The sequence below is a fragment of the Paenibacillus sp. 11B genome (assembly GCF_030487755.1).
GTDB lineage: Bacteria > Bacillota > Bacilli > Paenibacillales > Paenibacillaceae > Paenibacillus > Paenibacillus vandeheii.
In genome coordinates, this window is sequence record NZ_JAUKNS010000012.1 from 1 (window position 1) to 57,671 (window position 57,671).

Annotated in this window: 58 protein-coding genes and 1 riboswitch (1 of these 59 running past the window's edge); of the genes, 4 read left to right on the plus strand and 54 right to left on the minus strand. The window is 47.9% G+C overall.

What is annotated here, in order from left to right:
• Nucleotides 1–71: 71 nt before the first annotated feature.
• Entirely contained in the window at nucleotides 72–620 is a 549-nt protein-coding gene (locus Q0V21_RS31885; RefSeq protein ID WP_301882495.1) for a hypothetical protein, read from the minus strand.
• An 86-nt stretch (nucleotides 621–706) separates the two neighbouring features.
• Between Q0V21_RS31885 and Q0V21_RS31890 the strand changes: the two genes are divergently transcribed.
• A complete protein-coding gene (locus Q0V21_RS31890) occupies nucleotides 707–1,306 on the plus strand; it encodes a TetR/AcrR family transcriptional regulator (RefSeq protein ID WP_285080641.1) in 600 nt (199 codons plus the stop codon).
• Nucleotides 1,307–1,461: 155 nt separating this feature from the next.
• Here the strand turns inward: Q0V21_RS31890 and Q0V21_RS31895 are convergent, their stop codons facing one another.
• The 25 genes from Q0V21_RS31895 to spoIIE form a co-directional block, all read right to left on the minus strand.
• On the minus strand, nucleotides 1,462–2,799 hold the full coding sequence (locus tag Q0V21_RS31895) for a TrkH family potassium uptake protein (protein WP_301882498.1): 1,338 nt from the start codon (nucleotides 2,797–2,799) through the stop codon (nucleotides 1,462–1,464).
• Nucleotides 2,800–2,987: 188 nt separating this feature from the next.
• Nucleotides 2,988–4,505, minus strand: a complete 1,518-nt coding sequence (gene lysS / locus Q0V21_RS31900) for a lysine--tRNA ligase (protein ID WP_024633747.1) — start codon at nucleotides 4,503–4,505, stop codon at nucleotides 2,988–2,990.
• 121 nt (nucleotides 4,506–4,626) lie between these two features.
• Nucleotides 4,627–5,103: a transcription elongation factor GreA gene (gene greA, locus Q0V21_RS31905; RefSeq protein WP_076292137.1), complete on the minus strand. Its 477-nt coding sequence runs from the start codon at nucleotides 5,101–5,103 to the stop codon at nucleotides 4,627–4,629.
• Nucleotides 5,104–5,347: 244 nt separating this feature from the next.
• Nucleotides 5,348–6,367 (minus strand): tRNA dihydrouridine synthase DusB, encoded by a 1,020-nt coding sequence (dusB, locus tag Q0V21_RS31910; RefSeq protein ID WP_079347480.1) that lies wholly within the window; start codon nucleotides 6,365–6,367, stop codon nucleotides 5,348–5,350.
• A gap of 135 nt (nucleotides 6,368–6,502) precedes the next feature.
• Nucleotides 6,503–6,706 (minus strand): helix-turn-helix domain-containing protein, encoded by a 204-nt coding sequence (locus Q0V21_RS31915; protein WP_029881414.1) that lies wholly within the window; start codon nucleotides 6,704–6,706, stop codon nucleotides 6,503–6,505.
• Nucleotides 6,658–7,206 (minus strand): 2-amino-4-hydroxy-6-hydroxymethyldihydropteridine diphosphokinase, encoded by a 549-nt coding sequence (gene folK, locus Q0V21_RS31920; protein WP_024633743.1) that lies wholly within the window; start codon nucleotides 7,204–7,206, stop codon nucleotides 6,658–6,660. Before folK ends, Q0V21_RS31915 begins: the two co-directional genes overlap by 49 nt.
• Nucleotides 7,207–7,215: 9 nt before the next feature.
• Nucleotides 7,216–7,578 carry a dihydroneopterin aldolase gene (folB, locus tag Q0V21_RS31925; protein ID WP_285080637.1) on the minus strand — a complete coding sequence of 121 codons (363 nt, stop codon included), beginning with the start codon at nucleotides 7,576–7,578 and terminating at the stop codon, nucleotides 7,216–7,218.
• 102 nt (nucleotides 7,579–7,680) lie between these two features.
• Complete coding sequence (gene folP / locus Q0V21_RS31930; protein ID WP_079347475.1) at nucleotides 7,681–8,544, minus strand: dihydropteroate synthase; 864 nt, start codon at nucleotides 8,542–8,544, stop codon at nucleotides 7,681–7,683.
• A complete protein-coding gene (locus Q0V21_RS31935) occupies nucleotides 8,541–9,425 on the minus strand; it encodes an aminotransferase class IV (RefSeq protein ID WP_079347473.1) in 885 nt (294 codons plus the stop codon). Before Q0V21_RS31935 ends, folP begins: the two co-directional genes overlap by 4 nt.
• 2 nt (nucleotides 9,426–9,427) lie before the next feature.
• Nucleotides 9,428–10,003 carry an aminodeoxychorismate/anthranilate synthase component II gene (gene pabA, locus Q0V21_RS31940; protein WP_079347471.1) on the minus strand — a complete coding sequence of 192 codons (576 nt, stop codon included), beginning with the start codon at nucleotides 10,001–10,003 and terminating at the stop codon, nucleotides 9,428–9,430.
• 48 nt (nucleotides 10,004–10,051) lie between these two features.
• The gene (locus tag Q0V21_RS31945) at nucleotides 10,052–11,623 is read right to left on the minus strand and encodes an anthranilate synthase component I family protein (RefSeq protein ID WP_079347469.1); all 1,572 of its coding nucleotides are present in this window, start codon (nucleotides 11,621–11,623) and stop codon (nucleotides 10,052–10,054) included.
• Complete coding sequence (locus Q0V21_RS31950) at nucleotides 11,620–11,751, minus strand: hypothetical protein (RefSeq protein ID WP_256984815.1); 132 nt, start codon at nucleotides 11,749–11,751, stop codon at nucleotides 11,620–11,622. Before Q0V21_RS31950 ends, Q0V21_RS31945 begins: the two co-directional genes overlap by 4 nt.
• Before the next feature lie 12 nt (nucleotides 11,752–11,763).
• A complete protein-coding gene (cysK, locus tag Q0V21_RS31955) occupies nucleotides 11,764–12,702 on the minus strand; it encodes a cysteine synthase A (RefSeq protein WP_024633737.1) in 939 nt (312 codons plus the stop codon).
• A 339-nt stretch (nucleotides 12,703–13,041) separates the two neighbouring features.
• Nucleotides 13,042–13,992 carry a peptidyl-prolyl cis-trans isomerase gene (locus Q0V21_RS31960; protein WP_301882506.1) on the minus strand — a complete coding sequence of 317 codons (951 nt, stop codon included), beginning with the start codon at nucleotides 13,990–13,992 and terminating at the stop codon, nucleotides 13,042–13,044.
• Between the two features lie 24 nt (nucleotides 13,993–14,016).
• Nucleotides 14,017–14,907, minus strand: coding sequence for an Hsp33 family molecular chaperone HslO (gene hslO / locus Q0V21_RS31965; RefSeq protein WP_301882507.1), 891 nt, complete (start codon nucleotides 14,905–14,907; stop codon nucleotides 14,017–14,019).
• Between the two features lie 95 nt (nucleotides 14,908–15,002).
• Complete coding sequence (locus tag Q0V21_RS31970) at nucleotides 15,003–15,773, minus strand: type III pantothenate kinase (protein ID WP_024633734.1); 771 nt, start codon at nucleotides 15,771–15,773, stop codon at nucleotides 15,003–15,005.
• 6 nt (nucleotides 15,774–15,779) lie between these two features.
• On the minus strand, nucleotides 15,780–16,646 hold the full coding sequence (nadC, locus tag Q0V21_RS31975; protein ID WP_079347462.1) for a carboxylating nicotinate-nucleotide diphosphorylase: 867 nt from the start codon (nucleotides 16,644–16,646) through the stop codon (nucleotides 15,780–15,782).
• Entirely contained in the window at nucleotides 16,643–18,262 is a 1,620-nt protein-coding gene (nadB, locus tag Q0V21_RS31980) for an L-aspartate oxidase (protein ID WP_079347460.1), read from the minus strand. The genes nadC and nadB overlap by 4 nt, the downstream gene beginning before the upstream one ends.
• A 36-nt stretch (nucleotides 18,263–18,298) precedes the next feature.
• On the minus strand, nucleotides 18,299–19,237 hold the full coding sequence (gene nadA / locus Q0V21_RS31985; RefSeq protein WP_024633731.1) for a quinolinate synthase NadA: 939 nt from the start codon (nucleotides 19,235–19,237) through the stop codon (nucleotides 18,299–18,301).
• 298 nt (nucleotides 19,238–19,535) lie between these two features.
• Nucleotides 19,536–21,581 (minus strand): ATP-dependent zinc metalloprotease FtsH, encoded by a 2,046-nt coding sequence (gene ftsH / locus Q0V21_RS31990; RefSeq protein ID WP_079347458.1) that lies wholly within the window; start codon nucleotides 21,579–21,581, stop codon nucleotides 19,536–19,538.
• 101 nt (nucleotides 21,582–21,682) lie between these two features.
• Nucleotides 21,683–22,222, minus strand: a complete 540-nt coding sequence (hpt, locus tag Q0V21_RS31995; protein WP_024633729.1) for a hypoxanthine phosphoribosyltransferase — start codon at nucleotides 22,220–22,222, stop codon at nucleotides 21,683–21,685.
• Between the two features lie 53 nt (nucleotides 22,223–22,275).
• The gene (gene tilS, locus Q0V21_RS32000; protein ID WP_301882511.1) at nucleotides 22,276–23,715 is read right to left on the minus strand and encodes a tRNA lysidine(34) synthetase TilS; all 1,440 of its coding nucleotides are present in this window, start codon (nucleotides 23,713–23,715) and stop codon (nucleotides 22,276–22,278) included.
• Nucleotides 23,716–23,759: 44 nt separating this feature from the next.
• Nucleotides 23,760–24,707 (minus strand): serine/threonine protein kinase, encoded by a 948-nt coding sequence (locus Q0V21_RS32005; RefSeq protein WP_079347453.1) that lies wholly within the window; start codon nucleotides 24,705–24,707, stop codon nucleotides 23,760–23,762.
• Nucleotides 24,691–25,443 carry a vWA domain-containing protein gene (locus tag Q0V21_RS32010; RefSeq protein WP_079347451.1) on the minus strand — a complete coding sequence of 251 codons (753 nt, stop codon included), beginning with the start codon at nucleotides 25,441–25,443 and terminating at the stop codon, nucleotides 24,691–24,693. The genes Q0V21_RS32005 and Q0V21_RS32010 overlap by 17 nt, the downstream gene beginning before the upstream one ends.
• A gap of 85 nt (nucleotides 25,444–25,528) precedes the next feature.
• A complete protein-coding gene (gene spoIIE / locus Q0V21_RS32015) occupies nucleotides 25,529–28,036 on the minus strand; it encodes a stage II sporulation protein E (protein WP_024633725.1) in 2,508 nt (835 codons plus the stop codon).
• Between the two features lie 83 nt (nucleotides 28,037–28,119).
• On the opposite strand from spoIIE, the gene Q0V21_RS32020 reads away from it, so the two are divergent.
• On the plus strand, nucleotides 28,120–28,542 hold the full coding sequence (locus Q0V21_RS32020; RefSeq protein WP_301882512.1) for a hypothetical protein: 423 nt from the start codon (nucleotides 28,120–28,122) through the stop codon (nucleotides 28,540–28,542).
• Here the strand turns inward: Q0V21_RS32020 and Q0V21_RS32025 are convergent.
• The 13 genes from Q0V21_RS32025 to pth all read right to left on the minus strand — a co-directional run bounded on the left by Q0V21_RS32025 (nucleotide 28,539) and on the right by pth (nucleotide 41,931).
• The gene (locus tag Q0V21_RS32025; protein WP_053778917.1) at nucleotides 28,539–29,069 is read right to left on the minus strand and encodes a S1 domain-containing RNA-binding protein; all 531 of its coding nucleotides are present in this window, start codon (nucleotides 29,067–29,069) and stop codon (nucleotides 28,539–28,541) included. The two genes, Q0V21_RS32020 and Q0V21_RS32025, sit on opposite strands and share 4 nt — an antisense overlap.
• A 198-nt stretch (nucleotides 29,070–29,267) precedes the next feature.
• Nucleotides 29,268–29,603, minus strand: a complete 336-nt coding sequence (locus Q0V21_RS32030) for an FtsB family cell division protein (RefSeq protein ID WP_024633723.1) — start codon at nucleotides 29,601–29,603, stop codon at nucleotides 29,268–29,270.
• A gap of 12 nt (nucleotides 29,604–29,615) precedes the next feature.
• Nucleotides 29,616–30,185, minus strand: coding sequence for a spore cortex biosynthesis protein YabQ (gene yabQ / locus Q0V21_RS32035; protein WP_053778919.1), 570 nt, complete (start codon nucleotides 30,183–30,185; stop codon nucleotides 29,616–29,618).
• Nucleotides 30,182–30,466 carry a sporulation protein YabP gene (gene yabP / locus Q0V21_RS32040; protein WP_079347447.1) on the minus strand — a complete coding sequence of 95 codons (285 nt, stop codon included), beginning with the start codon at nucleotides 30,464–30,466 and terminating at the stop codon, nucleotides 30,182–30,184. The genes yabQ and yabP overlap by 4 nt, the downstream gene beginning before the upstream one ends.
• Nucleotides 30,467–30,645: 179 nt before the next feature.
• Complete coding sequence (locus Q0V21_RS32045; RefSeq protein WP_024633720.1) at nucleotides 30,646–30,924, minus strand: RNA-binding S4 domain-containing protein; 279 nt, start codon at nucleotides 30,922–30,924, stop codon at nucleotides 30,646–30,648.
• Nucleotides 30,924–31,196, minus strand: coding sequence for an HU family DNA-binding protein (locus Q0V21_RS32050; protein ID WP_017691362.1), 273 nt, complete (start codon nucleotides 31,194–31,196; stop codon nucleotides 30,924–30,926). The genes Q0V21_RS32045 and Q0V21_RS32050 overlap by 1 nt, the downstream gene beginning before the upstream one ends.
• Before the next feature lie 299 nt (nucleotides 31,197–31,495).
• On the minus strand, nucleotides 31,496–32,989 hold the full coding sequence (gene yabN / locus Q0V21_RS32055; protein ID WP_301882516.1) for a bifunctional methyltransferase/pyrophosphohydrolase YabN: 1,494 nt from the start codon (nucleotides 32,987–32,989) through the stop codon (nucleotides 31,496–31,498).
• Between the two features lie 252 nt (nucleotides 32,990–33,241).
• Nucleotides 33,242–35,059, minus strand: a complete 1,818-nt coding sequence (locus tag Q0V21_RS32060; protein ID WP_301882517.1) for a putative polysaccharide biosynthesis protein — start codon at nucleotides 35,057–35,059, stop codon at nucleotides 33,242–33,244.
• A 190-nt stretch (nucleotides 35,060–35,249) separates the two neighbouring features.
• On the minus strand, nucleotides 35,250–35,792 hold the full coding sequence (gene spoVT / locus Q0V21_RS32065) for a stage V sporulation protein T (RefSeq protein WP_024633717.1): 543 nt from the start codon (nucleotides 35,790–35,792) through the stop codon (nucleotides 35,250–35,252).
• 319 nt (nucleotides 35,793–36,111) lie between these two features.
• Nucleotides 36,112–37,254 carry a peptidylprolyl isomerase gene (locus tag Q0V21_RS32070; protein ID WP_079347441.1) on the minus strand — a complete coding sequence of 381 codons (1,143 nt, stop codon included), beginning with the start codon at nucleotides 37,252–37,254 and terminating at the stop codon, nucleotides 36,112–36,114.
• Nucleotides 37,238–40,765, minus strand: a complete 3,528-nt coding sequence (gene mfd / locus Q0V21_RS32075; RefSeq protein WP_024633715.1) for a transcription-repair coupling factor — start codon at nucleotides 40,763–40,765, stop codon at nucleotides 37,238–37,240. The genes Q0V21_RS32070 and mfd overlap by 17 nt, the downstream gene beginning before the upstream one ends.
• 276 nt (nucleotides 40,766–41,041) lie before the next feature.
• The gene (gene fin / locus Q0V21_RS32080) at nucleotides 41,042–41,272 is read right to left on the minus strand and encodes an anti-sigma-F factor Fin (RefSeq protein ID WP_024633714.1); all 231 of its coding nucleotides are present in this window, start codon (nucleotides 41,270–41,272) and stop codon (nucleotides 41,042–41,044) included.
• 98 nt (nucleotides 41,273–41,370) lie between these two features.
• Nucleotides 41,371–41,931: an aminoacyl-tRNA hydrolase gene (pth, locus tag Q0V21_RS32085; RefSeq protein ID WP_079347437.1), complete on the minus strand. Its 561-nt coding sequence runs from the start codon at nucleotides 41,929–41,931 to the stop codon at nucleotides 41,371–41,373.
• Nucleotides 41,932–42,255: 324 nt separating this feature from the next.
• On the opposite strand from pth, the gene Q0V21_RS32090 reads away from it, so the two are divergent.
• On the plus strand, nucleotides 42,256–42,456 hold the full coding sequence (locus Q0V21_RS32090; protein ID WP_024633712.1) for a hypothetical protein: 201 nt from the start codon (nucleotides 42,256–42,258) through the stop codon (nucleotides 42,454–42,456).
• Between the two features lie 109 nt (nucleotides 42,457–42,565).
• Here Q0V21_RS32090 and Q0V21_RS32095 read toward each other — a convergent pair whose 3' ends face one another.
• The 13 genes from Q0V21_RS32095 to Q0V21_RS32155 all read right to left on the minus strand — a co-directional run bounded on the left by Q0V21_RS32095 (nucleotide 42,566) and on the right by Q0V21_RS32155 (nucleotide 55,551).
• A complete protein-coding gene (locus Q0V21_RS32095; RefSeq protein WP_017691370.1) occupies nucleotides 42,566–43,519 on the minus strand; it encodes a ribose-phosphate diphosphokinase in 954 nt (317 codons plus the stop codon).
• A 101-nt stretch (nucleotides 43,520–43,620) separates the two neighbouring features.
• A complete protein-coding gene (glmU, locus tag Q0V21_RS32100) occupies nucleotides 43,621–45,012 on the minus strand; it encodes a bifunctional UDP-N-acetylglucosamine diphosphorylase/glucosamine-1-phosphate N-acetyltransferase GlmU (RefSeq protein ID WP_443146330.1) in 1,392 nt (463 codons plus the stop codon).
• Between the two features lie 389 nt (nucleotides 45,013–45,401).
• Entirely contained in the window at nucleotides 45,402–45,686 is a 285-nt protein-coding gene (spoVG, locus tag Q0V21_RS32105; RefSeq protein ID WP_017691372.1) for a septation regulator SpoVG, read from the minus strand.
• Nucleotides 45,687–45,874: 188 nt separating this feature from the next.
• Nucleotides 45,875–46,702 (minus strand): pur operon repressor, encoded by an 828-nt coding sequence (purR, locus tag Q0V21_RS32110; protein ID WP_024633710.1) that lies wholly within the window; start codon nucleotides 46,700–46,702, stop codon nucleotides 45,875–45,877.
• A 98-nt stretch (nucleotides 46,703–46,800) separates the two neighbouring features.
• A complete protein-coding gene (ispE, locus tag Q0V21_RS32115) occupies nucleotides 46,801–47,655 on the minus strand; it encodes a 4-(cytidine 5'-diphospho)-2-C-methyl-D-erythritol kinase (protein ID WP_079347492.1) in 855 nt (284 codons plus the stop codon).
• 149 nt (nucleotides 47,656–47,804) lie between these two features.
• Nucleotides 47,805–47,978: a small, acid-soluble spore protein, alpha/beta type gene (locus Q0V21_RS32120; RefSeq protein WP_024633708.1), complete on the minus strand. Its 174-nt coding sequence runs from the start codon at nucleotides 47,976–47,978 to the stop codon at nucleotides 47,805–47,807.
• A gap of 246 nt (nucleotides 47,979–48,224) precedes the next feature.
• Nucleotides 48,225–48,500, minus strand: a complete 276-nt coding sequence (veg, locus tag Q0V21_RS32125; protein WP_024633707.1) for a biofilm formation stimulator Veg — start codon at nucleotides 48,498–48,500, stop codon at nucleotides 48,225–48,227.
• A 153-nt stretch (nucleotides 48,501–48,653) separates the two neighbouring features.
• A complete protein-coding gene (yabG, locus tag Q0V21_RS32130) occupies nucleotides 48,654–49,550 on the minus strand; it encodes a sporulation peptidase YabG (protein WP_301882526.1) in 897 nt (298 codons plus the stop codon).
• 60 nt (nucleotides 49,551–49,610) lie between these two features.
• Complete coding sequence (gene rsmA, locus Q0V21_RS32135; protein ID WP_301882527.1) at nucleotides 49,611–50,513, minus strand: 16S rRNA (adenine(1518)-N(6)/adenine(1519)-N(6))-dimethyltransferase RsmA; 903 nt, start codon at nucleotides 50,511–50,513, stop codon at nucleotides 49,611–49,613.
• A gap of 4 nt (nucleotides 50,514–50,517) precedes the next feature.
• On the minus strand, nucleotides 50,518–51,063 hold the full coding sequence (gene rnmV / locus Q0V21_RS32140) for a ribonuclease M5 (RefSeq protein ID WP_024633704.1): 546 nt from the start codon (nucleotides 51,061–51,063) through the stop codon (nucleotides 50,518–50,520).
• A gap of 155 nt (nucleotides 51,064–51,218) precedes the next feature.
• Nucleotides 51,219–52,403: a resuscitation-promoting factor gene (locus Q0V21_RS32145; RefSeq protein WP_079347431.1), complete on the minus strand. Its 1,185-nt coding sequence runs from the start codon at nucleotides 52,401–52,403 to the stop codon at nucleotides 51,219–51,221.
• 272 nt (nucleotides 52,404–52,675) lie between these two features.
• A riboswitch (cyclic di-AMP (ydaO/yuaA leader) is annotated at nucleotides 52,676–52,929 on the minus strand.
• A gap of 241 nt (nucleotides 52,930–53,170) precedes the next feature.
• Entirely contained in the window at nucleotides 53,171–53,941 is a 771-nt protein-coding gene (locus Q0V21_RS32150) for a TatD family hydrolase (protein ID WP_179132708.1), read from the minus strand.
• A 329-nt stretch (nucleotides 53,942–54,270) separates the two neighbouring features.
• Nucleotides 54,271–55,551, minus strand: a complete 1,281-nt coding sequence (locus tag Q0V21_RS32155) for an HD domain-containing protein (protein WP_079347429.1) — start codon at nucleotides 55,549–55,551, stop codon at nucleotides 54,271–54,273.
• Nucleotides 55,552–55,869: 318 nt separating this feature from the next.
• On the opposite strand from Q0V21_RS32155, the gene Q0V21_RS32160 reads away from it, so the two are divergent.
• A complete protein-coding gene (locus Q0V21_RS32160) occupies nucleotides 55,870–56,124 on the plus strand; it encodes an AbrB/MazE/SpoVT family DNA-binding domain-containing protein (protein ID WP_024633700.1) in 255 nt (84 codons plus the stop codon).
• Between the two features lie 287 nt (nucleotides 56,125–56,411).
• Here the strand turns inward: Q0V21_RS32160 and rsmI are convergent, their stop codons facing one another.
• Nucleotides 56,412–57,293 (minus strand): 16S rRNA (cytidine(1402)-2'-O)-methyltransferase, encoded by an 882-nt coding sequence (rsmI, locus tag Q0V21_RS32165; protein WP_301882531.1) that lies wholly within the window; start codon nucleotides 57,291–57,293, stop codon nucleotides 56,412–56,414.
• A protein-coding gene (locus Q0V21_RS32170) for a tRNA1(Val) (adenine(37)-N6)-methyltransferase (RefSeq protein WP_301882533.1) crosses the window boundary here: on the minus strand, nucleotides 57,294–57,671 show its 3' end. It continues 402 nt past the right edge of the window; 378 of the gene's 780 nt are visible here — the last part of the coding sequence; its start codon lies beyond the right edge, outside the window; it ends in the stop codon at nucleotides 57,294–57,296. It abuts the gene before it with no gap.

Here is a 57,671-nt window from a genome sequence, read left to right on the forward strand (position 1 = left end):
AAAGTTTATCATGCAGATCATCCTATCTTCCATGGATGACCCGCGTGATTCCTGCTTAATACAATTCCATGTTACTTCATTTTCTTCACAGGCATCTTCCTCGGCCATAAGCTATAACTGAAACTGATTATAAAATCGATCCCCAATATGATTCCCCATACTCTTATGAGATTAGAGAATGCCGCAGTACGCTCCGCGTCACCAATCCACCAGATCATTGCGAGCAGGAACAAGCTACCTATGCTCCAAGCCAATAGATGTCTAAGCCATCCCACTCTCTCACGACTAGCATGCTCGCTACCGTACACCTTGTTGCTGCGAGGATGTTCTCCACCTTTGAACCAGTACAAGAAGTAACGATCAGCCCATGCAATCATCTGATGACCATAGGCAATACTCACGCCTATATATATTGCTGCAATGCCATGAACCATACTTGCTGTAGCACCCTGTTGAAGATCCATCACCGTCGCAACCATAAGAAGAACATCCACAAGGGGTGTCGCCATTAATAGGGCAATCCCTATACGTTTCATCCCGAGCAGATAACGCACACTCAGCCCTGCAGCGACAAATACCCAGAAAGCAATCTCACATCCAATAATAAAAGAGGCAATCAAATAATCCACTCCTTTTATAATACAAACGTATTAAATACAATTTAACACGTTTGTATTATAATAATCAACAATGATATAATCTTTTTATGCCTAAAATAGTTGATCATGACAAACAACGCCAGCTCGTAGCCAAAGCAGCCTGGCGCGTCATCCGCAGAGATGGCATGGAACAAGCCTCCGTTCGAAATATCGCCGTAGAAGCTGGTATTTCAGCCGGTTCTATGCGCCATTACTTCTCAACCCAATCGGAACTACTCCTATACGCAATGAATCTGGTATCCGAACGGGTTTCGAACCGAATCACACAGATGTCCTTTGATGCTTCCCCGTTGGAGAATATGAAGCTTATGTTGTTAGAACTCTTGCCAAATACGGATGAAAAAATGGCCGAAATGGAGGTGTGGTACGCTTTTACAGCCAAATCCAAGACCGAACCCGCTCTTAAAGAGCATGCCGACAAAGTATATGACGAACTCAGACGCGCGATGGCTACAGTTATCACCTACCTCATGGATCTCAATCTCTCCCGAACAGGTCTCGATAAGGAGCTGGAAATTGAACGATTGTACGCTCTGGTGGACGGTTTGGGAATCCATGCGATTCTTCGGCCTGACCAGATGAACAGCAAGATAATGGAGGACATCCTTACCATGCATCTTGCAACGTTATTCCGGGATGCAGAATAATAGATTCGGTCACAAGATTAATACAGCTCTATCCCTCACACAGCAGGGCCGAGTAATTGCTTCTTATGAAACAAAAAAACCGTCAGGCATCAGTTGTGACTAACCTAATGAATCATAATAGGGTTAGTGTCCTAGATGCGTGACGGTTTTTCTTTTTATCCAATAATAATCCGGCCTTCCGGATGGCGATACAGTTTTTTCTCTTTGCGTGGACGAAGCGCGTATGCGATGGTTAGAGGCCCAATCCGTCCTATAAACATCGTGAAGGCGATAATTACTTTTCCCCATACCGTTAATTCATGCGTTACTCCTACCGACAGACCAACTGTCCCAATCGCCGAGGCCGCTTCAAACATAAGTGAAAGGAACGGTACATCCTCTGTCGCAAGTAGTAGCATGACCACAACCATGAATATGATCAAGGAAACCATAATAATCGTCAATGCTCTCATCAGCAGCTCCTTTGGAACACGTTGACGGAAAAACACGATATCTTTATTACCGCGAATCATGGCATACACCGCTCCAATCATGATCAGGAACGTTGTTGTTTTGATTCCGCCCCCGGTTGATCCCGGAGATGCCCCAATAAACATCAACAGAATGAAGAAGAACTGGGTAGCCTGCCTCATCTGGGCAATATCAATGGTGCTCGTACCCGACGAACGTGTGGAAACAGACTGGAAGAAGGAGGCGTAGATCTTTTCACTCCAACTGAGAGAAGCCAGTGTGTGCCCATTGGTGAACTCAAATACAAACAGAACAATTGCACCCACACCAATCAGCCCACCTGACACGGACAACACCAATTTGGACTGCAATGATAAACGACGACGCTTGCGGTACTCAAACAAATCATTCAATACCACAAAGCCGAGTCCCCCGGATATAACCAGCACGGAAGCTGTTACGTTAAACAACCAGTCTCCCGTATAATGCTGAAAACTATTACCGAACAGATCGAAACCACCATTATTAAATAATGAAACCGAGTGAAAGGCACCATAATACACAGCCTGCCAAAAAGGCATCTCCGTTGCCCAACGTAGGGCCAATATAACAGCAGCCACCCCTTCAATGGTAAACGAAAAGATTAGCACCTTGCGGATAATACGTACGATGCCTTCCATACTGTCAGCGTTGATAGCCTCTTTCAGCAGCAGCCTGTCCTTAAGCGAGATTCGCTTGCCCAATACCAATGCAAACAACGTTGCGATAGTCATGAAGCCAAGTCCACCTAGCTGCATAAGCACCATAATCACGATTTGACCAAACAGGTTGAAGGTTGTCCCTACATCCACGACGACCAGCCCGGTCACGCATGCGGCAGAGGTAGACGTAAACAGCGCATCAATAAACGCCAAATGCCGGCCGCTTTGATTGGAGATGGGAAGCATGAGCAGAATCGTACCGATCGTGATAATAAGCATAAAACCACCAACCAGAATCAGTGGGGGTGATAGGAATTTAGCAATGTGAAGCCTAAACTTCATGAAGGGCACCTCTTTTAACGTAATACAAACAGGTAGGCAAGATGATCTGTCACCATACTTATGGCAGTCATGTGTTTCGACGAATCTATCACTTCGATGCCTATGTAAACCTAAAGAGGAACTTGCCAACAGCATCATACTGAACGGCAGGTTCCTCTTCTATTATGAACGAGTTAAACGTTCCTTATTTAATCCTGTGTACGAGGACGCATGTGCGGGAAGAGCAGTACGTCACGAATGGACGGCGAATTGGTCAACAACATGATCAGACGGTCAATACCGATTCCCAGTCCACCTGTTGGTGGCATACCATATTCGAGCGCACGGATGAAATCATCATCCATTTCGTGTGCTTCGTCATTTCCGTGTTCTTTCTCCAGCAATTGTGCCTCAAAGCGCTGACGCTGATCAATTGGATCATTCAGCTCCGTAAAAGCATTGGCATGCTCACGTCCAACGATAAACAGCTCGAAGCGGTCCGTGAAGCGTGGATCTACATCGCTTTTCTTCGCCAGCGGGGAAATCTCAACCGGATGTCCCATGATAAAGGTTGGCTGAATCAACGTCTCTTCTACAAAATGTTCGAAGAATGCATTCAGAATATGACCAAATGTCATATGCTTTTCAACCGGAACCTTATGTTCTGTCGCCAAACGGTGAGCTTCCTCGTTCGTCATATGCACGGAGAAGTCTACACCTACAACTTCCTTAACTGCATCTACCATCGTTACACGGCGCCATTGTGGCGTAAGATCTACTTGATAATCTGCATATTGGACAACTTGCGTGCCCAGCACTTCCTGTGCGATATGAGCAACCAGATTCTCAGTCAAACGCATAATATCCTGATAATCCGCATATGCCTCATAAAGCTCAATCATCGTGAACTCAGGGTTATGACGTGTCGACATCCCTTCATTACGGTATACACGGCCGATCTCGTATACTTTCTCCAGACCGCCTACAATCAGACGTTTCAAGTGAAGCTCGATCGCAATCCGCATGTACAATTCCATATCAAGCGCATTGTGATGCGTAATGAATGGTCGCGCAGCGGCTCCACCAGCGATGGTGTGCAGCGTCGGAGTTTCCACTTCCAGATAGCCTAGGGAATCCAGGTAACGGCGCATCGACTGAATGATTTTGGAACGAGTAACAAAGGTCTGTTGCACTTCGCGATTCATAATCAGGTCAACATAGCGCTGGCGGTAACGCAGCTCTACATCCGCTAGTCCATGATATTTATCCGGAAGTGGGTAAAGTGACTTGGACAATACTTCGAGATTTTGCACTTTAACCGAAGTTTCACCTGTCTTGGTTTTGAAGATTACCCCAGAAACACCTACAATATCCCCCAGATCGAGCAGGCTGAACGCGGCGTATTTGTCTTCCGGCACAGTATCCTGACGAACATAGATCTGGATTCTGCCGCTCAGGTCCTGAATATGTGCAAAGCTCGCTTTACCCATTCCCCGCTTCGCCATAATCCGTCCGGCAATACTGACTTCGATGTGCTTCTCTTCCAGCTCTTCCTTAGTCAGTTCTTCATACTTCTTCAGAATGGAGCCGGCTTCTTCCGTACGTACGTATTTTTGGCCAAAAGGGTCGATCCCCAATTTGCGGAGCTCGTCCAATTTGTCGCGGCGAATTTGTAAAAGCTCACTTAGTTCGGTTTCGGTTTCCTGATTCAAGACTTCATCCGTCATGATCTATATTCATCTCCTTATTTACATTGCAGGCATCTTCCGAGGTATTCTGCCTCAAATGTTGAAAAAAGCTTCCCTAAGGAAGCTTTTGTCTCCGTACCCGACTGCTTCATTGCTTATATTACTTTTTGATGTCTACAATTTTATATTGAATTACGCCAGCAGGCACACTCACATCAACAACCGTACCTTTTTTCTTACCCAGGATGGCTTTGCCAACAGGGCTTTCGTTCGATATTTTGTTCTGCAGCGGATTGGATTCCGCAGTACCTACGATTGTATATTCCGTGATATCACCGAATTCCAAATCTTCTACAGTAACTGTTGCACCCACGCTTACGGCTTCGGTATCGATCTCGTCGCTGTTGATAATCCGTGCGTTCCGGAGCAATTTCTCCAAAGTAATAACGCGGCCTTCAATAAAAGCCTGTTCGTTCTTTGCGTCTTCGTATTCGGAGTTCTCACTAATATCTCCATACCCGATGGCTACCTTAATCCGTTCAGCCACTTCGCGGCGCTTCACTGATTTCAGCATTTCCAGTTCTTCTTCAAGCTTCTTAAGTCCCTCTGGTGTAAGGATAACTTCCTTATCGCTCATCTCAACCGATTCTCCTGTCATGGGAATAATTTGATTGCACGGCAACGGAACCAGTGCTGTTTACAGAGCTCCGCCCGCATACATCTTCAAAACTATATGAAGTTCTCCGGAGAAACAGAACGTTCCTCCTGATGCACTAGCCTTATGACGCACATGGCGAATTTATACTGTGAAATTATAGGGTAACGGTCTCGAAAAGTCAATGTTACACCCCCTACGGCTGTAAACGTTTTACAGCAGAAGATCAGGATGCATTTTCAGCTACTGCCGGTTCTGACTCCAGATTCCCTTCCATATGCAGCTGACCTACAAAGTTCTCCAGAATGTGCACCATCTCATCACGTTTGGTTTCTTCCATAATAACGTCCTTGATGCGCGCAGATCCTTTCAGACCTTTCAGATACCAAGCCAGGTGTTTACGCATCTCGCGCACAGCAACAGCCTCACCCTTCAATGCAATCAGGCGGTCCATATGCAAAATGGCAACGCGAATCTTCTCTTCCCCATTCGGGTCAGGAAGCAATTCGCCGGAATTCAAGTATTGAATGGTGCGATACAGCATCCATGGGTTACCCAGAGCGGCACGACCGATCATAACTCCGTCACAACCCGTTTCATCCAGCATACGACGGGCATCTTCCGGTGAAGATACATCTCCGTTCCCGATAACCGGGATGGAGACAGCCTCTTTGACATTTTTGATGTGCGACCAGTCCGCTGTACCTGTGTAGAGCTGCTCACGTGTACGGCCGTGCACACTTACCGCCTGTCCGCCAGCGCGTTCAACCGCAAGTGCATTCTCAACCACGTAGATATGCTCGTTATCCCAGCCGATCCGCATCTTGACTGTAACGGGCTTATCTACCGCGTCCACTACAGCCGATACCATCTCATAAATTTTGTTCGGATCAAGCAACCACCGTGCACCTGCATCACAGCTCGTCACTTTTGGCACTGGGCATCCCATGTTGATGTCAATGATGTCAGCATTGGTTTCTTTGTCCACAATTTTGGCTGCTTCTACGAGGGCTTCACGATCTCCCCCCCAAATTTGCAGGCTCAGCGGTTTCTCCCGCTCATCTACAAACAACATCTCACGTGTCCGCTTGTTACCATGCACGATGGCTTTTCCACTCACCATCTCCGCACATACGAGGCCTGTTCCGAATTCTTTTGCAATTAGACGAAAAGCCGGATTACACACGCCAGCCATCGGCGCAAGTACGACCTGGTTTTTCATTTCAATGTCACCAATTTTAAGCACGGTAGTCGTTCCACTCCTTTTTAAATCTGACTTTTGCATGAATCCTGGTTGTGTTTAGCTTTTTAATGCTTCTTGCTGTATAAAGTATAAAATCAACGAATGATGACAATGTTTTCTTGTTAATAAAAAACGGCGCTAGCTTCCCTGTAATTCCTCAATGCTAATAGACAGTACCCCTGCAATAAGATTGAGCTCCCGTTCTGCTACTTTACGGTTGCCTCGCTCAATCATACCCAGAATGGCCAGCGATATGCCCGTCTCGGCAGCAAGCTCCTGTTGTGTTAAACCTTTCAGCTTCCGGAAAGCCCGGATTCGATTGGCCAATTGCACGTTTTCCAAAGCTGTATTCCATCCTTTCCATCCAGTACAGACAACGATGATTGTACAAAGGTATACAAACCTGAATGCTCATCTTCGGTTACGATGTCAGCCAGCGGCACCAATACAAATGCCCGTTCACCCATCCGTGGATGCGGCAATTGCAGCCGTTCGGTATCACTCGTCTCTCCATCCATCCAAAGCAGATCCAAATCGACTGTACGAGGGCCCCAACGGATATCACGAACCCGTCCAAGCCGTGTTTCAATATCCAGCAGTTCCGTGAGCAGCTGCTCCGGCAAAAGTGTAGTCTGTACCGCTGTTGCCATATTCAGAAATGCTGGCTGGTCCACATAACCTACCGGTTCCGTCTCATACAGCGCAGAACAGCGCAGGACGGATATATGAGGATGTGCATCCAGCAACGTTAACGCCTCAAGCAGCGTCTGTTCCCGGTCACCCAAATTAGCCCCTAAAGCAATATAAGCCTCTGAAGATTCAGAGGTCGAATGTGCAATCATGATCGGTTCTCACTTTCTTGTGCGGCGAAGCTCTACAGTTACGCCCCCAAAATGAATATCGAACGGCGGATGCGGCTTCGTCACCTTGACTGTCAATGCATTGATAATAGTATAAGTGTCTAGTAAAGAAGATGCAATATGTTCGCCCAAAGCTTCAATTAACTGGAATGATTTATGTTCAACGATCTGTTTCACCAGCTCATGGATTTCTGCATAATTGATGGTTTTGGTCAAATCATCGTTACGCCCAGCCTCACCCAGATCCATATCGATCTCCAGATCAATATAATAACGCGCCCCCAGCTTCCGTTCCTCGGCAAATACGCCGTGATATCCGTAATACTCCATTCGATGCAATACCATTCGATCCATAAGTTCCGCCTGCCCTCTATATATAATGAAATCATGGTTGGATATTCGTTTCCATTGCAAAACGCTGCGCTTCTACTGGACGGGTCACCGGACCCTTCAGCATCATTTCCTCCGCAAGCCTGGAGATGCATACAGCATGGCATCACACATGTCCACTGTGCGCCGCATCGGCTTCACATCATGAACCCGAACCATCTGGCAGCCTTGCGCTATGCCAAAGGCAACCGTAGCAGCTGTACCTTCCAGCGCATCATTCGCCTGCACTTGTAAGGTGTTCTGAATGAACCTTTTACGCGAGGTTGCCAGCAGAACGGGATACCCCATCTCATTGAGCAACCCAAGCGATGACATGAGCGTTAGATTTTCGTTCAGATCTTTCACAAATCCAATGCCCGGGTCCAAAATAATCTGGTCGGGATGTACTCCAGCCTCCAGCGCAATCTGTACACTCTCCTGAAGATCGCCGACCACATCATTCAAATAATTCGTATAGTCTCGTTCTTGCCGATTGTGCATCAGGATCAAAGGGCATCCCAGTTCTGCCGCAGTGCGTGCCATCTTAGGGTCAGCCTTGGCACCCCACACATCATTGATGATGTGCGCTCCAGCCTGAACGGCCTGACGAGCTACTTCTGCTTTATAGGTGTCTACCGATATTGGGATATGTGGAGCCTGCTCCCGCAACGCTTCGATGACCGGTATGATCCGACTGAGCTCTTCTTCGGCGCCAACGACCTCTGAGCCTGGACGCGTGGACTCTCCTCCGATATCAATGAGATCCGCTCCGTCCTCCATCATCTGTATGGCGTGAGTTACCGCTCGCTCCACATTGGTATAACGTCCTCCATCCGAGAAGGAGTCCGGTGTGACATTCAGAATGCCCATAATAAGTGTCCGTGTACCAAGTTTCAGCTCTGCTGGTCCCCACGCATAGTTCCGTTCATAGATGACTGGTGTAAGTGTCATGAAGTATACCCCGCTTTCTGCCGGTACATACCCAGAAGCGCTTCTGTAACCGGGCCTATATGTCCGCTGCTGATTACCGTTTCTGTACCATCCTGATCCCGCAACGTTGTAACCGGAACGAGTTCAGCAACAGATCCTGTCAAAAAGATTTCATCTGCCTGCAGCAGTTCCCCCCAAGGGAACAAGCCTTCCTGGCAAAGCATTCCTTGCTGAGCTGCAAGCTCTAGTACAACGGCTCTGGTGATTCCCGGCAAAATGCCAGTCGCAAGTGCTGGCGTGTAGAGTACGCCCTGTCTCACCCAGAACACGTTGCTGACAATCCCCTCAGCTACATGGCCATCTCGGGTTAATTGCAGCCCTTCCGCATTTTGCACATGCTGTCCGTATCCGTTCAGTTCACGTTTTGCCATAATACTGTTCATGTAATGCAGCGATTTGAACCGCACTTCTCCTTCAGGCGTGTTACGAGGCGTCAACAGACGTTGAAGCATTTTTCCATTTTCGTATAGGGATGGGGAGGGTTCAGGTAGTGCTTTTGCTAATACGATATGATTGGGTTTTACATAATCCCCCAAAGGTAGTCCCAGCGGGGCTTCACCCGCAGATACTGTATAGCGGACATAAGCATCCTGGAGTTCGTTAGCAAGCAACAGGTCACTAATCCAGTCCGTTACCTCCGCTGCTGTTGCTGTGAAAGGAATGCCCAATTCACGGCACCCTGAAGCCATCCGCTCCAAATGACGTTCCAGCAGAAAAGGAACTCCCTGATACGTCCGAAACGTCTCAAACAATCCGAGTCCGTACAAAAAGCCGTGATCCGTCACCGGAACCACGGCTGCCGCCATATTGACCAATTCTCCGTTTATCGCGGCATATTTCATCTCTATACCTTTACCTGCTGAGACAGGAAGTTACGCAGCATTTGATGACCGTGATCCGTAATGATGGATTCTGGATGGAACTGAACACCTTCAATCGCATATTCCTTGTGACGCAAGCCCATAATCTCGCCTTCCGCCGTCTCGGCTGTAATCTCCAGACAGTCTGGCAGACTGCTGCGCTCTACAATCAGAGAGTGATAACGCGTTGCCGTGAAGGGAGATGGCAATCCGGTGAATACGGATGTTCCGTTATGATGCATTTCGGATGTCTTGCCATGCATCATGCGGTCCGCACGAATAACATTGCCTCCGAATGCCTGTCCAATCGCCTGATGTCCCAGACAAACGCCAAAGATCGGAATACTGCCCTTGAAATGATCAATGACCGCCAGACTGATGCCTGCCTCATTCGGCGTACAAGGACCGGGTGAGATCAAAATATGATCAGGCGCCAATGCCTCAATGCCTGCCAGATCAATCTCATCATTGCGGCGAACTTCCACCGTCTCCCCCAGTTCACCCAGATATTGAACCAGGTTGTATGTGAAGGAATCATAATTGTCGATAACCAGTATCATATCTTTGCTCCTCCTATTCTTCCGTCCACACAGGGAACGGTTGCTTAATTATTTTATTTTAACAGCTTCAGCTTCCTCACTGTAATTCACAGCTCTCATCATGGCCCTTGCCTTGTTGCGGCACTCCCTGTATTCCCGATATGGATCAGAATCAATAACAATGCCTGCTCCTGCCTGTACATACCCCATACCGTCCTTAATGGAAAGCGTGCGAATGACGATGTTCAGCTCCATGTTCCCACAGTAATCCATCCACCCGATCGAACCTGTATACGGTCCGCGGCGCACAGGCTCCAGTTCTTCAATGATTTCCATGGTTCGAACTTTGGGGGCACCCGTAATTGTTCCACCGGGGAATGTCGCTGCAATCACATCAAATACAGATAGTCCGTCGGCCAGCGTTCCCTCCACCTGAGACACCAGATGCATGACATGTGAATACTTCTCGATTGTCATCAGTTCCGGCACATGGACCGATCCATAGGCTGCAATTCGTCCGATATCATTCCGCTCCAGATCGACCAGCATAATATGCTCTGCCCGCTCCTTCTCACTGTTCAGCATCTCAGCGGCCATCAACTCATCCTCCGCTTCATCACGCCCTCTTCTCCGTGTGCCTGCGATCGGACGTGCGCTCACCTTGCCATGATCGACTTTGACGAGCAACTCGGGCGAACCGCTCACCAATTGGAATTCAGGACTCCGCAGCATTCCCATGTAGGGAGATGGGTTCACAAGTCGAAGCCACTCATAGATGTGTTCGGGACTGGACTTCAGAAGCTTCTCCTGCCGCAGGGACAAGTTCACCTGAAAGACATCCCCTTGCCGGATATACTCCTGCACGGTGCGTACTGCCTGCTCGAAATCTTCTTGCGGAAAAGAAGTATGCCACCCTTCGGTTTCCCGCTCCGAGTCTACTGTCTGTGGAGTACGATGGATCTGACTGTTGCGATGCTCCAGTGCCTGCTGTTGATCTTCTGCCTGCGCAAATCCCAGAATATGCAGCCAGCGCTGCTGCATGGCTGCTGCTCGCTCTTCTGCTTCCGTGTAAAGTCTGCGTAGATCGGCCTCCGTCTGATTTGGCTGCACAGGCATGTGCACCATACAGAACAAGGCCTGCTGCTCATGATCATATGCCCACACTTCTTCAAAACGCATCCACCAATAATCTGGAAGAGCCGGATTATCTTCAGCCAAGGTCGGCAGCTTCTCGAGGGATCTGGCTACGTCATAACTTAGATACCCTGCACAACCACCGCCAAAATCTGGAGCCCCGCTCACCTTTGGTGCGCTGTATGGCGCAGCCCATCTTTTTAATACTTCAAGAGGCTTACCGTTGTCTGTCGACGTGGATCCCTCTTTCAGATCGTGAATAACAGCTTCATTTCCTTTGCCGGAAATAACGGATACAGGGTGTAATCCAAGGAAGGTGTACCTGCCCCCCTTGCCGTTCTCCAGCACCATTGCATAAGGGGATGCCTGCTGCCAGGCCCCTTCCCACGTTAACGGTAAACCGCCATGATACGGCCCCTTATCCGACTTGATCATGTAAGGCATCATGGTCCAGCCTTGTCCTGCCCATTCGGTCCAGTCGGCGTATGTTGTCATCAGGTGTGTCATTGCGGTTTGCCGCCTCCATCTGTCGCTAGTTCTATTGTCTGATAGTATACTAAAGCACCGCTGCTTTTAAAAGCATTCAGCAAAAAATCCTCCACACCCGGCATGCGGGCAAGGAGGATTTGTTTCATCTCTTGTTAATCTTAAGATTCGAAGTTGTAAAGTGGTGTGCTCAGGTAACGTTCGCCGTTACTTGGTACGATTACCACAACACGTTTGCCTGCACCCAGCTGTTTAGCCACTTGCAGACCTGCACGAATGGCTGCACCGGAAGAAATACCGGACAGGATACCCTCTTCCTTCGCTACCTGACGAGCAGTCTCGAATGCATCATCATTTTCAATGTGAATGATTTCGTCATAGATTTCCTGATCCAGAATCTCAGGGATAAAGTTGGCACCAATCCCCTGGATTTTGTGAGGACCTGGTTTACCGCCTGCCAAGATTGGGGAAGCTGCTGGTTCAACGGCAACAATTTTAATCTCAGGGAAGGCTTCTTTCAACACTTCACCTGTACCTGTAATCGTTCCGCCTGTACCGATTCCTGCGATGAAAGCATCCAACGTACCGCCTACAGATTGAATTGCTTCAACAATCTCAGGGCCAGTCGTTTCACGGTGAATTTTCACGTTGGCTTTATTTTTAAATTGCTCAGCCATGAAATAGGATGGATTTTCCTTAAGCAATTCCTCTGCTTTTTTAACTGCACCATTCATACCTTCGGCTCCCGGTGTGAGCACAAGCTCAGCTCCGTAGGCGCGAAGCAGGTTACGACGCTCCATGCTCATCGTTTCCGGCATAACAATAACAGACTTGTAGCCTTTGGCTGCAGCCACCATAGCCAGTCCGATTCCGGTGTTACCACTTGTTGCTTCGATGATGGTATCACCTGGTTTCAGCTTGCCTTCTTTTTCCGCTTCTTCCACGATGCTAATCGCGATACGGTCTTTTACGCTTGAACCTGGATTCTGGTATTCCAATTTCACGAACACTTCAGCACTGCCTTCAGGTACAATACGGTTCAGACGAACAAGCGGAGTACCTCCGATAAGTTCTGTTACGTTATTAACTACTTTAGCCATATGAATGCCCTCCTTAGTGGGATGAATATTACTTAAGTCCTGTTGCCATATACATGTGCGGCCGAGCAGCCTCTAGATGTTATAAAAGAACTACGGAAATCCCTTAATGGGTCCATTCCGTCTACAACAAACCGGACAGGGCCTGAGGTTTCCGAAGATTTCTTTGTTCATATAAATCGTTTTATTCCGAGTAAACGAGTAGGTATTTGATTATTTTTATCTTATCAACGTTATACCCTATTGTCAATATGAGTACTCAAAAAAATACTCTGCCCTGGGCCCTAAGGCCGTAGACAGAGTATTTTTATCACGATGCAGCAATATGTGTGCTTGCAGGATTCAGGATGCCGGAATCTCAGCGATGACGACAGCTTCATACTTGTTGCGCAGCCTTTCCTCCACCTGGGGCAGCGGATCAGCCTGGCTCAGAGCCAGCTGCATCCGAATCTCTTCGCGGACCTCTTCTGCGGGTTGCACCTGACGCTCTTGTTTGTCGTTCACTCTAATGATGGCGTAGCCCTCTTCTACCTTCACTGGTCCTGCAATATCGCCAACGTCCAGTTGAGCGGCAAGTTTGAGAATTTCTTCGGACTGGAACGGATCATTCTGCTCAATCCAGCCCAGCCGCCCGCCCGCATCGCTAGAATAGCTGTCCGTCGATTCACTGCGTGCAGTTTCTTCAAAGTCTGCTCCCTTGTCGAGCTCATCCAGTACCGATTCTGCTTGTTCCTCTTCCTTCAACACAATGATAGACAGATCGTATTTCTCCGGTGAAACATAGTCTTCATGGTGTTCGTTCCAATAACGCTCGATATCTGCATCCTTGATCTGGATACCGCTTGTGGCAATTTTCTCAAGCAGAAGTCGGTATCCCGCTTCCAACTCAAGATCCTGCCTGGGTAAACCGAGCTGGGACTGCATTTCGTCAAAATAAGCCTTCTCCGAGTCATATCCATCCATAGCCACAGCAATTTCTTTCGCAATTTCCTTGGGACTTACCGTCAGATTACGGTCCACCGCTTCTGCATAGACAGCTTTGCGGTTTAGCATCTGGAGCAGCAATTCACTGCCATAACGCCGTTTCAAGGCTTCAGTCCATTCCTTGTCCGTGATGACCTCGCCATTAATTGTTGCTACAGCACTTCCATCTTCCTGATTGGCATCCTGAGGGGAATCTGCCCCATCACGTCCAGTCCGCAACCCTTGCACAATCATAACCGAACCCATCACCAGCATTCCAAGCGTCAAGACAATTACAGCCGTCCATAACCCTTTTTCCTGTCTTGTCATTCCGCGTCCCGTCCCCGCATAGAATCAGTTCTTGGCTTGCTCTAGAATGGTCTCAAGTTGTTCCTTGTTAAAATCGTAAGCTTCGTTACAGAATTGGCAGACCACTTCAGCCTGGCCTTCTTCCTCAATCAATTGTTCCATTTCCGATTGACCCAGACTGATCAACGTTTTCTCTACCCGCTCACGTGAACACTCACAGTGGAAATGAATATCCATTTCGTCCATGATCTGTACATCCGGCAGTACGCGGCGAAGTAACTCTTCAAGTCCATGACCCTCATCCAGCAGCGATGTTACCTGCGGCATCGTACCGATGGCCTTTTCAATCACGGTAATCTCATCATCCATCAAACCTGGCAGCAGCTGAACAATGAATCCACCGGCTACTTTCACCGAATTGTCGGTATCCACCAGTACGCCAACACCTACGGCAGAAGGAGTCTGCTCCGATTTGGCAAAATAGTACGTAAAGTCTTCACCAAGTTCTCCCGAAATAATCGGTACACTGCCGCGATAAGGCTCTTTCAGCCCCAGATCTTTGGTTACGTTCACGAATCCTTCTGTTCCGACCGCGCCAGCAACGTCCAGTTTGCCCATACTATTGCTCGGCAGATGGACATGCGGATTGCTTACATAGCCACGTACTTCACCCTTCGCATTAGCATCGGCAACAACCTGTCCAATAGGACCATCGCCTTTGACCTGAATAGTCAGCTTCTCTTCTCCCTTAAGCATAGCACCCATAATGGCTGCTGCTGTAACCGTACGCCCCATAGCAGCTGTAGCCGTGGGAAACGTATCATGTCTTCTGCGCAGTTCCTCAACCAGTTCCGTCGTCTGCACAGCAAAGGCTCTAACTCGTCCATTCATTGCTGTACCGCGAATTAACCGGTCTTGCTTGTTGTTGTTTTCCAAGTCATTCAGCCTCCTTTGGCGTAATTGCCAGTTATAGAAAAAACGGCATAACATATACGACTGTAACCCCAGCCCGCTGTTTGCCGTCTCTGTTCTTACCTTTCCCGGTTCCGCTCATAAACGATACGCAGCCCTTCAAGCGTAAGCAGCGGATCCACTTCATCGATGCTGCGTGTTTCTTCTGCAATCAGCTTGGCAAGGCCTCCGGTTGCAATGACTCTGGGTTTGGCTCCCATTTCCTCGCGAATACGCTCCACAATGCCGTCCACCTGACCTGCATAACCATAAATAATGCCGGCCTGCATGGCATGAATGGTGTTGCGACCAATAACTTTCTTGGGCTTCTCCAGTTCAATGCGAGGCAGTTTGGATGCTCGTTCATAGAGCGCTTCGGTTGCGATATGGATGCCGGGTACGATAGCCCCGCCCAGATAATTTCCTTTCTCGTCAATACAGTCAAATGTAGTCGCTGTACCGAAATCGACCACAACGAGAGGGCCACCATACTTCTCAACGGCTGCTACTGCATTAACAATGCGATCCGCGCCAACTTCACGCGGATTCTCATACCGCAGGTTCAGGCCGGTTCTTATACCAGGCCCAACCAGTAACGGTTTTTTGCCTACGTATTTCTCACACATGGCTTCAATCACATTCACCAGTGGCGGAACCACGGATGAGATGATCACACCTTCAATGTCGCGTGTTGAAATACCCGACATATGAAATAAATTATAAATCAATACGCCGTATTCATCCACTGTCGACTGACGGGATGTGCTCAGGCGAAAATGGTGGAGCAACTCCCGGCCCTGATACACGCCGAGTACGATGTTGCTGTTGCCCACGTCTACCACAAGAATCAAAGAGGTTCACCCCTCTTTCTTTTCGTTTAAATCCAGGCTGATATCCAGGCTCTCAAAAGAGTAGGTTAACCTGCCAACTGAAATTACATCCACTCCGCTCTCAGCAATACCACGAATGGTATTTAGCGAGACGTTGCCTGATGCCTCAACCTTCACATGCGGAGCCTGCTCACGAATAAGAGCAACAGCCTCACGCATCCGATCCGGGTGCATGTTATCCAGCATAATGATATCTGCTCCAGCCTGCAAGGCTTCTCTGACCTGTTCCAGGTTTTCGGTCTCCACTTCAATGGTCATCGTATGTGGAATGACGGCTCGCGCACGCTGTACTGCTTCGGTAATCCCGCCTGCACCCTTAATGTGGTTATCTTTAATCATGACCGCATCATAGAGGCCGAATCGATGATTTGCTCCGCCACCAACCCGCACTGCATATTTTTCAAGCAAGCGGTGTCCCGGTGTTGTTTTACGAGTGTCGACCAGTCGTGTAGAAAGGCCTTCCAACGCATCCACATAAGTACGTGTGCGGGTAGCGACACCCGACATGCGCTGCAGCAGGTTAAGAGCCAAGCGCTCTCCTGTAAGCAAGCTATGTGTGCTGCCTTCTACCTCAGCCAAAATCGTACCATGCGTAACTGTATCACCGTCTTTTACCATCGGTGTGAACACAAGGCTGGGATCCACTACCTGAAACACAAGTTCTGCTACCGTAATTCCTGCAATGGTCCCATTGTCTTTGGCATGTATAACAGCTTTGGACTGACTGCCAGCGGGAATCGTCACACTTGTGGTAACATCCCCTGCCCCGACATCCTCACGAAGCCAGTTTTTGATTGATTCGATGAGTCCTTCATTATATCCGTTCAGTATCATGACATCAATTCCTCCACAATCGCTTGTTCTCGCTGCTGCAGACTATGCTTCTGCCATACGGCATCGTCACGCTGCGGGAAATCCTCACGGTAGTGGGCTCCCCGACTTTCCTCACGGTGTAATGCTCCCGTGGTAACCAACCAGGCACAGGTCAACAGGTTGGCATATTCCATCTCTTCTTTGTGAGTAAACTTCTGATCAAAAAATTGCAATTCCTGTTGCAGTTTCTCCATTGCTCCTTGCAGGTTTGCGCCATTGCGGCGCAGTCCCACCTGACGCACCATCATTTTTTGCAGACGCAGGCGTCTTTCGGACACCGGTTTCTGCTCTCCCTGTCTTCCCCTACGAAAGCTTGTTGATGCGGGAATCGTTGTCTGTATAGGAGCAAGCGGAGGCAAGGATTGAATACGATCAACGATTCTCCGTCCAAATACGATCGCTTCGGACAGAGAGTTACTCGCCAGTCGATTAGCTCCATGTACTCCTGTAGAAGATACTTCCCCGCAGGCAAATAACCTGCCGATACTGCTCTCTCCGCTAAGATCCGTCTTCACTCCGCCCATCATGTAATGTGCAGCAGGAGCGACTGGAATCCAGTCTGTTGTCATATCCAGCCCATAACGCATGCAAGTCTCATAGATGGTAGGAAACCGATGTTTAATCATCTCTGCCGGCTCATGAGTGATATCCAGATATACAAATGTACTGTTCGTCGATTCCATTTCACTGACGATAGCCCGGGCTACGATATCACGGGGTGCCAGTTCAAGCTGTGCATGATACCGTTCCATGAAGCGCTCGCCTTTCACATTACGCAAATAGGCTCCTTCGCCACGTACAGCCTCGGACACCAGGAAGCGTGGTGCCCCTGGATAACAAAGGGAGGTCGGGTGGAACTGAATAAACTCCATGTCCCGGACAACCGCTCCGGCACGATAGGCCATCGCCACACCATCTGCAGTGGCCACTTCCGGATTAGTTGTGTATCGATACAATTGCCCAGCCCCGCCAGAGCATAGTACGGTTGCCTCTGCCTTCACAAATACTTGCGAACCATCAGCCTTCTGAACCAACGCACCTATACATTCTCCCTGCTCTGTAATCAGGTCAATGACAAAATGCTCATCCCACACTTCAACCCCAGGATGTTCATTCGCCTGTGCAGCCAGCGCACGTACAATCTCATATCCCGTTGCATCCCCATTGGCATGCAAAATACGGCGGTGGCTGTGCGCACCCTCCTGCGTCAACGCCAACTCGCCGTTCTCCAGATCAAACAAAGTACCCAGACGAATCAGTTCCTTCACTCCGTCCGGGCCCTCGTTCACCAATGCTTCTACTGCTTCGGAGCGGCATAATCCCGCTCCTGCAACAAGTGTATCCTGCAAATGGTAGGCAGGTGAATCATCCTCAGCAATAACCGCAGCAATGCCCCCCTGCGCATACCGGGTGTTACTTTCAAGTAACGACTTCTTCGTGATCATCAATACACTGCGTTGTTCGCTCGCCTTGATCGCAGTAAACAAACCAGCAATGCCTGAACCAATAACCAGCACATCCGTCTCCACCATCGGCAGCGCGGACAGATCAAAATCCACTAAATATTGCGGTATCATGTTAGTTCACCTGTCTTGGAGCAAGAGTAGCGCATGCTACTTCACCAGTAACATGCGCTCTAGTGATTCTCTGGCTTTATCTGCAACGGCTGGTGGCACGTAAATTTGCGGCTTCATCGTTTCCAGACATTTAACCAGCTTTTTCAAGTTATTAACCTTCATGTTCGGACATACGAGGAACTTGGTAGCAAAGTGGAATTGTTTATCCGGGCTATCCAGACGCAGCTGGTATCCTGTACCATCCTCGGTGCCTACGATAAATTCCTTAGCGGACGAATTTTTACAATATTCCAGAATGGCGGTTGTGCTTCCTACGAAATCACCCATCTCGACAACTTCAGGACGACATTCCGGGTGAACAACGAACTCGGCATTAGGATGCTTCGCTCTCATCTCAACCACGTCTTTGACCGTCAGCATATCGTGGGTATTGCAGTAACCTTCCCAGATAATCATTTTCTTGTCTGTATGTTGTTGCACATAATGTCCCAGATTTTTATCTGGCACCCAGATGATTTCATCGGAATCAACAGATTGAATGACTCTGACAGCATTGGCCGATGTACAACAGATGTCGGTCTCCGCCTTGATCTCAGCTGATGAATTGATGTACGTTACAACTTTGGCATTCGGGTGCTGTGCTTTCAATTTACGTAAGCCTTCAACGTTCACCATGTCTGCCATTGGGCAGCCTGCACGCTCGTCAGGGATAATCACCGTTTTGTTAGGAGCAAGAATTTTAGCGCTTTCACCCATAAAATGAACTCCACAGAAAACGATAACATCCGCATCGGTTTGTGCTGCCTTCTGAGCCAACAGGAACGAATCCCCTCGGAAGTCAGCGACCTCCTGCACCTCGTCACGTTGATAATAATGGGCTAGAATAATGGCATTCCGTTCCTTCTTCAACTCCATCAGCCGCTCGCGCAGCTCCCGGTTCATCTCAGCCTTGCGCTCTAAAGCCAGAGCTTCCACCTGTGATCCTCTCCTTATCGGGACAGCCTCATACGCTGTTTCATATGGCAAATCCATGTCGTTATTTTCGCTTGAGAAACGAATCACAAGCGGTTTAACACCTAATGTACACAACGTTCACGACTCTGTCAATAAATGAAAACGACCTAGAACAAGGGCATAACCGCCCATTTCCTACGTAGTACGCCCTAAAGCTCCCGGTTATCATTATCTCTACAATTTGAATTAATCCATAAAAAAAAGAGAGCCCGCGGGCTCTCTTTGTCATCTGTCACTATAGACAGATGGTTGTTATACATTAAGATGTTGGCTTCGTTCCACCATCATCCGGGTCATTGCTGCTTCCTTTGTCCAGATTCGGAGCTTCGTTAGGAATATCTCCGGCTGGCGGCTCAGGCGTTTCATCTTTGCCTTGGATACGGACGCGTACATCACCGATGTTGTCGATGATCGCTTCTCCGCCTTCGCTAGGCGTACCTTCTCCATCGTTGCTGTTCTCATCTTTTGGAGTCAGGGCACCTGTCTCGATCAATTGCTTGATCTGATCCATTTCCAATGTCTCCACTTCCAGCAACGTTTGAGCGATCAGATGCACTTCTTTGGAATGTTTAACGAGCAAGTCTTTACACTTCTCATAACATTCGTTGATGAAGCGTTGCATTTCCTGATCGATCTCGTAAGCAATGGAATCTGAGTAATTCTGTTCGTGACCGATATCACGACCCAGGAATACCTGTCCCTGCGAACTACCGAACTGCATAGGTCCCAGCTTCTCACTCATACCGTACTCCATAACCATGCTACGGACGATACCCGTCGCTTGTTGGAAGTCACTGTAAGCACCTGTACCGATTTCACCGATAAACAGTTCTTCGGAAACACGGCCGCCAAGGAGTCCAGTAATTTTGTCCAGCAATTCTTGCTTGGTAACAAGCATACGATCTTCTTTTGGCAACATGATTACATATCCACCCGCACGTCCGCGCGGAATAATGGTAACTTTATGTACCATATCGGCATGTTCCAGGAAGTAACCTACAATGGTATGGCCTGCTTCATGATAAGCAACAATACGTTTCTCACGGTCACTGATAACACGGCTTTTCTTCTCCGTACCAACGATGACACGGTCGATCGCCTCGTCAACTTCTTTCATGGAAATATCTCTGCGATTACGACGTGCCGCAAGCAATGCCGCTTCATTCAAGAGATTTTCCAAATCTGCACCGGAGAATCCTGTAGTACGCTTCGCGATGATGTCCAGCTTCACATCTTTAGTGAGTGGCTTGTTGCGTGAGTGTACTTTCAGAACCGCTTCACGGCCTCTCACGTCAGGGCGATCCACCGTAATTTGACGGTCAAAACGTCCTGGACGAAGCAAGGCAGGGTCCAGAATATCTGCACGGTTCGTTGCAGCAACGATGATAATACCTTCATTGGCTCCGAAACCATCCATTTCAACGAGCAATTGGTTGAGTGTTTGTTCACGTTCGTCGTGACCACCACCAAGACCAGCACCACGTTGACGACCTACAGCATCAATCTCATCGATAAAGATGATACAAGGGGCGTTTTTCTTTGCATTTTCAAACAAGTCACGTACACGAGATGCACCGACACCGACAAACATTTCAACGAAGTCAGAACCGGAAATACTGAAGAATGGTACACCTGCTTCACCGGCAACAGCACGAGCGAGCAAGGTTTTACCTGTACCCGGAGGACCTACAAGCAATACGCCCTTAGGAATCCGTGCACCTACTGCTGCGAATTTACGAGGGTCCTTGAGGAAGTCTACGACTTCAACAAGCTCCTGTTTCTCTTCGTCAGCACCCGCAACATCTTCAAACGTAACCCGTTTCTTCTCTTCGTTATAAAGACGGGCACGGCTTTTACCAAAGTTCATTACTTTACCGCCGCCGCCTTGAGCCTGATTAAACAGGAAGAAGAACAGCAGGAACATAATGATCAAAGGAATAAAGGAGGTCAGCAACGTCAACCAGATGCTGTCACCTTTCATAGGTTCCTGATGATATTGGAATTTGTTTGTTTCGCTTGCAACTACAAGCTCACTAATTGCCTCATCCGTAGGAGGAATATACGTTGAGAAATTTTCTGATTTGGCTCCGTCAGGCTTCTCCCTGTATTGACCGGTCACGAGGTACGTCTGACCGTTGAATTGAACCGTCAATTCAGAGACGTTATTGGCCTTGATCGCCGTGCGCAACTGATCATATCTAGGATTATCGGTGGCTTCGCCGCCATTGCTGACGAACTGGACTATCCCCACCACAACTAAAAAAAGAATCAAATAAAAACCAGAATTCCGGATGAACCGATTCATCCCCTACCTCCTCTCGAGACACTTTAATTATTTTAACATAGCCCGACATGGCTTCTCAACAGAAGCCACCAACAGATGTGGGCTTGGAACTAGCTTTAGCATTAGTTACTGTAAACTTCCGGTTTCAGAATCCCGATGTAAGGGAGGTTCCGGTACTTCTCGGCATAATCGAGGCCGTAGCCAACGATGAATGCATCCGGAATGTCAAAGCCGGTGTAATGGGCTTCAAGTTCGACTTTGCGACCTGAAGGCTTGTCAAATAGCGTAACCACACGGACGGATTCAGCACCGCGGTTCTGCAAGAGTTCGATCAGATAACTGAGCGTGAGTCCACTATCAATAATGTCCTCTACAATTAGAACCTCGCGTCCCTCAACGGATTCATCCAGATCCTTAATGATTTTAACCACGCCAGATGATTTTGTGGAAGCGCCATAACTCGATACTGCCATGAAATCCATCTCAACAGGTACCGTAATGTTTTTAACCAAATCAGCCATAAATATAAACGCACCCTTGAGCACACAAATGACCAAAGGATTGCGATTTGCATATTCGGCACTTATTGTTGCGCCTAATTCCTTGATTTTACTCTGAATTTCTTCTTCACTGATCAATACTTCCTGAATGTCGTTCTGCAACTGTGCGAACCTCCTAAGTTATACATATGAAAGCCTTACCTGAACCATAACCACTACCCCTGAATCGCTGAATCGCCTACAGTCATGTACAGGATTGCGGAAGTATTTCCCCTGACAGGAGCTACACTAGACCGGCGAACACCCGGTAACCAGATGATATTGCCTGCTCCATCACATACCACGGGAACCCGTGATCGGACAGAAGGGGGAATTTTCTCATCGATGAAAATATTTTTCACCTTTTTGCTTCCGTTTAATCCCATCACTTTCATGGTATCTCCAGGTAACCGTGAACGCACAACCAGCGGCATAAGCAGTTGATCCGCATCAAATGCGGCATGATCCGCCGATTCCGGTACATGATAGTCCTCGGGACTCATCGGAACGAGACGAACATGCCGGTCGATTTCCGTGAGAGAAAGCTCATAAGTTCCGCTCCATTGAGCAAGACGATATTCGTAAGATTGATCCTGTACGTCAGTCCGTATGCCGAAAGAAATCAGATCATACTCCCGGGTGCAGGCGAGTGTCTGTCCTATATCCAGGCTCCAGGTCGTCGCATCAGGCTGAATAACCTTGCGGCGAATGGTTTCAATACGGGTAAAGTCGACAAAATCACTGTCCAAAGGCAGATAATTCAATATTAGTTTAATCAACCTTCGTTGTAAAGCGACATGTAACTTCAAAAAGGAAGGCACCTCAAAGGTTTGCCTTCCGCCGTTCGCCTGCACTAGACACCTGTATGCGTCATATGCACCTTGTTCCATGAAATCGTCTTCATCACCCACAATTTCGGCAAGTCGATTCAAAGACGGCGTCAACTGTCCATTATATTGCCCCAAAAAAGGAAGCACATCCAAGCGAATGGCATTACGCCGATATTTACGCAGGGAATTGCTTTCATCATTAAAATACAGAAAACCCTGGTTATTACAAGCTTCTACAAGGTCTGTCTTGTTTATACGAAGGCATGGACGAATAAGTTCCACATTTTTTTCTCGCCTTTTAAACTTCATTCCCGCGAGACCGGAAAGACCACTACCGCGCAGCAAATGAAGCATCACCGTCTCTGCCTGATCATCGGCATGATGGGCCAGTGCAATGCTCGCCGCATCATATTTGGCTGCCACTTCATGCAAAAACGCATATCGCTTGTTGCGCGCAGCCTCTTGAGGACCTTGACCGGTAAGCTTCATATAAGAAGGTACATCGGCCTTCACCCATTCAAAGGCAATGCCAAGCCGGTGTGCAAGTTCCTTCATCATCTCGGCTTCATGATCCGATTCACTCCGAAACCCATGATGTACATGGGCGCAAATCAATTCCAGCGGGACATGCCTGATACTGATCTCATGCATGATATGCAAAAAAGCTACCGAGTCCGGCCCGCCCGATACTGCGACGACAATCCGATCCCCGGGAACCCATAACTGATGCTCTTCCGCTGCATCCAGCACGTTATTCACTAGCTTGTTCCAGCGTAAAGCCTCCATACCTGTTCCTCATTCCTTACGTTATGTATATGCACGCTCACAGGTCAGAATCGCAGTGCATAGATGAGTACCCCAATAAGTAATATAACGGATACAGCAAATGCATTTTTGAGCCAACGCGGTGTTGTACTTTTGGAACGGCGACGAAGAGGAGAAGGGCGTGCCATCATCTCTTTCCAGTCTTTAGCCGCGTGTCCCGCATCCTGAAACTGACCTCGTAATGCCTGAATGGTCCAGTTTCGAAATGGACGCAGGCGTTCGCTGCGCTCCACGAGGGCTGTGAGCTGGTTCACACTTCGAAGTTGTGGTAATCCTTCTGCAACCAGCGCTTTGAGTGCATCGGCTTCAAGTACATGAATGAGTAATAACGCAAAAGCAAACACATCATAGGTTCCATCTGCTGTCCGGCTACCCGCATTCCAGAATCCGCGATCATACCATTCCGTGAACTGCTTAACGCTCCGGCCAATTGAAGTCACTCCACCATAGTCGATAAGCTCTACCTGCCCATAATCGGATACCAGTACATTTTGGGGTTTAAGATCGCCAAATACCCATCCAGCCTGATGCAATTGAGCCAGCTTCTGCAAGAGTCTGAGCCCAACCAGAAGTGTCCAGTCCGTTCCCTGTCGCCGAATAAAGTGGTGCAGAGACTCCCCCCGAACATAACGCATCACATAAAAGGGAATGTCACGACCACGAATAGCGTAGTCATCCACATCTTTCAGATAGGAAGGAATACCGCTCTGTCGAAGGGCCTCATGATTACGCTGTAATTGAAAAGATTTGAGCACATTAATTTCCGATTGCAAATCTACAGGGTCAAATCCCATTTTAAGCGCATAATGTTTGCCATTTTCACCCCGCTGGACAAGAAAAACGATGCCGTTGGCTCCTTTGCCCAGCAGCTTCCGAATCGTATAACGGCTGCGATTCCATTTCCCTGTTATGACTGTTCCTGGCGGGAAAGAGGCGTCAGACAACGTTGTCACCGAGCATCCCTTCTCTTTCAATGCGATAGTTCCCTTCTATTTCCTGCTGTCCCTCCAGTGTACCATAACGGTAAAAATCAATCACCTTTTGAATCGCAGGACCTGTCGGCGTCGCTCCCTTCATTTGCAAACGTCCAAATAGCGAACGAACACGGCTCAGATCAACTGTCCAGTCGATATCCATGACAGCTTCTTCTCCGCTATGTCGTCCAGGAAAATGAAAGACGGAAAGATGGCTCTGACCCATACGTGCCTGCAAGCTAAGCATTAAATCCCGAATCCCTTCCTCCACAGCAGCCAGCTTCGGCTTCATACTGGCACTTACGTCAATGAGAAGCACGACCTGAAGTGGCGTTGTCTCGGCCATATCATCCATCACTTCAACGACCTGCGCCCGTTTTGCCGGTTCAAGGTCTGTTACCGTTTTCGGCTCGTGCTCTCCCAAAATTTGTGTTAACTCTCTATTAACCGCCTGTTGAATGGTCTGAACCACCGTTTTTCTTGTCATCATCTGCATCGTATGAGCAAGCTGTCTTGTGCCTACGATCTGACTGATTCCACCTCCGGCTTTGGCAATATCCTCGATCTCCCGACTGCCCAACTCACCAATGGTTCCATAATCAATAACACCGACCACGTTGACCGTAATTCCCTCTTCCCGCGCTTCCGCAGCAGCCAGCACGGGGCTTGTGCCTACATTGGAACAACCGTCGGTGATCAACAAGATTTGTTTCATCCGATATCCCTCCGTTTTGGGTTACTCTCCAACTCTATGACTAGCATTGCCAGAATGAAGAGACTTCAAACAGAGGAATATGCAATTAACTGACGGTGCGCGGACGTTCCATCCGGCTTATTCCAGGTACTCTCAATGTGGCCCACTCCGGACGATAATGTTCTATTTTGCCTACAATTACAGTCATATCATCATAGATCTCATGCTGCTGATAACGAATAACACTTTCAAGCAGGCAATCTGCTACCTCCTGAGGATCATCACTATCAATTTCCTGAATGAGACGCTTCATCCATAACTCTTTATTGACGGCATATCCCGGTGCATCATAGATGCCATCTGTCATCATAATTAAAACATCCCCAGGCTGAAGCTGTACGGTTACCAGATCCACCTCAATATCTTTGATAATTCCAATCGGCAGATTGCTTGCCGAAACCTGAATAACCTCCTGCCCTCGTTTAATAAAACTTGGAGTAGAGCCGATTTTCATAAACGTGGTCTCTGCCGTATATTCATCGATCAGAGCCATATCGACCGTTGCATACATTTCTTCAGGAGAACGCAGCAGCAGAACGGAATTCACCGATTTGATCGCCAGCTTCTCATCCATGCCCGACTGTAACAACTGCTCCAGTATATTTAGCGCAGCACTGCTCTCCATACGTGCCCGTTCGCCATTGCCCATGCCATCGCTAAGCGCAACCGCAAATGTACCATTGCCGAGTTCAACCGTACTGAAGCTGTCCCCGGACATCACATCTCCCCCTTTGGCGGCAGCAGCAACACCCGTTGTTATTTCAAACGTTTTGGCAGATCCAAAGGTGACTGTCGCCAGCCCCTGGCGAGGATCGAGCATCGTCTCATTCAAGACGGCAATATGCTCGTCCAGTACATCCGAGATCAGGGGAGCGATCATTTTCCGGCATTCGTCAAATCCTCGTGTATACGCATGAACAATCTCAATCTCCACATTCCCCGCTTCCAGATTAATGATTTCAATAGAATGTATGGACAGACCTAACGATTCAAGCGCATCCCGAATCTGTTCCTCCTGCTGCACCATCTCATCACTTTCCCGTTGAATTTCTTTCGCCAGGTCCTCCATCACCTGGGATACTCCTGATAATTGCTCTGCAACCAGCTGTCGACTATCTATAATCTGACGTTTCCATTGCATGTTATGTTGATGCAGACCATACTGGGCGCGCATCACTTCAAGTACCTCCTCCGGTTTCGCACATACCCTGTTCCATTCCACCGGAATCTGCTTGCCTGACATCTCCGGGTTGGCTTCAATGGAACTCATCACATCCGTCATATATTTATAGGTTTGAATAAACTTCGCATCCCAGCATTGGGCCTTCTTAAAGCAACCCGAACATGTCCCTTCGGCTACGGCATTCATGAAATGCTCCATCCCGCCTTCGTTCTGTACCGGCTCCCCCGCGCCGGACATCTGATCGAAGCTGCGTGACAGCTGGCGGAATACCTGCGAGAAGCGGGTAACCCGTTCTGCGGTGACATCCCTGATCCGCTTCGCATATTCATGCTGCGATTTTGTGTGATCCTGTGTACCAGGAACATATTTGGATATGGCCGTCAGCATGCTTTTTGGCGTCAGCATAAACAGAACAATGGCTGCACACGTTTCCCACAAGGAATTCATGACGTCTCCCGGACCACCCAGATAGATGGATAGAATGGAGGAACCCAGCAGCATACCTAACGCGACCGCAGCACGTTTCCCCTCCCGAAGCATACCCGCAAGCATGCCTGCAAAAGCAAGCAGACTCATCTGATATACCGCCGACATGTCGGCCAAACTCAGAATGAGGCCAGTAATGACCCCAACCGAGGCTCCCAGGGGGGCTCCGCCCACCAGGGCAAAGATCAGAATGAGATACCGGGAGAGCATATGCTCGACGGACAGGGACTGAATCGTCCAGCCCACGGCTCCCGTCATCACGGAGGCCAGCAAGATGATTAAACAGAGGATCTCCTCGTTCTTTAGGTTGAATTTTTTTTTCCGATACGTGAAGATCGGTATGGCTTGTATGAAAACCAGGGTGAGCACGAAGCTGAGTATGGAATCCATGGTCAGCATTAGCATGGCATACCAGCTGAAAGACGGCCCTATCACGACGGCGAATAACTTGACCATAAAAGTAGTCGTAAACACCATCGTTGGCGCATAAGATAATTCAGCGCGGTCATAAGACTCCAGTCCTCTGAACAACAGATAGAAGATGGCGATCTCCGAAGCAACAATCAGTGGTACCGGAAACGGGGCAAAGAGACTGCCTGCCAGCAATGCGGCACCTACCGGAATAATGTAATCCCTGCGCATGAAGGCTATTACCGCAAAGTAAGCAATCGCAAAGGGCGATAATTCATTCAGAATCATGGCCTTGCCCAGCAAAAATCCCATAAAGGTGAGAAGCAGCACCCATTTACGTGCAGCAACGATCTGGACGGCCTTGCGGGAGCTAATCCACTGCTTAAGACGTACTGACAGCTCCTCCCGAGCTTCCGTACCTCCTTTACCAGCTTTCATTCCCGGAAATTGAATGACATTCCACTTTTCCATCATCCTCAAGGCACCCCATTCGATTAATTTAATTTTCGTGTTTCGTTCTCGATGGTTCTGATTATAGATAGAATAGAAGACGTAGTTTGTCAGAATTGGTGGGCAGGCTTCAAAAACTTTACGACAAAAGAAACAGATGCGGCGCGGTGGTGCGGAACCCCCGGCCTTATTGTGGTTTCATCCATTTGGCAGATCCCCCGCCGACAAGGCGCTTGTCTGATTTTGAACCGGAAGCCCTTCGGCTTCGCCACGATATGAGCAGGATACCTGTGGAATGCCACGGAAACCTGTCGGTAAAAAATGGTAGACGACAAATGTTCTTATGTACTTTTTTTCCTGTGCAGAAAAGCTGGGGATATGGAACTTCACTTTACAAAAACGGCTATGAATCCGGTCTATTGTCTATAACTGACCCGTTAAACTCCAAAATTGAAAACAAACGCAAAAAAACCGCCAGCCCCAAGGCTAACGGTTTTTCTTATATTTTAAATCAGGTTGAACCAGATTAAACGCGCTTGGCTCCACGGCCACCACGTTTGCCTTCTGTGTTCTTCTTCAACGAAGAAATCCGTTCTTCGCTATCTTTCAGGAAGCGTGACATTTTATCCTCAAATGAAGGTTTGCCTGCTGCGGGCTTGAAAGAACGGCCTCCGCGGTCACGGTTAAATCCACCACCACCACCGCCGCCACGACCTTGGCCACCACTTGGGCCTCCGCCGCTGAATCGTTCGCGATCTCCTCCACTGCGTTCCGGTCTAGGAGCTCTTGGGGGTCTGGACTGTGTTTGTTGCTCAACCGGTTTGTCAACAGCTTGCTTAATGGAAAGCCCAATCTTGCCATCCTTGTCAACGTTGATGACCTTAACGGTAACGAGGTCATTAAGCTTCAGGTGGTCGTTGACATCTTTGACATAATTGTCGGCGATTTCCGAGATGTGAACGAGACCCGTGACACCTCCTGACAGATCCACAAATGCTCCAAAATGCGTGATGCCTGTCACCTTGCCCTCTAACTTGGTGCCCACTTCAATTGCCATAGAATAAAATGATCCTCCCTTAAAAATATACAACCCGATTTTTTGAATGCCAAAATCAATGCTGTGCTAATTTAATTATACCTTATGCCGCAAACCAAGGTCAACTGAGCACTACCCCTGAAGGAAGCCTATTTTTTCCGGTATAACGGCTTCAGACATATAGATAACAATCCTTGCTCGATAATGAGCCAAATTACATCAGTTCCCTGACTCTTCAACCTGAATTGGTGTTTCCTCAGGCAGATAGTATCCTTTTTTTCGAGCCAGCTGTCCTATGTATTCGGGATCCTTCAACCGGCTGACTTCATACTTCAACTGATCCAGCTTCTTCTCTGTTTCTTCCTTTGAAGCTTGCTGTGCCGCCAGGTGAGAACTCTTGTCCGAAATTTGTGCAGTCTGCACAAGGAACGTATACCCTGCCCAAATGATAAACACAACCATAAAAGTCATCCAAAGCATGAGACGCCTTTTGGCACCAGCAGATTTTCCTTGGCCTGCTTGTACTTTTGATTTGCTCATAGGTGTTTTACCCATTATCGGACCTCCTTAAAACCAGCGTTTCCACATTGCTGCGATACTTGAACCCGCACGGATCATCCAACGTGGCGTAACCCAATGTTTCAGGATTGGCCTAAACATCCAGCGGAACAACTTGCCGAAAGGTACCAAACATTGCAGCACCAGCTTACCCAGGAATAACAGTATGGCGAGTACAAAACCAATTAATACGCGCACTAACTTGTAAAGTCCTTTAGCGGGCATAACGATCAGGATGTTAAGGATATGTCCACACCAATGAATCAGCGTTCTTGCGAGTTTAATTAACATTACCACAAAACGCTGAGTTGTAACACTTAAAAGCCAAAAATAGAAGCAAACCCCTATAATCAGCCCCAAAAAGACATAAAACCGCAGCTGTCCGTGGTTCCCGGCATACAGCATCCGGAAGACGAACAGCGCGGAGGCGACCCAATACAACAGATCTAACGTGTGGACGCTCCATCTCGGGAACCGCAGCTGACCGGACAGTACCCGGTAACTGTCGTAGGCCATCCCCATCACGGCTCCCGACATCAGCATCCACATCAATGTGATCCATTGAGTATCCGGACTCATCGGAACATCTTGCCGAACAGGCCTTTACTGTTCTTCGACTGGGAACCGGGGTCCAGGTATTGAAGAGAGCTGACAGTGCCCTCGATGGATAATAAACCGTCCTCCAGGCTTAAGTTTTTGATATGTAAATTGTGCCCCCGGATGGTCAGATGCCCAAGTTCAGTTTGCAGCAAAAATTCCTCACTGTCGAAGCTCTCCACATTGGAGACACCCGTCAGATCCAGCAGTTTCCGATTCTGCATGCTCAGATGATGCTGTTTCGTCTTACTTTGCTCAACCATGGCATGTACCCCTCCTTCTTACCCCTAGCTTATGGATCAAAAGTAAAGAATAGAACCAAGGTTGGATGAAACCGAATATCTGGATAAAAGATCAACACAAAAACGCCCTTCCCTGTACGGGAAAGGCGCTTCTCTTCATTTTGCAATGAATGGTTACAAACGTATATCAGGCATCCCTGTTACCAGTTCAGCCCATTATCCTTGGCGATCGGCTCTTCCTTAACCAAGGTGTAGAGGCTGCTCGCCTCATCCTTCTTGGTACTCTCGGCAAGACGTTCCACCTTCACAGTGACCAGCTTTTGACCGAACTGAACCGTCAGCTCATCGCCCACTTTGACAGCGGCGCTGGGCTTCGCTTCACGTCCGTTCACCAGCACACGTCCCTGTTCAGAGACGTCCTTGGCCACAGTGCGGCGTTTGATCAGCCGGGAGACCTTCAGGAATTTATCAAGACGCATTATTTTACGGCTTCTTTAAGTTTGTTGCCTGCTTTGAACGCAGGAACGGTGGACTCAGGAATCACGATTTCATTCCCTGTTTGCGGGTTACGTCCGGTACGACCGGAACGTTTGCGGGTCTCAAAAGTGCCAAAGCCGATCAGTTGTACTTTGTCTCCGCTGGCAAGTGCATCTGTAATTTCTCCCAAAAAGCCGTTCAATACGGACTCAACGTCTTTTTTAGTCAAACCGCTTTTGGTGGAAATGTTGTTAATCAGATCTGTTTTGTTCATTTTTAAAAGCCTCCCAAATTGAAAAAAAAGTATCTGCGAATCCATAACAACATATCTGCTGCTGGCTCCGCGCAAGGTTACTACACATGTATTCTGGCTTGGCATCTGAAATCCTGCCTCGGTCTTCGACTTTTTTCACTTTTTGTCGGTCCTGCCCAAGAACAGTCTAAGTCCAGTACCCGAAACACCTCTTCGTTAATCACACGCTTTCTCGTGCAACCCGCCCGAGATGCTTCGACGACACGATACGCATGATGCAACTAATGATATCGGATCATCGTCCAAAATGCCAGTTCCCTTTACAATCCAGCCTTCTTCGCTGCCTGCCAGTATTGCTCCATTTCATCAACATTACTGTCTGACGGAGTTCTTCCCTGTTCACGCAGACGCTCCTCGATATACTGGAAACGCTGAATGAATTTTCGATTCGTGGCGGCAAGTGCCTCCTCCGGATCTGTATCAATAAATCTCGCTACATTGGCAGCCGCAAACAATAAATCGCCCAGTTCAAGCTTCCGCTCTTCCGCAGACTGATTATGCTGTACCGCTTCTTTCAGCTCGGCCAGTTCTTCCTCAATCTTGGAAAAGACACCATCCACGTCATCCCAATCGAAGCCGACTTTGGCCGCTTTTTTCTGTAATTTGTACCCTTTCATCAAGGCAGGCAAGTCACGCGGAATGCCGTCCAACACGGAAATCTGCTGCAGATCCTGTCCCTTGCGCTTTTTTTCCTCTGCCTTCATCTGTTCCCAGTTTTGCAATGCTTCATTCGCATTCTCTGCCTGTTGTTCGCCGAATACGTGTGGATGACGGAAAATTAGCTTGTCGTTCAATCCTTCAATAACGTCATACACGTTAAACGTGCCAACCTCTTCTTCCATCTGGGAGTGCAGCAAAATCTGCAACAGGAGATCACCAAGCTCTTCCTTCATGTGATCAGGGTCATCTTCATCAATCGTTTCAATGACTTCATAGGTTTCCTCGATCAGGTTTTTGCGAATCGACTGATGGGTCTGCTCCTGATCCCAAGGACAGCCACCTGGACTGCGAAGAATATTCACGATTTCATGCAGTCGTGCGAAGGAGCGTCTACGAAGCGCGTCATCCGTATTTTTTGGCACATATATTAATGATAAATTACCGTACCCTTCAATCCGGTCCAGATCATGCAGCGGTACCTTGTGAATGATCTCCTGTCCCTGTACACCCAAGGCATGCCCAACAAATACCGGATAATCGTCAGGATAAACGTCCATCAGGCACAGTTTTACGTCGGAAGCGGTAAACACATCGTAGACTTGTCCAATCAAGGTGTGGAGCTGCGGCTGCACCAGTTCCGTATTCAGACTGCTGGCATCCAGAAGCTGAAAACCTTCAATAGGATCGAATCCAAGACGAATAAACGCTTCATCCAGGAAACTCTCGCCGCCCAAGACACGCAGCGAGATGCCCATTTGCGGGCAGCGCTCTTTCAACAGTCGTACACTCGCTTCTGCGACCATGGGATGGCCTGGCACGGCATAAACTATCTCGGTACCCGGCTCGCCCTTGCGTGCGGCCTCAATCAGTCGGTCTGCAATTTCGTCGTACACTTCCGGAAAAGAATCCTTCGCCTCATAGATGGCATCAAAGGATGTCATCTCCAGCCCTTCCTGTTTCAAATCATTCAATACGGGATGATCCAGTGTGCGCACATACAGCGTCGCTGCATGTTTCATTTTTTTGATGATTCCTACCGTCAGCTGATCGGCATCTCCAGATCCAAGACCGACTACTGTCAAAGCTGCACTCATGTTTATAAGCCTCCATCCGAACTTTCCTGTTCCGAATCTCCATCCTTTGTCAAACCAATCGTGGATGGGCCATACATAAAGCAGAACAGGGCTCTATAATTACACGTATTATACCAGAATTAGACGTTATCCTATAATTGCATTTGCATATGATACGGTCTGACTCATTCAATCTCTGCTGCTCCGCTTTAGAATGTGAGAGCCGGGATGAATGGACGGCGTAGCGCTAAATGGAACAGCGCAACGCCGAGTTTAGCGCAGCACACGCAGTCTGCGCAGCAGCTTGGCCAGCAGCGGCCCCAGCTTGGGCACAGCCGCCAGCTCTGTGGCGGTCAGCAGCCCCGTCCGGGCCGCTAGCAGCAAGAACACGGCTGAGCCTGCGGCTATGCCAAGCAGGCTCACGCCCATCGCGGCCAGACGGCGATCGGCCGCGATACCGATGCCGCCGAGCAGCGCTTCGGCGACCCAGGCCGTGCCTGCCGCCGCCAGGCTCATGGCGGCGATTACCAGCGCCGGCTTCGCCAGGACGGCGCCAGGGGCCGGGCGCAGGGCGACAAGCCGCGCCAGCAGCGCCACATTCAGGCCAGCCGCCAGCATGTAGGCGACTGCGCCTGCCAGGGCCGCGCCGCTAATGCCCAGCGCCGGCACAAGCATGACGTTCAGCAGCGCCTTGACGCCTGCGGCGGCCAGCATGCTGAACGCGGGTGCGCGCACGGCGCCGAGGCCTTGCAGCAGCGCCGCCGCGATAATGCTGACGGTGCTGCCCGCTGCCGTCAGCGCCATGTACCGCAGAGCTTCGGTGCCTGCGGCATCCCCGTACAGCATGCGGTTGATCGGTTCTGCCAGCACCGCCAAACCGGCGGATGCCGCCAGACCGATCAACCAGAACCAGCGCAGCGCAAGGCCTGCTTGCTGCCTCACGGCTTCTGGCCCGCCCTTCAGCCGGGCTTCGGCCATCGCCGGAATAAAGAGCACAGACAGCGACGTGGCAAGCATCGTCACCAGCTGAACCAGCGGTAAGCCCCGGTTATAAATCCCGAAGGACACCATGGATTGAAGCTCATCCAGCCCCTCTCGTCTTAACAATCGCGGCACCGTAAAGGTATCGACCAGATTCATCAATGGCACAGCCAGTGATCCGAGACAGACCGGAATGGCATACATCAGCAATGTTTTGATCCAATCCCGGTTGGATCGGCGCTCTTCAGGAAGAGGGCCGCTGCCTGTGGTGCTGTATTCTTTTGTTCCCTCCAACTGTACAAGTAACGATTCATCTGTTGCAACTTCATTGCTCCAGTTGTCCCTTTTAACGCTGCGAGGAGATTTCTGCATTCCCTCTCCGCCTGGAACAGCTATCGCATCAAGCGGTTGTCCCGTTACCGATTCAGCACCTTGCATAACAGCGGGCCGTTCTCTGTTTTTCCGCCGATGATGGTACACATATCCAAGCATGGTGACTAACCCGGCTAGCCCCCCTGCCACTGATCCAAGCATGGCTCCAGCCGCTATAGTCTCCAATGAGGCGTCTCGCCCCATGAGCCACAATAACAGAACAATCATCACGGTGACCCGAACAGTCTGCTCCACCACCTGGGATACTGCTGTAGGCACCATTTGCTGCAAACCCTGAAAATATCCGCGCAGCCCTGTCATCACGGGTACAAACAACAAAGCCATAGAAGCTGCCCGAATGGACGTAACGACACTTCCGTTGCCAATCCAATTGGCAATAAGCGGTGCGCCTGTATACATCAATAAGGCCAGCACCAGTCCAATCCCACCGAGCAGCATCGAGGATAAACGGATAATTCGTCTGCCCTCCTCCGGTCTGCCCAGAGCATTCTGCTCGGCTACGAATTTGGATACAGCGACAGGCAATCCGGCGGCAGCAACAGTAATTATGAGCATATAGAACGGGTATACCGTATTGTAGATGCCAAAAACACCGTCTCCCCCCAGATTCTGTAGCGGAATCTTCTGAAAAGCACCAATGATTTTGGATATAATGGCGGCAAGCCCAAGCACAAATGCACCCTGAAGCAATCTTGAGCCTGTAGACGACTGATTCATATGACCCTCCTGCGTATGTCCATGCATTCTTTCCTTCAACGTATACCTAGCTATTATACCTGTCCAAAGGCACACAGACTAACCCTTCAAGGCATCTTGCCCTTCAGGATATCGCTCAGAAAGTCTACAGCTTTCCTAAAATGCAAAAAACTCCTGTATACCCTCAGGGCACCAGGAGTTGATCTGCTGTTTATTGCTCCATCTGTTTGCCAAGGAACCCGGCAGCCGTCTCGGACATTTTAATTTCCATCTGAGACATCTTCACCGATTCATCCTTGTTGAAAAGGATAACCGTTCCGATGGGGTCACCACCCGAAATGATCGGGGCAATAACAAACGATGATAACGTCTCGTCATGATCTTTGCTAAGCTCATAAGAACCATTGTTGGTTTCCAGGATTGTCTTGCGATTTTCCATGCAACTCTCCAGCAGTGGCCCTACCTGCTTGTCCAGATACTCTTTCTTGGAGCCACCTGCTACCGTAATAATCGTATCACGGTCAGAGATCATCGTTACATGGCCTGTGCTTTCATACAGCGATTCTGCATATTCTTTGGCAAAATCACCAAGTTCGCCAATTGGCGAGTATTTTTTAAGAATAACCTCTCCATCGCGGTCCACAAAAATCTCAAGTGGATCGCCTTCACGGATACGTAACGTACGGCGGATTTCTTTCGGAATGACCACTCGACCAAGGTCATCAATACGGCGGACAATACCAGTAGCTTTCATTTCACATGTTGCCCCACTTTCTCGAGAAGATTTTTCAACTACTGTTCCTTAATGGGTAGAGGAAAGTCCCAGAACGTTTAGTGTGATATCTTGACAATAGTATTTATCTGTTCCCATTTCCTTATACATACTTTGGAGAATATAGTTGTGTAAACTTCCACAGAAGGCGACCATGTACCCACTTCGCTCCATAGATACAAGGAAAAGCAAGAGGCAGGCCTTAAGTCCCCCTCTTGCTTTTCTGTATGGTTGTCCATATTTGAAGCGTTCAGTGTATCATCCAGACAAACGTATTTGCTGAATGTATGCACTCGCTATCTTATTTACCGCTTGTATCTGTACTTTCATCTGTTTTTGTTTCCTTGTCGGTTCCAGTTGTTCCTTGATCCGTTTTGGTATCTGTACCCGCATCGGTTTTTTCACCCTCAGTACCCTTTTCCGTTCCAGTACCGGTTGTGCCTTCAGTCGTGCCTTCTTCAGCCTTGTCTGTTTTCGGCAAGTTTACTTCTTTTACGATTTTGTCCAGTTCGCTGGTCATGAATGTGTCGATCTCGGCAGCAGCCAATTGACTTTTCAGCGTTTCTTTTTGTTCAGCAGTCAATTTCGCGTAGTCCGCTTCTGTGCGTTTCTCTACCTTCATGACGTGATAACCATATTCAGTCTCTACAGGATCACTGATTTTGTTCAATGGCAGCGTTTTGGCCGCTTCCTTGAACGCCTCTACCCAGCTAGCTACAGGTGTATCTTCATACAAGCCGCCGTTTTCTGCAGAACCTGTATCTTCGGAGTATTTCTTCGCAATTTCAGCAAAGTCTGCTCCGCCGTCCAATTTTGCTTTCACTTCTTTCGCAAGTTTCAATGCATCTTCTTTTTTACGCTCTTTTTGCGTTTTTGGATCAGTAAAGTTGATCAGTACGTGACGAACGGAAGCCGTCGTGAACTGATCTTTATTTTTCTCGAATTCAGCTTTAATCGCATCTTCAGTAACGCCTGTTTCTTTGTCCTTAATTACCGTCATGATGCGAGTCATGTAATCCTTGATGTTCTGGTCTGTCAGATTCTGAGCTTTCAGCATCTCAGTCCATTGGTCCGCTTGAACAGAAGCTTTCATTTTGTCGAATTGCTCTGTCGCTGTTTTGGCACCCTCGGTTTTGGCTGCATCACTTGCTTTTCCACTCAAATATTCATAAGCAACTTCCTGTTTCACCAGGTATTCCTTGAAATCATCCATATCCATCATTTGTGCATATTCCGGATAGAGGAATTTCATGACCCGTTGCTCCATGTCAAATTCATTGGCTGTAATTGTACCGCCTTCATACGTAGCGACTACAGCACTTGTATCCTTTGGTTCCGTTGTTGCTTCTTCCTTCTTGCCACAAGCGGCAAGCAGTGATAAGGACAGTACTGCTACCATACTCACAGACAGTACCTTCCCCACTTTTTTATACTTTGCTAACATCCTTTAGTTCCCCCTTTGATTTAAAAGCACTTTTCATGGACTCCAGAAATTTCTCTACCAGCTCCATCAGTTGCTTGTCCCCAAGCCCTTTGCCTTTGACATGAATAAGCATATGGGGTCCTTGTTCAAATTGTACACGTCTTTCGAACTGATTTCCAATGTGTGCGATTTTGGAGAGCTCAAAGGCATGTTCACGGCCTTCGTAGAACTTCACTGTAAGATCGTCACCGCGTTGGGAAATCGACTCAATACCGTAGATCTTGCCATAGACTTTCATTCTGGCTACCGCCAGCAGGTTAATCACGGCTTCCGGAAGATCGCCGAATCGGTCAACCAATTCGTCTTCTAGTTCCATCGCATCATCGAAGGAAGCAATAACCGCCACTTTTTTGTAAATCTCAATCTTCTGAATACTGTCATAAATATAATCAGACGGCAAGTACGCATCGATACTGAGATCCAGCGTGGTATTCCACTGATCGGATGGCACCGGCTCTTCGCCGAGCATCGTAACTTTACGTTTGTTGATTTCCTCTGCCAGCATCTGAGAATACAGATCGAATCCGACAGATGCAATGAAGCCGTGCTGTTCAGCTCCGAGCAGATTGCCCGCGCCGCGGATCGACAAATCGCGCATCGCGATCTTGAATCCGGAACCCAGCTCGGTGAATTCCTTGATCGATTGCAGACGTTTCTCAGCGACTTCGGTCAGCACTTTGTCCCGTTGGTACGTGAAATAGGCATACGCAATCCGGTTGGAACGACCCACTCGTCCACGCAGCTGATACAGCTGGGAGAGCCCCATTTTGTCCGCGTCATGCACGATCAGGGTATTTACGTTTGGAATATCCACCCCGGTCTCGATGATGCTTGTGCTGACGAGCACATCATATTCGCCATCCAGGAAGTCCAGAATGGTCTTCTCCAGCTCCGTTTCCGACATCTGCCCATGTCCCACACCAACCCTGGCTTCAGGAACCAACTCGGATATCTCCGCGGCCATCTCCTGAATTCCCTGTACACGGTTATACAGGTAGTAAACCTGACCGCCACGAGCCAGTTCACGTTCAATGGCTTCGCGAACAAGCGCCTGACTGTGTTCAACAACATAAGTCTGGACCGGAAAACGATTTTCTGGCGGTGTCTCGATAACCGATAGATCCCGAACACCCAACATGGACATGTGAAGGGTACGCGGAATCGGCGTCGCTGTCAGTGTCAGCACGTCCACGTTTGTTTTCAGCTTTTTCAGTTTTTCCTTATGCGTTACACCGAAGCGCTGTTCTTCATCTACTATTAAGAGTCCAAGATCCTTGAAGACCAGATCCTGTGATAATAACCGATGGGTACCGATGACGATATCGACGGTGCCTGCCTTAATGCCTTTGGCCGTCTCATTCTGTTCTTTACGTGAACGGAATCGGCTAAGTACATGGATGTTGAATGGATAACCGGAGAACCGCTCACGGAACGTTTCATAATGCTGCTGTGCCAAAATCGTTGTAGGGACTAACACAGCAACCTGTTTCCCTTCAATGGCAGCCTTAAATGCAGCACGAATAGCGACCTCGGTCTTACCGTAACCGACATCTCCACACAATAAACGGTCCATCGGACGATTTTGTTCCATATCCTTCTTGATTTCTTCAATTGCACGCACCTGATCACGTGTCTCATCATAAGGGAACATGTCCTCGAACTCCTGCTGTTCCGCAGAGTCTTTGTCGAAGCCAAAACCTTTGGACGTCTGGCGTTCCGCATAAAGCTTGATTAGATCATCAGCAATATCCTGAACAGATGTGCGGACTTTATTTTTAACCCGTGTCCACTCATTACCGCCCAGCTTATATATTTTCGGCTCTTTCTCTTCTGAACCGACATATTTCTGAATCAGATCAATCTGCTCAATCGGTACAGACAGTTTGTCTCCACCCGCATAGAGAATATGCATGTAGTCCTTGTGAATACCGCCAACCTCAAGTGTACCGATCCCGAGGTACTTACCAATCCCGTGATTTTGGTGAACGACATAATCGCCCACTTTCAGCTCACTATAGGATTTAATTCGTTCAGCATTGTCCACATTTCGAACCGGTTTGCGCACTTTGCGCTGCTTCTGCGAGAACATCTCGCCTTCGGTAACAACAGCCAGATGAATAGAAGGCATTTCAAATCCAGTTTGCAGATTGCCAATCAGCATTTCCGGCTCAGGTATATCATAATCCATCAGTACCCGGCGCATGCGATCAAGTCTTTCCTCACCGTTGGCCAGCATGAGCACCTTAACTCCGGCTTTCTGCCAGCGCTCCATCTCTGCTTTGAGCACGTTCATCTGACCATGGAAGTCCTGCATACCGCGACTGATAAAATTGAGGATGTTCTGCGGTTGGGTATGAGGAACCTGACGCAAAAAGATGGACATAAACAGCGTTTGGAAAGGACGCTCGTATATCAGATCATCTCCATCGGCTGACAGATGCAGGTCTGGAAGGGTCTTCCCATTTTGCATCAAATGCAGATTCCACTCCGACTCATCCCGGTCAAGCTGTTTCGATGTCTCCGCCAGCCTTGCTGGCTCGTCGAGTACAAGCAACGTATCTTCCGGCATGTAGTCGTAGATGGTCTTATTCTCCGGATAGAGCGGTGAAATATATTTATACATTTCAGAGAAATACACATGCTCCCGAAGAAGCTCGATCTCGCGATGGATTTCTTCTCGCAGACGAAGCTTCGCCTGCCGGTCTGTCATTTTCTCCAACTGCTGCTCAAGCAAAATAACAGCTGCATCCGCAGCCTTTTCCATACGTTCGCGATCTGCAATTAATTCTTTGCACGGCAGTACCGTGACTTCGTCAATTCGTTCAATGGAACGCTGGTCTGCCGGATCAAATGTCCGAATGGAATCGATCTCATCGTCGAATAGTTCCACACGATACGCAATGGACGATGTGACTGGATAGAAATCAATAATCCCTCCACGTACACTCATCTCGCCGCGAGATTCTACACGCTCCACGCGTTCATATCCGAGCTTCACCATCTCCAGCAGGAATGAATCCAGCTCAAGCGTGCTGCCTTGTTTAATTGTAATCTGAGCATTAGCCATCACTTCCGGAAGTGGAACATAGCGCCGTACCCCGGAAAAAGGAATAACAACAACGCCCCTGAATCCCTGGGCGCAACGGACCAACACATCAATACGCTGTCCCAATGTTTCTGGACTGGAGACAGCAGCCTCTGCGGCAACAAGTTCGTTGGCAGGATAGAGCAGCACCTGATCAGGTGAAAGCGCTTCCTGTAAATCTTCTGCGATTTTTTGAGCGGAAAACATATTGTGTGTCACAACGAGCAGGGGACGGTTCATTTCCTGATGTAGGGCAGCCAGCATAATCTGACGCGCCGATCCGGATAAGCCCGAAACCAATTGCTCCTTCATGCCGGATGTAATCCCGGTCGTAATGGACCCGAAGTCCGGATCTTTGGAAAAAGCTTGTATAAGTGCTTGTAACAAAAGGGGCACCTCTCTTATAACTTACTTGAGTATCTCACGCCTGCGCGCAGTTCATCATATTAAAATTGGATACAAATTCCTTTTTGTCCTGTTTCATCATAAAGGATTAATCGCTACTTTGCCACATCGGTTTGATGTGGCTGAGCGCGAATTAGGATATAGTCTGGTTTCGTCCCAACTGAAAAGAAGCCTCAGCAGGCTGCCAAGGCTATAAAGGTGGAGCGGTATTCCGCAGCCGCCATCATCTGTCATAAGTTCTTGCTGCAGGCGAGATCGTTATTGAAGCGGGCTCGCAAGCAGGCTCAGCTCAGGATTGAATTCCAGAGCTTCTTTGCAATAATCACATGTAATCCGGACCGTAATATCACCACCGGAATTATACGCTATTATATCCCTCCGCTCGTCGGGGGTCAAGAAATGAAAGCCCAATTGCGCTTCCGTTATTCGGGCAGAATCGATTCGTCCAATAAAAGTACGGCAATGCCTGCACACATAATTCACTGACATGTTTATGCCTCCTGAACATGGTTTATACGTTCAGTATGCCCATTAAGACCGAATCGAACCCGAATCTTGATCATTTTTCCAGATTCGCTTGCAAGGGTTTACCCGTTGAACTTCGCCATCGTTTGCTCAAACGTATGATCCAAACTATACTCCAATGCATCACAAGTCTGTTCAATGGTTTGATCGAGCGCTTCCTTTTCGTTCTTCATAAACTTCGACAGTACGTAGTCTACAATGGCATGTCCCGGTTCTGGTCGGGATATTCCCATCCGTACCCGGTTAAACTGCTGTGTACCGGTATGCTGAATAATGGATTTGATTCCATTGTGACCACCCGCACTGCCCTGGTATCGCAATCGGACTTTGCCTGTTTCCGTGTCCATGTCGTCATAAACGACAATCAGGTCTTCCAGGCTAACTTTATAAAAATCCATATAGGCCCTTACCGATTCACCGGAAAGGTTCATAAACGTCATTGGTTTAATCAGCACCGTTTTGACGCCAGCAATTACACCTTCTCCAATCAGCGCCTTGCATTTGCTCTGTGTTATGGAGATATGATGACGTTCTGCAAGTCGATCGAGTGCCATAAAGCCGATATTATGACGGGTTTTAGCGTAGTTCGGGCCTGGATTCCCGAGGCCGACAATCCACTTCATCTTGTTCCCTCCTTTGGATCAGCCTAAGGTGAAGCATAGACTTCGATTGTTATATTTCATATAATATCAACAAAGTGAGATTCGAATTGGTTATATAATTTGAACGATTATTACACCTAATCACTCCGATTGCAGTACCATCTTTCGATCGCTCTTATCCCCAGATTTTCTTTATTCCCTTGATCCAAGGGAAAAATCCGGTGATAAAGGCGCACGCTCCGCTTCTTCAGATTGGTTCTGCACTCTCCGTTTTGGTGTAAACGTAGTTTCAACTTATATCATGTTTATAGCTTTTATTCATCAACCCAGGAAGGTGAGCGGGTTTTGCGCGAAGACAACGGACAACTGACTCAACATAGCGATTTTATCTATCATCTGGAATATCACGTACCTGTACAGGTATATGACCGCGACACCCATATTGAGATCGGACTAATCACACGTTTCGATAATCAATTTGTCGAAATCGCCGACACTCTTTTTCATCGGCGCCGGTTCCGTTTTATCTCCCGCCCCGGATACTGAAATTCGGCAGGCACCTGTTTTCACTTCCCATATAACGGCACGCCGACAGGGGTTACATTTTCCATTGATCCGGAAAACGTAACCCCTCTACTACTTTATGCAGACATCCTTATTCAATTTCAAACAGCTTGCTGATTGACAATTCCTCATGAACCCGGATAATGGCTTCTCCGAGCAAAGGTGCTACAGACAACACTTTAAGTTTGCTTGTCGGGTTAGCATGCGTAATCGGAATGGTATCCGTTACAATGACTTCCTTCAGCGGTGCATTCTCCAAGCGTTCCATCGCAGGTCCAGACAATACCGGGTGAGTACAGCAAGCGTATACTTCTTTTACGCCGCCTTCCATCAGAGCATTCGCTCCCAGTACAATTGTTCCCGCCGTATCAATGATGTCATCGATCAGAATTGCTGTTTTACCTTCGATGTTACCGATAATGTTCATCACTTCGCTGACGTTCGGCTCTGGACGACGTTTGTCGATAATTGCGAGAGGTGCATTCAGGAAGTCCGCCAGTTTCCGAGCGCGTACTACGCCGCCGTGGTCAGGCGATACAACAACCGGATTTTCGATCTGTTTCGAGCGGAAATATTGAGCCAGAATCGGCACGCCGAGCAGGTGATCAACCGGAATGTCGAAGAATCCTTGAATCTGCATGGCATGCAAGTCCATCGCAATTACACGGGTTGCACCCGCTTTTTCGATCAGGTTAGCAACCAGTTTGGCTGTAATCGGGTCACGCGAACGTGCCTTACGGTCCTGTCTGGCATAACCATAGTACGGAATGACGACGTTAATCGTCTTGGCAGATGCCCGTTTAAGCGCATCAATCATAACGAGCATTTCCATCAGGTTGTCATTAACCGGCAAGCAAGTAGACTGCACGATATAGACGTGACAGCCCCGAACACTCTCAGAGAGTTTCACTTGGATCTCACCATCACTGAAGCTGGTCGTGTGAGATTCACCCATAGGAATTCCGATATAATCAGCAATTTGATGGGCAAGCTTGGGGTTAGAATTGCAAGTAAATATTTTTAATTTCGAATCAAAATAAGTCATAAAATAAAAACCCTCCGTGCTGGTTCATTGGAATCTATAAGCGTCTGCGACATGTCGGCACCCCCCGATGTTCGGGAGGCAATACTTAATATCAAAACCCCTTATTCGGGTTTGGCATTTTGTTTCTTGGCTTTGGCACGACCCCGAATTTTCTCCGCATACCCAGGTTTGTTCTCCTGGCGTGGGCGGGCAATCGCAAGATCGTTGTCGGGAACAGAATGGGTAACGGTAGAGCCCGCAACAACATATGCGCCTTTTCCTACCGTAACAGGTGCAATCAGATTGACATTGCTGCCTACGAACGCATCATCCTCAATCGTCGTTACAGCTTTATTATATCCATCATAATTCACCGTTATTGCCCCGCATCCAACATTTACGTTTTTCCCAACTTTAGCATCACCAATATAACTGAGATGAGATACTTTGGAGCCTTCATCAATTGTAGCATTTTTCACTTCAACAAAGTCACCAATTTTTACGTTGCGGCCCAGTTTGGTGCCTGGACGTAAATAAGCAAATGGACCTACGGTTGTTTCTGATCCAACCTCGGCCTGAGACAGTACAGAATGCTTGATTGTTACCCCATCCTCAATGGTACTTTCTTCGATATCTGCCTGTGGACCAATATGGCATGCTTCACCAATAGTAGTCATACCTTTGAGTATGGTGCCTGGATACAATACTGTATCTGATCCAATGGTAACATCCGCCCCGATATATGTCGATGCCGGATCGATGATCGTAACACCGTTCAACATATGTCTTACCGCCAAACGTTCACGCATGAACGCTTCTGCTTGTGAAAGGGCAAGACGATCATTAACCCCGATGGATTCCGCAATGTCATCTGACATATAGGCTTCTACCACTTCTCCATCATTACGGAAAATGCCAACCACGTCAGTGAGGTAGTACTCTCCCTGCGCATTTTGGTTCGTCACTTTCTCCAATGCAGCGAACAACTTGGCATTATCGAAGCAGTACGTACCTGTGTTGATTTCGTTCACAGCATCTTCCTGCTCCGTGCAATCCTTCTGTTCCACAATGCGCTGTACAGATCCATCTTCTCCGCGAATGACGCGGCCGTACCCTTTGGGATTGTCCAGTTTTGCTGTGAGTACTGTTGCTGCTGCTCCGCGACTCTCATGGAGCTTCATCAGTCCTTCCAGCGTCTCGCTGGTCACAAGTGGTGTATCTCCACAGACAACAATGGTAGACCCTGCTTCACTGCCGAGCAGAGATTTAACCTGCTTCACCGCATGCCCTGTTCCCAATTGTTCAGCCTGAAGCACGTACTCTGCTTTGGAACCCAAAAATGACTGCACCGCTTCGGCTCCGTGGCCGACCACAACGACGCTGCGTTCAACGCCTGCGCGAAGAGCTGCATCCAGCACGTGACCCACCATCGGTTTACCGCATACGGGATGCAGTACCTTGTACAATTTCGATTTCATCCGTTTGCCTTGCCCTGCTGCAAGAACGATTGCCATTCTTTTCAAAATTTACGACCTCCTGTTCTGAAAAACCCATCGTTTTGACCTTACCTGTATATATCCGATGAGTAACGTTCAGCCGGCTTTTGCCGGTCTTGTTCATCGCCTGCTGTCTCTGTAATCACGCGTAACAGCGGACACCAACAAATCGTGACCTATATGTACGCCGTGTACCTGCGAGCTTAACCGAATCCCATGATTCCTAAGATGCCGCCCTGTTACCAAGCGCACGCTGCGCTTTTTGTTCTTTCAACATTTTGCAGCATTCAAGCTGCGAAAATGCTCTTCTGTGAATAAACTCAATACTGAATATATCTTATTCCGGTCAAAAAGAAAAGAGAGCCATAAGACATGGCTCTCTTTTCCTTCGAACCCCAATAATGTTCTCAGGCACCTTCTTCAATGACTTCTTCCTCAGTTGCTGCGCGATCATACTCAGTCAAAACAGCTGCTTGAATCTTCTCGCGAGTACCGGAAGAAATCGGGTGGGCGATATCACGGAATTCTCCGTCAGGAGTCCGCTTGCTCGGCATAGCAACAAACATTCCGTTATTGCCATCGATGACGCGAATGTCATGAACGACGAATTCGTTATCGATGGTAATGGATGCGATAGCCTTCATTCTCCCCTCAGAGTTAACACGGCGGAGTCTGACATCCGTAATTTGCATGTGTGTGTTCACCACCTTTTTCCATCAGAACTTGGTGTATAATTCCACACAGCCTATACGAACTCCTTCTTTTTATAACCACAAAAATGTCCTAATTTCAGGAATTTTTTTATTTAATACACAATTCGACAACGTTAGTGCCAGGTCGATGGAAAAGACCCTTTCCCGACATGTAATTCGTCATAATTCTACAGGTCAAAATAGTTGCCAGGCTTGACGGAGATGTGTCTGCTCTTCGCATCAACCGCCGTCAGCTTTGCCAGAGATATGTAATCCGTCAGCAGTCGTTCTTCCGAATCAACCGATCCAGATTCTACTAATACGCCTACCCCGGCTACGGTTGCATTAAACTCGGCCAATAGGTCGATCATCCCTTGAACAGTTCCCCCGGCTTTCATAAAATCATCTACAATGAGTACTCTGGAATGCTCACGCATGGCCCTCCGAGATAGGGACATGGTATGTAGGCTTTTATGGGACCCGGATACATAATTGATACTTACGGCCGATCCCTCCGTAGCCTGATGGTCCCTGCGCACGAGCACTACAGGCAGGTTGAGCTGGGCCCCGGTCGCATAAGCAAGCGGAATCCCTTTAGTCTCGACCGTCATCACCACATCAATATCCATGTTGCCAAAGGCCGTTGCAAAAATCTTGCCGGCTTCATTCATCAATGCGGGCTTTCCAAGCAGGTCGGACATGTACAGGTATTCACCAGGGAGTATCCGGTCTGGCTGTGCAAGCTGGGTAGAAAGTCGTTCCGCAAAAGCCAGTGCCAGTTCTCTGGACACCTTTGGAATCCACTTCACTCCCCCGGCTGCTCCAGCCAGTGTATGCAGTTCTCCCGAACCACCTTCTTCGAACACTTCCTTGATAATCGCCAAATCTTCACTGATCGACGACTTCGCAGCTCCATAGCGTTCGGCAAATGTAGTCAACGGAATAACCGTATGCGGTCTAGACAATAAGTACTGCGTCATTTCAACCAGCCTTGCGCTTCGTTTTAATTTCTTCACAGAGATCCATCCTCACGATCACGGAAAACATCCAAATCCGAATAATTATTTAAAAATATACCACCTTTATACGTGTTTGTACATTATAAAAGCGAATTTTAAGTTAGCATACGTACGGCATATACTTCTTTACAGAAGCCTCGAAGTCCATTGAAGATCCGTGCAACCTTGGACTCCTTAGAGACCAGCCCAAACACGGTTGGGCCGCTGCCAGACATTAATACTCCGTCTGCTCCGAGCCGAATCATAGCATCTTTCAGATGCTGAACTTCCGGATACAGCTTCAAGGTTACATCCTCAAGCACATTCCCCATCTGCCCGCATACTTCGGCAAAAGATTGATTGCGAATGGCCTGCTCCATTTTGGCAGCACTCGGATGACGAACAATCTTGTCGCTGCGGAAACGTCCATAGACATCGGCAGTGGATACATTGATCGGCGGCTTGGCCAAGATCACCCAGCATTGCGGAGGATTGGGCATCGGTGTGAGCTTCTCCCCACGGCCTGTGGCGAGTGCTGTTCCACCTGTAATGCAGAAAGGCACATCCGAGCCCAGTTCAGCTCCAAGCTCTTGAAGCTCTTGATCCGGGATGTTGAGACGCCAGAGGCGATTCAATCCACGGAGCGTTGCTGCTGCATCACTGCTGCCACCAGCAAGTCCAGCGGCCACCGGAATTTTTTTGTCCAGATGGATATGAACTCCGGTTCTCACGTCATAACGCTCTTTAATAAGCCTGGCTGCCTGAAAAGCCAGGTTCTTCTCATCCAGGGGGATATATCCCGCCTGACTGGAGATAAAGATCGTGTCACGAGGAAGCTCAGACATCTCCAGTCGATCGGCAAGATCCACCATCGTCATGATCATCTCAACTTCGTGAAATCCATCTCTTCTTTTATGTAAAACGTCTAGCATCAAATTGATTTTAGCAGGCGCTTTTTCGTAAATTTTCAAGGCGTTCACCCGTCCTCACCTTTTCCCTAAGACAACTTAACATATTATATCAAAATGGGGCTGTCAAGTCATTTCTATTCCGCATCCATGGGGAAAAAGCGAGGTCATTCCTGCCGGATTGCCCCGCTCTCCAAACCGATTGAACCGGATTACGATTTGCGTGCCGCTTCTTCCGCAAGTTGAATGGCCCGTTTTACCATATTGCCTGCATCCTTGGCTTTGATTCCGCCCCAGCCTTCTTGCTGAACGGTATCATAGAACCCTAGGTCTTTCGCCAGTTCATTCTTGAGTTCATCCGACATTACACTTCTTCTCCGGCTCATTGGATCATCCTCCTCCAAAATGTTTATTCATGATAAGTCCAGTCGTATTCGGGACTATTTGCCCCCAGGCCAAGCTCATTTCCTTTGAGCTACTCCAGGAAAATGCCTTAAACCTGTTCAAATAGTATGCCGCTTCTTCCCTAGACTCATTCCTGATCATATATGGCTTCCAGATGAATTGAGCGTGACTTCCAAAAAATAAAAAAAGCGACCTGCCCGAAGGGCAGAATCGCCGTAAATCGATACTTACGTCTCCATGTAGGGGCTATGCGTCTGGCTGCCTGGATCAAATACCATGACTTCCACCGATTCCGTAAGTATATCAGCATAACTGTAGGATACTCGCTTGAAAGTTTCTTGCTCCTCATCAAGCTTAACAATAAAAACAGAAGGGTACGTTTCTTCCAATACACCCGTACGCTCAATGGTCTTACGGCGGCCACCATTAGCCCGCAGCATAATTTTCTGACCGATATGTGCATCGAGATTGCGTTTGATATCCAATAGCGTATTTTTAGCCATTGTCGACGACCACCTCTTTTCTTGTCCATTATACCGGATTTTACAGTCATTGTCAAATCAAAACTAATTATTATATCAGTATCAAAAAGTTGTTGTCAATGAATTTTTTTGCAAAGAAAAAAAGCCCCAAAAAGGGACTTTATTCTGCTATCTTTAGACGGCTGACGGATTCACTTTTAACGTAGATAAATCATTCAATCCCGGCAGACCTACCCGATAACTTCCCCGTGTCTCTACGCCGCCCACACCCTGGCTACCACTGATCGTGTTATGCAGAACGTCGTTCATGTTCACCGTTTCCCGCACCGACGTGAAGGCAGCCTTGGCTGCCACATAGACCGGGTCAAGGGCATGAATGAGAATTCTGCCTGGTGAACTCGCAAAGTTTGCCCCAGCCCGCAGCAGGGCTTCAAAATGGGACTGACACGCGCCAGCTACAATCGTGAGCGCATCCAGATGACGTTCATATTGCCTAGCCACCTGAATGGCTGATACGAAATTTTGCGAATTCTTGTAGCTTCCCAGACTATATAAGTCATAGGGCTGACGAGTCTTGAGTACCCCGTCATGGCCGGTAATGACGACGATATCCGGACGCACTTTGGGAAGCAGACGAAATAAAGTGTCCGCCATGGCAGACTCGTGTACATATTGCCCCTCTGCGGGAACACGAAGCTGCTCATAAAGGTTCATGCTTTTTTTTAGATAATTGGGATCGCCATCCAGGTGCAGCACTTTGCCAGGCATCTCGAAATAAGCAGGGTCTTGTTGGACAGACCATTCCTGTAGCAAGCCTTCACGATTGCGCTCGGCCTGTTCCATCCGATTCTGCTGCAGACGCGAAAGCGTCTGATGAGCCTTCACATGGGCCTGCCTTGTCTTGGCACTCTGCGGTTCATAAGGAACCTGTATCAAATCGTCCACAGGGGAATCGGCTAACAGCCGGAACTCGGTCCCTTTAATGATGGCACCGTCCGACTGGAGGCCTTCCACCCGGAAAGTCACATCTCCACCGTATGACTTACGAACGACCAAGTCTCCGATATTCATCAACATAATCACCTCTACCCCATCGTATGGGCAGAAACCCGGATTGGTTCATCCGAATTTTTACAGAGCTGCGCGTACCCCGGCTTCCCACATTACGGTACTGAGTGTGGCGTATTCCTGCAAACTCAATGTTTCTCCTCGTCTCGAAGGTTGAATACCAGCCTGCTCCAACAGCTGATCAGCCTGTTCTCTGTTCTCCTTTGTGAAGAAACGAGCTTTCAGATTATTCGAGATCGTTTTTCTACGCTGAGCAAAAGAAGCCTGTACCACTTCGAAGTAATGTGCCTCGTCGGGAATTTCAACCGGCGGCTGCTCACGCACCTTCAGCTTGATTACAGCCGATTCCACATTAGGCTGCGGAATAAAGACTGTAGGCGGCACAACGCAGACCAATTCCGGCATACTGTAGTACTGAACCGCAATGCTCAGACTGCCATAGTCCTTTGATCCTGGTGCAGCAGCCATACGTTCCGCCACTTCCTTCTGGATCATGACCACAATGCTGTCCACAGGTAGCTTTTCTTCGAGTAGCTTCATCATGATTGGCGTCGTTACATAATAAGGCAGATTGGCTACAACACTCACTTTATCTACCGTTCCAAAATCCGTACGGAACAGCTCAGCCAGATCGAGCTTCAGCACATCCCCGTGATGCACACGAACGTTCGGATAAGGCTCCATCACTTCCCCCAGAATCGGTAACAGTCGCTGATCTATTTCTACAGCCGTTACAGGCCCGGCTACCCGAGCCAGACGTTCTGTGAGTGCACCAATACCCGGTCCGATCTCAAGCGCGCCCTTGGACTCGTCCAAGTCAGCTGCATTTACAATTTTGTTCAATATATTTTGATCGATCAGAAAGTTCTGACCCAGGCTCTTCTTGAATGAAAATCCGTGTCTTTGAATAATTTCTTTGGTCCGTTTGGGTGTTGCAATCTCTACGGTTTCTTCCATGCCCTTCATACGCTCACAATCCTTCACGTTCAATTTGCGATAATGCTTCGGAGAACTCTTCCCGGGTAATCTGGAATACACTCAATCGCTTGTGGAACTGCTTGCCGTTGCAATAACCAATGCCCAGCAAATTGCCCATCTCCATGCGACGTGCAGCAGCCTGTGGGTGCACAATCAGTCCCGCCGCAATCAGATCCTCCCAATCGATCAGACTTGGTGCGCCTTCATATGACGTATGCACACGAGCCAGTGCATGACGAATCGCCTCCGGTGAGGCGTTCTCCACTCCGATGTCGCCTTTGCGCGTAGCATCCGCCTCCGGAATGAAGGCATGCTTGCAACCAGGTACTTTATTGGCAATGATTTTACGAATACGTTCACCCGCGTGATCCGGGTCTGTCAGTACGATGACACCACGTCTCTCTTGAGCAAGTGCAATCCGCTTTAGAATGCGCTGGTTGATGGCCGATCCACCGGTCTCAATTGTATCTGCCTGAACCGCACGGCGAATGGCTACGGTGTCATCACGGCCTTCCACCACGATCACTTCTTTTATCATGTTCCATTTCTTCCTTTCTAACGCAAAAAGAAGAGGAGTATCCTCTTCTCTGCTAAACGGCGGGGGAGACTGAATTCAGACCCCTCCGACGCATATTCCGCATGAATCATTCATGCTTATATTTTATAGCATTCCCATATCAAAGTAAAACGATTTTAGTTTGCTTCCGGCTTCACCGGACCAATCACATATACCGTCTTGCCTTTCTTCCGTCCGAAGTTCAGGGCATGCTTCACACTATCATAATACACATCAATTTTGTTGCCTTTAATGGCACCACCGGTGTCTTCCGCACGACGGAAGCCAAGGCCCTCGATATACACCCACCAGCCAATCGGAATGATTTTGGGATCAACCGCAATGGTACGTCCCTCGGTTACCCGAGTGCCTGATGCTGTTTTTGTGCCGATACCGGGCTCTTCAGAAGAGTATGCCGTCATGGATACATTTTTCAATACTTTTGAATATTTAAAAGAATTGCCTGAGACGGTAATTACTTTGCTGCCCGAGGCAGCGGTTTTCTTCGAGTTCGTGGTTGTTGCTGTTTTGGTTGTAGAAGTCTGCGCCGATACCGTCTGAATCACTGGCTCTTTCACAACAGGTTTTGCTTTGGTGCCAACGGCGATAACTTTATCGACGCGATTCGTTGCGATCGATTTACCCACCATTTTTTTGGAGACCAATTCTCCATCCTGGAACACTTTTTCAATATGCTGTACAAGTGTGCCTTCTTTACCGCTCACAACGACACGATTGTCGCCTTTGTATAAGCTAGGGTCAGCCGTTTTGATCACTTTATAAGCGATCGGCTTTTCCACTTCCACCGTACGCTTGGTTACGCGCACTACCCGAATTTTCATATCCGCTTCAACAGTGGTTCCCAGCGCAGGATACACTTTGTCTTCACTTGCAATCTGAATACCTGATTTTTTAATCGCATCTTTTACCGATGAATCGGTTGTATACAGAGTCTTGGTGTCTCCGTCTGCCGTAATCTTAACTGGAACTGCCCGCTCAATAACGATGCGGTCTCCATCTGTGATCGCCCCGTTCAAGGGCATGGATACCTGATCGTGAGGGCTGACTGTGATTGACTGCTCCTCCAGCATTTCCTGAAGCATTCCTGTACGAGTCTCTACCGCTTGAGCTTTGCCATCAATAACCAGTGAAATTTGTTTCCCGGCCTGACCGTAAACGACTAACAAGATCATGATTGTAAGCGCAATTGAGAAAATCGCGATCAATGCCATTTGACGCAAGTTCTCATGCTTCCACCGCAACGCGAAAGACTTACTGGATGATCGTGACTCATGGGTCTCTTCTGGTTGGAATGTGCCCACTTCTCCGTCCTCCTTCATAGCCTCGCCGTCTAAAGTAATGCATGATGTCTTTGACGCGACTATACCAAATTTTCTACAGAACACAGATCGGACCAACATAATCGGTTCTGCACCATGAATCACTCTTCGCAACATGATGTCATCCTCCTGAATACTTACCGTATGATGACAGTATTTCTTTAATTCAAAAACAAAAAAGCCAAAGAAAGAGTTTAAGAGGAACTCTTTCGTGGCTTCCGAATGATTCTGAATATCGGAAATTCATGCACGAGGTTGCCTCTCTTTTTCCGCTTGCGAGGTTAGCTGTCGGGTTCGGGCGAAAGAGAGCCGCCCTATCTCCGGTCACCCGCTCATGGCGGACGCCCTTGAATTCACCCCGAGACCCAAAGAAGAAATCAAATACGGCTTCGCAGATTTATACGCTGCTTTTGGGTCAGCGCATGTTGCGCATCGGCTGAAATCACCGATGTTTAAGCCCTATTGGTTCCCCCGCTCTCCGTTAACGGAGACTCAGCGAGACTGATTCATGAAAGTAATGTTGTTTCATCGGAAAGTGTCCCTTTGTTCATCCCCCGAACATCTGTCCAATTTTCCGCACAACAATTCACTGAAAAGATGATATCCTGTTTCTATGCATGTTGTAAAGCGTTGTTCAAGTACGTTTTTCTAAATATTTGGTTAAAATATTGTAATATTCTTGATTTATTTGGATCAAAAAGCAAATTAACTCCGCCTAACTCACTTTTTCACCCGTTTTGCTCGATATTTTAACGAATCCCAAATCGTTCCATGGCATTTCTGGTCGTTATTGCTGCAATTTCCTCTACCGAAATGCCTTTAATTTCCGCAGCTGCTTCTGCAACCAGACGTACATGCGCTGTCTCATTTCGTTTTCCACGATAAGGGTGAGGTGTCAAATAAGGAGCATCGGTTTCGATGAAAAATCGGTCCATAGGAACCTTCTCAAGTACCTCTTTCGGCTGCTTCGCATTTTTGAACGTGATTGGCCCTCCGAAGGAAAGATGGAAGCCCAAATCCAGGCACATTTTTGCCGTTTCCCAGCTGCCAGAGAACGAATGCATGACACCGCCTACTTCTCCAGCCTTTTCTTCACGCAGAATCTTTACAATATCCTCATGCGCATCCCGGTTGTGAATGACAATCGGCATATTCAACTCACGAGCCAGTCCAATCTGTTGTCGTAATACGCGATGTTGAACCTCTTTTGGTGAAGTGTCCCAATAATAGTCTAGACCAATTTCACCAATGGCTACCACTTTTTCATGCTTGCATAAAGATGCAATCCATTCCAGATCACCCTCCTGCATCGTGATCGCATCTACAGGGTGCCAACCTACTGCAGCATATATAAAATCATAGGTTTCAGCCAGCTTCATCGTGGTTGGAATGGTCTCCCGGTTAAAGCCTACGTTAATCATGCGGCCAACGCCTGCATCCACAGCACGCTGAATCATTTCCTCGCGGTCCTCGTCGAATTGTGGAGCATCCAGGTGGGTATGTGTGTCGAACAACATCATTTTGTATTTCTCCCTTCGTGTCGAATCAACGACAATCTCTTCTTTATCCACTCTGCAGATCTTAACCAGAAATAAATATTACTAATTAGATCGTGCTTTTATCTATATTTCATTTCATTCGTTCGTTGAGCACAACATGTAGAGCGAACGAGTTCTTTCATATCTATATGTTGCTTAATTTTAGCCGACTGAGTTGTATTCTAATTGCTCTGATTACAAAATTATGTCGATCTACATGTACTCTCCATTAAAGCAGATTACTGTATCATGAAAATAGCTCTTTTAGAAAGCCTTTTGCATCATGACTCATCAACAGCATTGCACACCATTTAATGTGAGAAATAGGGGCGTATATGGGACGGTAATTCATGAACAATCGCATCCACCTTATTTTGCGGATAATACAAGTGATGTTTTCCCCGATGAAGACCACTGATTGAACGGACGATGTCGGACATCTCTGACAACTCATGTAACTTGTCTTGCCGATCAAGCAGCAGAATCTGCTTGTCCGTCGATTCATCCGGACGAAACACATCATACGGATTATCCGATGGAAAATCAATTTCCAGATCATACTCGGGATTGAGACCTGCTACAGTGAAGGCTTCCCGAATCTCTTCAATCATGTTTACGTCGATCTGTTCAATCTCTACATACTTATATAATTTGCGGTCTATAAAACGTTCGCATAACTCACTTAGAACAGCATCGTCCTCTTTGCGCCACTGCATAAATGCCGTCTGTATCAAAGCTTCGTCCAGTTGTAAATATTCGACCACCGATATATCTCCATCGAATAACTGGGGCAGTGGATCGATCATGAAGCGGAATTGGAAACCTTGCTGTATGAGACTTTTCGCCCGCTTAAATATTTGCCGCAGTATAATTTCCGAACTTCGGGTAACCGGATGAAAGTAAATTTGCCAGTACATCTGGTACCTGGACATCAAGTAATCCTCCACGGCGTGCATGCCCGACTCCTTAACCACGATTCGTCCGTGATATGGACGCAGCATACGCAGGATACGGTCAAGGTCGATCGTCCCATAATTTACACCTGTGAAGTAGGCATCCCGCAGCAAATAATCCATGCGGTCCGCATCCAGTGGACTGGTGACCAAATTAACAACAATGGGCTTTTCATACGTTTTTTGAATAACTGAAGCCACTTTCTCGGGAAAATCGGGAGCATACCGTCTTAAGATCGCCCCTACTTCGGTATCACCAGTAATGATCCGACAAGTCCAATCCTCATGATTCATATCGAAAGCTTCTTCTATAGAGTGAGAGAATGGCCCATGCCCAAGATCATGGAGCAATGCTGCGCAAAGGGCTACCGTTTTTTCCTCCTTTGGCCAATCTGAATAGTGACTTCTTTCGAACTGGGAAATAATCTTACGCGTAATTTCGTAGACACCCAGGGAATGTGAGAAGCGACTGTGCTCTGCACCGTGGAAAGTTAGAAATGATGTTCCTAATTGACGGATTCGGCGTAAACGTTGAAACTCGGGCGTGTTGATCAACTGCCATATAATCGGATCTTGCACATGGATATAATTATGTACCGGATCTTTAAACACCTTTTCTTCCGTTAAACGCTGTTCCATGTCTATTCACTCCTTTAAATATCGTTTGTAGTTGTCGCTTTTAAGTATAATACCACCAAGGATTCGACACGCTTTGACGAATCTTGTCGAATAAGGTAGTTTTGTCGTTTTCCAAATCGACAAAGCTGTCATGGATGTTTAAATACGAAAAATAGCTTCCAATCCCTTACCACTCGTAATCTTATCAAAAACAGCCTTTATTTTAAGCTAATTTTAAGGTTGACTGTTTTGGGAATCGTTGGTATGATGAGTATCATAAAACATAAAATAATGTCGAATAATGACAATGATCGTTAGCTGAGAGGAGCACTGATTATAATGATGAAATCAACAGGTATTGTAAGAAAAGTGGATGAACTGGGACGGGTAGTTATTCCAATCGAATTGCGCCGTACGCTCGGTATTGGTGAAAAAGACGCTCTTGAGATCTATGTTGACGGCGAGCGTATCATGTTGAAAAAATACGAGCCAGCTTGTATCTTCTGTGGCAATGCAGAGAACGTTACTTATTTCAAAGGTAAAATTGTTTGTAACGAATGTATTTCCGAAATCCCTGCACCTGTGACAAAATAAGAAATATCAGGTATAATGGTCTTATTAAATTGTTATTTCTAACCTTTTTATATTCCTTGATCGCCTTCCCGGTGTGAACCCCACCGCTGGAAGGTATTTTTTTGCTTTATTATGGTTTTCATTACCCAATAGATTAAGCTACGAGTCTGTTTAGCTTCAAAAAGCAGAGCGGTGACGTTTGAAATAAATTTTCTCCGCTCTGCTTATTTTCATAATCCGTTAAGGTTGGGTCTAAGGTTCCTTTAAGTTTATGTTCCCTATTCCAGTATATATTTGTTGATCCGTTATTAGATTAAAGCATTATACACATCTCGTTTTGTCAAACCACGATCCGTTGCCGTTTTCTTCATCGCATCTTTCCGACTAAGTCCTTCATTCTCATAATGACTTACATGATCCTCCAAAGACAGCAGTTGCCACCAGGCTTCCCGCTCGGCCTTACGCTCCTCTTCCCTGATGCCTTCTACAAGCAAACAATATTCCCCAAGTGGTGGATGTTCCTCAAGCCAGTCAATGCACTCTTGGATACTGCCTCTTGCGAACTCCTCATGACGCTTCGTCAGCTCACGTGCCAGTACAATCGACCGATCACCCAGAATCTCTTCGAGATAGGCCAAAGTTTTGCGAATACGGTGAGGGGATTCATAAAATAGTAAAGTACCGTTGGACTCATTAAAAGCTTCCATCACTTTTCGCATGTCTTTTTTCTCCCGCGGCAAAAAACCGCCGAATGTGAAACGCTCCGTCGGTAAACCGGATACGATTAGAGCTGATAACGCTGCATTGGCTCCAGGAATGGGAATGACCGTAATTCCGGCTTCAAGTGCAAGTTTTACAAGATCGGATCCAGGGTCCGAAATGGCCGGCAGACCGGCATCACTGACGAGCGCCAAATTTTTTCCTTCTATTATATAGCGTATTAGTTCAGGCCCACTGGCTCCCTTATTATGCTCATGGTAACTGAACAACATCGATGGTGTAATTTCAAAATGGGTGAGCAGCTTTCGAGTCTGGCGTGTGTCTTCTGCTGCAATGATGTCACAGCTCTGCAATGTTTTGATTGCTCGAAATGTCATATCGTCCAGATTACCAATCGGTGTTCCTACCAGATATAATTTTCCGGCATCACCCAACTGCTCCGCGTAGCTCTTCTGAATATGCAATGTCATCTATAACCCTCCTTCCGTTGTATGTTGTACATGCTGTGCCCCGTAATATATGTCCATAATTTCTTCGCAGTATTTCCCCTCTTCATTGTAGACAATCAGCGGTGGAAGCATGCGTACCTCCGGTTTTCCATCCTTGAGTGCTTCAATCAACACCATATTGGCTTCCAAATGAGCACGGGGATGTACCATCCGAATTCGCTTCGGTTCAAGTTTATACTCACGCATCAGAGAGATGATCTCGCCTAAACGCTGCGGGCGATGAACCATGGATACTTTACCGCCATTACGAACCAGCCGATTACAGGCCTGAATGACTTCCTCCAGCGTACACCCGATTTCATGGCGTGCCATTGCCTGATGGTTGTTCATCTTGAGATC

Coding starts and splice junctions, on each gene's coding strand:
- folK (WP_024633743.1), bottom strand. CDS start 7,206: ATGATTGCACATTCGACCTCTGAATCTTCAGAGGCTTATATTGCTTTA.
- Q0V21_RS32045 (WP_024633720.1), bottom strand. CDS start 30,924: ATGCGTCTTGATAAATTCCTGAAGGTCTCCCGGCTGATCAAACGCCGC.
- lysS (WP_024633747.1), bottom strand. CDS start 4,505: ATGACGGATGAAGTCTTGAATCAGGAAACCGAAACCGAACTAAGTGAG.
- ftsH (WP_079347458.1), bottom strand. CDS start 21,581: ATGAATCGGTTCATCCGGAATTCTGGTTTTTATTTGATTCTTTTTTTA.
- Q0V21_RS32060 (WP_301882517.1), bottom strand. CDS start 35,059: ATGAATCAGTCGTCTACAGGCTCAAGATTGCTTCAGGGTGCATTTGTG.
- rsmA (WP_301882527.1), bottom strand. CDS start 50,513: ATGAAGGGCATGGAAGAAACCGTAGAGATTGCAACACCCAAACGGACC.
- rsmI (WP_301882531.1), bottom strand. CDS start 57,293: ATGACATTGCATATTCAGAAGAGCTACGCGGAGCAGTTGGGTGATGCC.
- pth (WP_079347437.1), bottom strand. CDS start 41,931: ATGAAGTGGATTGTCGGCCTCGGGAATCCAGGCCCGAACTACGCTAAA.
- Q0V21_RS31890 (WP_285080641.1), top strand. CDS start 707: ATGCCTAAAATAGTTGATCATGACAAACAACGCCAGCTCGTAGCCAAA.
- Q0V21_RS32050 (WP_017691362.1), bottom strand. CDS start 31,196: ATGAACAAAACAGATCTGATTAACAACATTTCCACCAAAAGCGGTTTG.
- tilS (WP_301882511.1), bottom strand. CDS start 23,715: ATGGAGGCTTTACGCTGGAACAAGCTAGTGAATAACGTGCTGGATGCA.
- spoIIE (WP_024633725.1), bottom strand. CDS start 28,036: ATGATGGAAAAGTGGAATGTCATTCAATTTCCGGGAATGAAAGCTGGT.
- spoVT (WP_024633717.1), bottom strand. CDS start 35,792: ATGAAAGCTACTGGTATTGTCCGCCGTATTGATGACCTTGGTCGAGTG.
- yabG (WP_301882526.1), bottom strand. CDS start 49,550: ATGAATATCGGAGACTTGGTCGTTCGTAAGTCATACGGTGGAGATGTG.
- Q0V21_RS32160 (WP_024633700.1), top strand. CDS start 55,870: ATGATGAAATCAACAGGTATTGTAAGAAAAGTGGATGAACTGGGACGG.
- yabQ (WP_053778919.1), bottom strand. CDS start 30,185: ATGAGTCCGGATACTCAATGGATCACATTGATGTGGATGCTGATGTCG.
- Q0V21_RS32070 (WP_079347441.1), bottom strand. CDS start 37,254: ATGTTAGCAAAGTATAAAAAAGTGGGGAAGGTACTGTCTGTGAGTATG.
- pabA (WP_079347471.1), bottom strand. CDS start 10,003: ATGATACTGGTTATCGACAATTATGATTCCTTCACATACAACCTGGTT.
- Q0V21_RS32010 (WP_079347451.1), bottom strand. CDS start 25,443: ATGAAACAAATCTTGTTGATCACCGACGGTTGTTCCAATGTAGGCACA.
- yabN (WP_301882516.1), bottom strand. CDS start 32,989: ATGAGTGCAGCTTTGACAGTAGTCGGTCTTGGATCTGGAGATGCCGAT.
- folB (WP_285080637.1), bottom strand. CDS start 7,578: ATGGATCGAATGGTATTGCATCGAATGGAGTATTACGGATATCACGGC.
- Q0V21_RS32150 (WP_179132708.1), bottom strand. CDS start 53,941: ATGATGTTGTTCGACACACATACCCACCTGGATGCTCCACAATTCGAC.
- greA (WP_076292137.1), bottom strand. CDS start 5,103: ATGAGCGATAAGGAAGTTATCCTTACACCAGAGGGACTTAAGAAGCTT.
- Q0V21_RS31945 (WP_079347469.1), bottom strand. CDS start 11,623: ATGACACACCTGATGACAACATACGCCGACTGGACCGAATGGGCAGGA.
- rnmV (WP_024633704.1), bottom strand. CDS start 51,063: ATGATAAAAGAAGTGATCGTGGTGGAAGGCCGTGATGACACCGTAGCC.
- yabP (WP_079347447.1), bottom strand. CDS start 30,466: ATGGTTGAGCAAAGTAAGACGAAACAGCATCATCTGAGCATGCAGAAT.
- nadB (WP_079347460.1), bottom strand. CDS start 18,262: ATGATACCGCAATATTTAGTGGATTTTGATCTGTCCGCGCTGCCGATG.
- Q0V21_RS32025 (WP_053778917.1), bottom strand. CDS start 29,069: ATGGCAATTGAAGTGGGCACCAAGTTAGAGGGCAAGGTGACAGGCATC.
- Q0V21_RS32155 (WP_079347429.1), bottom strand. CDS start 55,551: ATGGAACAGCGTTTAACGGAAGAAAAGGTGTTTAAAGATCCGGTACAT.
- cysK (WP_024633737.1), bottom strand. CDS start 12,702: ATGGCTAAAGTAGTTAATAACGTAACAGAACTTATCGGAGGTACTCCG.
- Q0V21_RS31935 (WP_079347473.1), bottom strand. CDS start 9,425: ATGAAATATGCCGCGATAAACGGAGAATTGGTCAATATGGCGGCAGCC.
- Q0V21_RS31960 (WP_301882506.1), bottom strand. CDS start 13,992: ATGACAAGACAGGAAAAAGGGTTATGGACGGCTGTAATTGTCTTGACG.
- Q0V21_RS32120 (WP_024633708.1), bottom strand. CDS start 47,978: ATGAGCCGGAGAAGAAGTGTAATGTCGGATGAACTCAAGAATGAACTG.
- folP (WP_079347475.1), bottom strand. CDS start 8,544: ATGACACTTACACCAGTCATCTATGAACGGAACTATGCGTGGGGACCA.
- nadC (WP_079347462.1), bottom strand. CDS start 16,646: ATGATACTGAACGGATATAATGAAGGACTCATCGAATCAATCAAAAAC.
- Q0V21_RS32095 (WP_017691370.1), bottom strand. CDS start 43,519: ATGACTTATTTTGATTCGAAATTAAAAATATTTACTTGCAATTCTAAC.
- fin (WP_024633714.1), bottom strand. CDS start 41,272: ATGTCAGTGAATTATGTGTGCAGGCATTGCCGTACTTTTATTGGACGA.
- Q0V21_RS31950 (WP_256984815.1), bottom strand. CDS start 11,751: ATGAAACAAATCCTCCTTGCCCGCATGCCGGGTGTGGAGGATTTTTTG.
- veg (WP_024633707.1), bottom strand. CDS start 48,500: ATGGCTAAAAATACGCTATTGGATATCAAACGCAATCTCGATGCACAT.
- spoVG (WP_017691372.1), bottom strand. CDS start 45,686: ATGCAAATTACGGATGTCAGACTCCGCCGTGTTAACTCTGAGGGGAGA.
- Q0V21_RS31895 (WP_301882498.1), bottom strand. CDS start 2,799: ATGAAGTTTAGGCTTCACATTGCTAAATTCCTATCACCCCCACTGATT.
- Q0V21_RS32030 (WP_024633723.1), bottom strand. CDS start 29,603: ATGGGTAAAACACCTATGAGCAAATCAAAAGTACAAGCAGGCCAAGGA.
- glmU (WP_443146330.1), bottom strand. CDS start 45,012: ATGGCAATCGTTCTTGCAGCAGGGCAAGGCAAACGGATGAAATCGAAA.